51 protein-coding genes (2 of these 51 cut by a window edge) are annotated in these 57671 nt (G+C 70.8%); 20 read left to right on the top strand and 31 right to left on the bottom strand.

The window, feature by feature from the left end; genetic code table 11:
• A protein-coding gene (locus ACFYWS_RS05045) for an ABC1 kinase family protein (protein WP_389269672.1) crosses the window boundary here: on the top strand, positions 1-883 show its 3' portion. 482 nt of this gene lie to the left of the window's left edge; 883 of the gene's 1365 nt are visible here — the last part of the coding sequence; its start codon lies beyond the left edge, outside the window; its stop codon occupies positions 881-883.
• Here ACFYWS_RS05045 and ACFYWS_RS05050 read toward each other — a convergent pair whose 3' ends face one another.
• The 5 genes from ACFYWS_RS05050 to ACFYWS_RS05070 all read right to left on the bottom strand — a co-directional run bounded on the left by ACFYWS_RS05050 (position 884) and on the right by ACFYWS_RS05070 (position 4810).
• On the bottom strand, positions 884-1087 hold the full coding sequence (locus tag ACFYWS_RS05050) for a hypothetical protein (protein WP_389269674.1): 204 nt from the start codon (positions 1085-1087) through the stop codon (positions 884-886).
• A gap of 145 nt (positions 1088-1232) precedes the next feature.
• Positions 1233-1556: a hypothetical protein gene (locus ACFYWS_RS05055; protein ID WP_389269676.1), complete on the bottom strand. Its 324-nt coding sequence runs from the start codon at positions 1554-1556 to the stop codon at positions 1233-1235.
• Complete coding sequence (locus ACFYWS_RS05060; RefSeq protein ID WP_389269678.1) at positions 1553-1921, bottom strand: WhiB family transcriptional regulator; 369 nt, start codon at positions 1919-1921, stop codon at positions 1553-1555. Before ACFYWS_RS05060 ends, ACFYWS_RS05055 begins: the two co-directional genes overlap by 4 nt.
• 184 nt (positions 1922-2105) lie before the next feature.
• Positions 2106-2429 (bottom strand): hypothetical protein, encoded by a 324-nt coding sequence (locus ACFYWS_RS05065; RefSeq protein ID WP_389269680.1) that lies wholly within the window; start codon positions 2427-2429, stop codon positions 2106-2108.
• A gap of 164 nt (positions 2430-2593) precedes the next feature.
• Positions 2594-4810 carry an ATP-dependent DNA helicase UvrD2 gene (locus tag ACFYWS_RS05070; RefSeq protein WP_389269682.1) on the bottom strand — a complete coding sequence of 739 codons (2217 nt, stop codon included), beginning with the start codon at positions 4808-4810 and terminating at the stop codon, positions 2594-2596.
• A gap of 162 nt (positions 4811-4972) precedes the next feature.
• Here ACFYWS_RS05070 and ACFYWS_RS05075 point away from each other — a divergent pair, with 162 nt between their 5' ends.
• On the top strand, positions 4973-5227 hold the full coding sequence (locus ACFYWS_RS05075; protein WP_389269684.1) for a mycoredoxin: 255 nt from the start codon (positions 4973-4975) through the stop codon (positions 5225-5227).
• Positions 5228-5314: 87 nt separating this feature from the next.
• On the opposite strand, the gene nudC is transcribed toward ACFYWS_RS05075, so the two are convergent.
• The 5 genes from nudC to ACFYWS_RS05100 form a co-directional block, all read right to left on the bottom strand.
• The gene (gene nudC, locus ACFYWS_RS05080) at positions 5315-6274 is read right to left on the bottom strand and encodes an NAD(+) diphosphatase (protein ID WP_389269686.1); all 960 of its coding nucleotides are present in this window, start codon (positions 6272-6274) and stop codon (positions 5315-5317) included.
• Positions 6275-6347: 73 nt separating this feature from the next.
• Positions 6348-7760 carry a dipeptidase gene (locus ACFYWS_RS05085; protein WP_389269688.1) on the bottom strand — a complete coding sequence of 471 codons (1413 nt, stop codon included), beginning with the start codon at positions 7758-7760 and terminating at the stop codon, positions 6348-6350.
• A 10-nt stretch (positions 7761-7770) separates the two neighbouring features.
• Positions 7771-11283: an ATP-dependent DNA helicase gene (locus tag ACFYWS_RS05090; protein WP_389269690.1), complete on the bottom strand. Its 3513-nt coding sequence runs from the start codon at positions 11281-11283 to the stop codon at positions 7771-7773.
• Positions 11284-11346: 63 nt separating this feature from the next.
• The gene (locus ACFYWS_RS05095) at positions 11347-14697 is read right to left on the bottom strand and encodes an ATP-dependent helicase (RefSeq protein WP_389269692.1); all 3351 of its coding nucleotides are present in this window, start codon (positions 14695-14697) and stop codon (positions 11347-11349) included.
• Between the two features lie 278 nt (positions 14698-14975).
• A complete protein-coding gene (locus ACFYWS_RS05100) occupies positions 14976-15350 on the bottom strand; it encodes an MGMT family protein (RefSeq protein WP_389269694.1) in 375 nt (124 codons plus the stop codon).
• 155 nt (positions 15351-15505) lie between these two features.
• On the opposite strand from ACFYWS_RS05100, the gene ACFYWS_RS05105 reads away from it, so the two are divergent.
• From ACFYWS_RS05105 to ACFYWS_RS05115, 3 genes are all read left to right on the top strand, one after another.
• Positions 15506-18274: a lysylphosphatidylglycerol synthase domain-containing protein gene (locus tag ACFYWS_RS05105; protein ID WP_389269696.1), complete on the top strand. Its 2769-nt coding sequence runs from the start codon at positions 15506-15508 to the stop codon at positions 18272-18274.
• A 96-nt stretch (positions 18275-18370) separates the two neighbouring features.
• Positions 18371-19915 (top strand): alpha/beta hydrolase, encoded by a 1545-nt coding sequence (locus tag ACFYWS_RS05110; protein WP_389269698.1) that lies wholly within the window; start codon positions 18371-18373, stop codon positions 19913-19915.
• Between the two features lie 96 nt (positions 19916-20011).
• Complete coding sequence (locus ACFYWS_RS05115; RefSeq protein ID WP_389269700.1) at positions 20012-21634, top strand: alpha/beta hydrolase; 1623 nt, start codon at positions 20012-20014, stop codon at positions 21632-21634.
• Positions 21635-21722: 88 nt separating this feature from the next.
• Here ACFYWS_RS05115 and moeZ read toward each other — a convergent pair whose 3' ends face one another.
• The 7 genes from moeZ to ACFYWS_RS05150 form a co-directional block, all read right to left on the bottom strand.
• Positions 21723-22901 (bottom strand): adenylyltransferase/sulfurtransferase MoeZ, encoded by a 1179-nt coding sequence (gene moeZ / locus ACFYWS_RS05120; protein ID WP_389269702.1) that lies wholly within the window; start codon positions 22899-22901, stop codon positions 21723-21725.
• A gap of 63 nt (positions 22902-22964) precedes the next feature.
• Positions 22965-23714 (bottom strand): spherulation-specific family 4 protein, encoded by a 750-nt coding sequence (locus ACFYWS_RS05125; RefSeq protein WP_389269704.1) that lies wholly within the window; start codon positions 23712-23714, stop codon positions 22965-22967.
• Complete coding sequence (locus ACFYWS_RS05130) at positions 23702-24670, bottom strand: NAD-dependent epimerase/dehydratase family protein (protein WP_389269706.1); 969 nt, start codon at positions 24668-24670, stop codon at positions 23702-23704. The genes ACFYWS_RS05125 and ACFYWS_RS05130 overlap by 13 nt, the downstream gene beginning before the upstream one ends.
• A 310-nt stretch (positions 24671-24980) precedes the next feature.
• Positions 24981-26759 carry a hypothetical protein gene (locus tag ACFYWS_RS05135; RefSeq protein WP_389269708.1) on the bottom strand — a complete coding sequence of 593 codons (1779 nt, stop codon included), beginning with the start codon at positions 26757-26759 and terminating at the stop codon, positions 24981-24983.
• A complete protein-coding gene (locus tag ACFYWS_RS05140) occupies positions 26756-28852 on the bottom strand; it encodes a DUF3492 domain-containing protein (RefSeq protein WP_389269710.1) in 2097 nt (698 codons plus the stop codon). Before ACFYWS_RS05140 ends, ACFYWS_RS05135 begins: the two co-directional genes overlap by 4 nt.
• Positions 28853-29052: 200 nt before the next feature.
• Positions 29053-30303: a DUF3152 domain-containing protein gene (locus ACFYWS_RS05145; protein ID WP_389269712.1), complete on the bottom strand. Its 1251-nt coding sequence runs from the start codon at positions 30301-30303 to the stop codon at positions 29053-29055.
• 224 nt (positions 30304-30527) lie between these two features.
• Positions 30528-31577: an alpha/beta fold hydrolase gene (locus ACFYWS_RS05150; RefSeq protein ID WP_389269714.1), complete on the bottom strand. Its 1050-nt coding sequence runs from the start codon at positions 31575-31577 to the stop codon at positions 30528-30530.
• 208 nt (positions 31578-31785) lie between these two features.
• Here ACFYWS_RS05150 and ACFYWS_RS05155 point away from each other — a divergent pair, with 208 nt between their 5' ends.
• The 4 genes from ACFYWS_RS05155 (at position 31786) to ACFYWS_RS05170 (ending at position 33703) form a co-directional block, all read left to right on the top strand.
• Positions 31786-32004, top strand: coding sequence for a hypothetical protein (locus ACFYWS_RS05155; protein WP_389269717.1), 219 nt, complete (start codon positions 31786-31788; stop codon positions 32002-32004).
• Positions 32005-32202: 198 nt separating this feature from the next.
• Positions 32203-32844: a TetR/AcrR family transcriptional regulator gene (locus tag ACFYWS_RS05160; RefSeq protein ID WP_267069320.1), complete on the top strand. Its 642-nt coding sequence runs from the start codon at positions 32203-32205 to the stop codon at positions 32842-32844.
• 170 nt (positions 32845-33014) lie between these two features.
• Positions 33015-33242, top strand: coding sequence for a DUF3107 domain-containing protein (locus ACFYWS_RS05165; protein ID WP_389269719.1), 228 nt, complete (start codon positions 33015-33017; stop codon positions 33240-33242).
• Positions 33243-33427: 185 nt separating this feature from the next.
• Positions 33428-33703, top strand: a complete 276-nt coding sequence (locus ACFYWS_RS05170; protein WP_389269721.1) for a hypothetical protein — start codon at positions 33428-33430, stop codon at positions 33701-33703.
• A gap of 60 nt (positions 33704-33763) precedes the next feature.
• Here ACFYWS_RS05170 and ACFYWS_RS05175 read toward each other — a convergent pair whose 3' ends face one another.
• Entirely contained in the window at positions 33764-34528 is a 765-nt protein-coding gene (locus tag ACFYWS_RS05175; protein WP_389269723.1) for a ferritin-like fold-containing protein, read from the bottom strand.
• A 515-nt stretch (positions 34529-35043) separates the two neighbouring features.
• On the opposite strand from ACFYWS_RS05175, the gene ACFYWS_RS05180 reads away from it, so the two are divergent.
• The 3 genes from ACFYWS_RS05180 to ACFYWS_RS05190 all read left to right on the top strand — a co-directional run bounded on the left by ACFYWS_RS05180 (position 35044) and on the right by ACFYWS_RS05190 (position 38813).
• The gene (locus ACFYWS_RS05180; protein WP_389269725.1) at positions 35044-37446 is read left to right on the top strand and encodes a DEAD/DEAH box helicase; all 2403 of its coding nucleotides are present in this window, start codon (positions 35044-35046) and stop codon (positions 37444-37446) included.
• Positions 37447-37527: 81 nt separating this feature from the next.
• Entirely contained in the window at positions 37528-38403 is an 876-nt protein-coding gene (locus ACFYWS_RS05185; RefSeq protein WP_389269727.1) for an alpha/beta fold hydrolase, read from the top strand.
• Positions 38404-38660: 257 nt separating this feature from the next.
• The gene (locus tag ACFYWS_RS05190) at positions 38661-38813 is read left to right on the top strand and encodes a hypothetical protein (protein WP_306317966.1); all 153 of its coding nucleotides are present in this window, start codon (positions 38661-38663) and stop codon (positions 38811-38813) included.
• Positions 38814-38928: 115 nt separating this feature from the next.
• Here the strand turns inward: ACFYWS_RS05190 and ACFYWS_RS05195 are convergent, their stop codons facing one another.
• The 3 genes from ACFYWS_RS05195 to ACFYWS_RS05205 form a co-directional block, all read right to left on the bottom strand.
• Entirely contained in the window at positions 38929-39534 is a 606-nt protein-coding gene (locus tag ACFYWS_RS05195) for a MarC family protein (protein WP_389269730.1), read from the bottom strand.
• 58 nt (positions 39535-39592) lie between these two features.
• Positions 39593-40456 (bottom strand): PHP domain-containing protein, encoded by an 864-nt coding sequence (locus tag ACFYWS_RS05200; RefSeq protein ID WP_389271705.1) that lies wholly within the window; start codon positions 40454-40456, stop codon positions 39593-39595.
• A gap of 162 nt (positions 40457-40618) precedes the next feature.
• A complete protein-coding gene (locus ACFYWS_RS05205) occupies positions 40619-41257 on the bottom strand; it encodes a DUF6758 family protein (RefSeq protein WP_389269732.1) in 639 nt (212 codons plus the stop codon).
• 192 nt (positions 41258-41449) lie between these two features.
• Between ACFYWS_RS05205 and ACFYWS_RS05210 the strand changes: the two genes are divergently transcribed.
• Entirely contained in the window at positions 41450-42745 is a 1296-nt protein-coding gene (locus ACFYWS_RS05210) for an MFS transporter (RefSeq protein WP_389269734.1), read from the top strand.
• A 7-nt stretch (positions 42746-42752) separates the two neighbouring features.
• Here ACFYWS_RS05210 and ACFYWS_RS05215 read toward each other — a convergent pair whose 3' ends face one another.
• Entirely contained in the window at positions 42753-43343 is a 591-nt protein-coding gene (locus tag ACFYWS_RS05215) for a suppressor of fused domain protein (RefSeq protein ID WP_389269736.1), read from the bottom strand.
• A 499-nt stretch (positions 43344-43842) separates the two neighbouring features.
• Between ACFYWS_RS05215 and ACFYWS_RS05220 the strand changes: the two genes are divergently transcribed.
• Both ACFYWS_RS05220 and ACFYWS_RS05225 read left to right on the top strand, forming a co-directional pair.
• Positions 43843-44973: a magnesium and cobalt transport protein CorA gene (locus ACFYWS_RS05220; protein WP_389269738.1), complete on the top strand. Its 1131-nt coding sequence runs from the start codon at positions 43843-43845 to the stop codon at positions 44971-44973.
• Positions 44974-44995: 22 nt separating this feature from the next.
• Positions 44996-45505: a hypothetical protein gene (locus ACFYWS_RS05225; RefSeq protein WP_389269740.1), complete on the top strand. Its 510-nt coding sequence runs from the start codon at positions 44996-44998 to the stop codon at positions 45503-45505.
• A 93-nt stretch (positions 45506-45598) separates the two neighbouring features.
• Here the strand turns inward: ACFYWS_RS05225 and ACFYWS_RS05230 are convergent, their stop codons facing one another.
• Positions 45599-46306, bottom strand: coding sequence for a hypothetical protein (locus ACFYWS_RS05230; protein WP_389271708.1), 708 nt, complete (start codon positions 46304-46306; stop codon positions 45599-45601).
• 293 nt (positions 46307-46599) lie between these two features.
• On the opposite strand from ACFYWS_RS05230, the gene ACFYWS_RS05235 reads away from it, so the two are divergent.
• From ACFYWS_RS05235 to ACFYWS_RS05245, 3 genes are read left to right on the top strand one after another with little or no spacing between them, the layout of a single operon-like run.
• The gene (locus ACFYWS_RS05235) at positions 46600-47883 is read left to right on the top strand and encodes a magnesium transporter MgtE N-terminal domain-containing protein (protein WP_389269742.1); all 1284 of its coding nucleotides are present in this window, start codon (positions 46600-46602) and stop codon (positions 47881-47883) included.
• Positions 47873-48442 (top strand): DUF1003 domain-containing protein, encoded by a 570-nt coding sequence (locus ACFYWS_RS05240; protein ID WP_389269744.1) that lies wholly within the window; start codon positions 47873-47875, stop codon positions 48440-48442. Before ACFYWS_RS05235 ends, ACFYWS_RS05240 begins: the two co-directional genes overlap by 11 nt.
• Positions 48443-48486: 44 nt before the next feature.
• Positions 48487-49620, top strand: a complete 1134-nt coding sequence (locus tag ACFYWS_RS05245; RefSeq protein ID WP_389269746.1) for an Mrp/NBP35 family ATP-binding protein — start codon at positions 48487-48489, stop codon at positions 49618-49620.
• Between the two features lie 50 nt (positions 49621-49670).
• Here ACFYWS_RS05245 and ACFYWS_RS05250 read toward each other — a convergent pair whose 3' ends face one another.
• From ACFYWS_RS05250 to sigE, 5 genes are all read right to left on the bottom strand, one after another.
• The gene (locus ACFYWS_RS05250) at positions 49671-50354 is read right to left on the bottom strand and encodes a hypothetical protein (RefSeq protein ID WP_389269748.1); all 684 of its coding nucleotides are present in this window, start codon (positions 50352-50354) and stop codon (positions 49671-49673) included.
• 201 nt (positions 50355-50555) lie between these two features.
• Entirely contained in the window at positions 50556-51035 is a 480-nt protein-coding gene (locus ACFYWS_RS05255; RefSeq protein ID WP_389269750.1) for a sec-independent translocase, read from the bottom strand.
• Between the two features lie 178 nt (positions 51036-51213).
• A complete protein-coding gene (locus tag ACFYWS_RS05260; protein ID WP_389269752.1) occupies positions 51214-52380 on the bottom strand; it encodes a S1C family serine protease in 1167 nt (388 codons plus the stop codon).
• Positions 52381-52655: 275 nt separating this feature from the next.
• Positions 52656-53648, bottom strand: a complete 993-nt coding sequence (locus tag ACFYWS_RS05265) for an anti-sigma factor family protein (RefSeq protein WP_389269754.1) — start codon at positions 53646-53648, stop codon at positions 52656-52658.
• On the bottom strand, positions 53645-54421 hold the full coding sequence (gene sigE, locus ACFYWS_RS05270) for an RNA polymerase sigma factor SigE (protein ID WP_389269756.1): 777 nt from the start codon (positions 54419-54421) through the stop codon (positions 53645-53647). Before sigE ends, ACFYWS_RS05265 begins: the two co-directional genes overlap by 4 nt.
• Positions 54422-54577: 156 nt before the next feature.
• Between sigE and ACFYWS_RS05275 the strand changes: the two genes are divergently transcribed.
• Positions 54578-55276, top strand: a complete 699-nt coding sequence (locus tag ACFYWS_RS05275; RefSeq protein ID WP_389271711.1) for an O-methyltransferase — start codon at positions 54578-54580, stop codon at positions 55274-55276.
• A 163-nt stretch (positions 55277-55439) separates the two neighbouring features.
• On the opposite strand, the gene ACFYWS_RS05280 is transcribed toward ACFYWS_RS05275, so the two are convergent.
• Complete coding sequence (locus tag ACFYWS_RS05280; protein WP_266713770.1) at positions 55440-55607, bottom strand: DUF3117 domain-containing protein; 168 nt, start codon at positions 55605-55607, stop codon at positions 55440-55442.
• Positions 55608-55927: 320 nt separating this feature from the next.
• Here ACFYWS_RS05280 and ACFYWS_RS05285 point away from each other — a divergent pair, with 320 nt between their 5' ends.
• Complete coding sequence (locus tag ACFYWS_RS05285) at positions 55928-56731, top strand: enoyl-CoA hydratase/isomerase family protein (RefSeq protein WP_389269758.1); 804 nt, start codon at positions 55928-55930, stop codon at positions 56729-56731.
• On the opposite strand, the gene ACFYWS_RS05290 is transcribed toward ACFYWS_RS05285, so the two are convergent.
• Positions 56728-57324: a DNA-3-methyladenine glycosylase I gene (locus tag ACFYWS_RS05290; RefSeq protein ID WP_389269760.1), complete on the bottom strand. Its 597-nt coding sequence runs from the start codon at positions 57322-57324 to the stop codon at positions 56728-56730. The two genes, ACFYWS_RS05285 and ACFYWS_RS05290, sit on opposite strands and share 4 nt — an antisense overlap.
• Positions 57321-57671, bottom strand: partial view of a DivIVA domain-containing protein gene (locus tag ACFYWS_RS05295; RefSeq protein WP_389269762.1) — the 3' portion only. 51 nt of this gene lie beyond the right edge of the window; the window shows 351 of its 402 coding nt (coding positions 52-402); its start codon lies beyond the right edge, outside the window; its stop codon occupies positions 57321-57323. The genes ACFYWS_RS05290 and ACFYWS_RS05295 overlap by 4 nt, the downstream gene beginning before the upstream one ends.

Consider the following 57671-nt stretch of genomic DNA (forward strand, 5'->3'; position numbering starts at 1 on the left):
CCTGCTGTCGGACCTCGGTCAACTGAGCCGCTTCGCACGCCTGTTGGGCCCGCTCGTCCCGGGAATGGACATCAAGCCGCTCATCGCCGAATTGCGCGACCGGGTTTCCGAGGAGCTGGACTACGCGCTGGAGGCGCAGGCCCAACAGGCACACGCGGACGAGTTCGACGACGACGCCGATGTCGTGGTGCCGCACGTGGTGCACCAGAGCGAGCAGGTGCTGGTGACGGAGTGGATCGACGGAACACCGCTCGCCGAGATCATCGACAACGGCAGCGAGGACGAGCGCGATCGCGCGGGTCAGCTACTGGCCCGCTTCCTGTTCTCGGGGCCCGCGCGCACGGGCCTGCTGCACGCGGATCCCCATCCGGGCAATTTTCGACTGCTGCCGGACGAGAAGGGCGGCTGGCGCCTCGGCGTCCTCGACTTCGGCACGGTCGACCGGTTGCCCGGCGGCCTGCCCGAGCCGATCGGTGTCTCCCTGCGCAGAACGCTCGACGGCGAGGCGGAGGCGATCTACGAGCTGCTCTGCGAAGAGGGCTTCGTCAAGGAGTCGATCGACCTCGAACCGGGCGCGGTGCTCGACTACTTGCTGCCGATCATCGAGCCGGCCCGCGTCGACGCCTTCACGTTCACCCGCTCCTGGATGCGCAATCAGGCGGCCCGGATCGCCGACCCCCGCTCCCCCGCCCATCAACTGGGCAAGCAGCTCAACCTGCCGCCTTCGTACCTGCTGATACATCGGGTGACGCTCAGCACGATCGGGGTGCTGTGCCAGCTCGGGGCCACCGTGCGACTGCGGGACGAACTGGAGGCCTGGGTGCCGGGCTTTGCCGCCGAAGACGCGGCGCGGGACGAGGAGTGGCCGGCGGCGGAGGCCTGATCACCACCAGTCGGAGTCGAGCCGCCCCTCGATGGCCCTGATGTTCTCTCGGGCGCAGGCGTCGCAGAAGTACCGCCGGGTGCCGCCCTCGACGGAACACGTCCAGGTCAGCGGCAGTTCCCGGACTGTCGTGCCACATCGCGCGCACGCGAGGGCCTGGTGGTCGGGCTGCTGTGCGGAGTCCCCGCCAGGAAGAGACGTCACTCGGCGACGATAACTCGATGAGCCGATGAACACCGGGCGCCACACGCCTCAGGGGCCGGTCCGGCTCGGACCGGCCCCCGAGGGAGCAGCCGCACTGTCGCGGCGCAGATCGACGAACCGCGGACGAACCGCGTCGACGGATCGGTTACTGCATGACGGCCATGGCGAGCGCACGCCGGGCGCGCAGCGAAGCACGCTCGGCACGGCGCTGCATCCGGCGAGCGGTGGCGAGGCGCACGGCCCTGCGTTCGCTCTCCGCCGCCCGCAGCTGTTCGTGCATATGCGCACGAGCCAGGGCTTCTGGGATGAGTTGCATCTGACGGGTCCTGTTCTGGCGCGACTCGTTCGCGCCGGCGGTGGTGAAGTCTGGGATCGCAGAGCCCACGGGCTCGCTCGTGGACGGCTTCATCGGGGCCTGCTTCTTGGGGTCGTGCGTCACGGGGCGGTCGATCGTTCCGGGGGTGTTCATGCCACGACCGGGTTCTTGCGCGGACGGCCACGCGGCCGCTTCCGGGCGACGACAACGCCCTGGACGAACAGCTCGCCACCCCAGACGCCCCAGGGCTCACGCCGCTCCTTGGCGCCGGCGAGGCAGGCCTCCATCAGCGGGCAGGTACGGCAGAGGGACTTGGCGTACTCGACATCCGCCGGCGACTCCGCGAAGAAGACCTCGGGGTCATAGGCACGGCAGGGGACGGGCACGTCGAGGTTCTCGATGGCGTCGTCGAGCGCGGTGAGCGCGGTCAGCGGGTTCAAGGTGGAGTCCTCCGTGGACAGGGGCGGGGAAAGAGGGTCTGAAGGCGGTACTGACGGGGCGTGCGCTTCGAGTTGCACGGTGTCTTCTTCCTCGTCTGGTCGTCCGGCCGGTGGGCCGGGTGGCGGTGGTACCGGGTTCTTTTCTTGTCCCGAGGCCCCTTCGCTCTGGTTCCTCGGAAGATCGCTGGATCTTCCGGGCAAACAGAAGGGCCGCGGATCCCGGGTGGGGTTCCGCGGCCCTGAAGGCGCCTGCCTGATCTCGTCAGGCTGGATCACTCCAGGGTTTGAGCCCACGGAAGGCCCACATCGTGTGGTGCTGCGTCGTCTGCTTCCGGAATCCGGCACCGGCCGCCGCAAGGGCATAGGCGTGAGCCTGCGCCGTCGCTACTGCTTCCGGTGCCTTCGTCGGTCGCTCATTGCGCTCGCGGATGGGAAGACCCGCGAGGGACGTGCCGAACTCCGGACGCATGGCGGAGATGCCAGACAGACCGGTGCCCAGGTTCGAGGAGCCGAGCAGGCAGGAAGCGACGACCGAGCGATCGGTCATTTTGGCGGTGCTGATGGAGCTGGCGTTGATGCTGATCACTGGAATCGCCTCCTCTCGGCGTCTCGGGGGATCGGTGCGAACCGATCCGACGGCATTCAAGTACAACACGGAACCAGGGCCTCCGAGAAGGCCTCTGCTTTCGTGCTTAAGAACCTATGGGGATTGTTGGGGCATGCGCAAACTATTTTTTCGACGAGTTTGCATCAGCCGTCCCCCGCCTCGTCGTCGAACTGATCACCAATCGTCTGACCTGCACAAATAGCCAGAACATCGGATCCGTACGTCCGAAACTTCCGGCGCCCGACGCCCGGGATGCGGGACAGTTCCGCCGCGTCCTCGGGGGCGGACTCGGCGATGGCGATCAAGGTCTTGTCCGTGAAGACGCAGAACGCGGGCTGGCCGAGGCCCGCCGCCGTGCGACCGCGCCACTCGATCAGTCGCTCGTACAGCCCCTCGTCCATGTCCGACGGGCAGTCCTCACAGCGCATCAGCTTCATCTCGGCGGCCTCGAGGGTTCGCCCGCACACGCGGCAGCGGGCCACCTTCCGGTCGCCCCTGGGGCGTGTGGTGCCGGGCGACTCGCGGGTGCCCGCAGGGGTTCCGAACTCGATGCCGCCACGCCCGACACTCGCCCCGCGCCCCGCCGAACCCGTCGACCCCGGCCGCAGCCCGTCGAGGAACCGGCTCGGCCTGCGGTTGGGACGGCCGCCCGGCGAGCGGGACAGCGCCCAGGAGAGGCCGAGATGGCGCCGCGCGCGGGTCACCCCGACGTACAGGAGTCGCCGCTCCTCCTCGATCTGCTCGTCGGTCTTGGCGTAGGTGATCGGCATCATGCCCTCGGCGAGGCCGACCAGGAACACCGCGTCCCACTCGAGGCCCTTCGCCGCGTGCAGGGAGGCGAGCGTGACGCCCTCCACGGTGGGGGCGTGCTGCGCGCTCGCCCGCGCGTCGAGTTCCGCCACGAACGCGCTCAGTGTCGCGGTGGGCTCGGCTCTCGCGAGGTCTCCCGCGAGCCGGGCGATGGCAGCGAGCGACTCCCATCGGTCGCGCGTGGCACCGGATCCCGCGGGCGGCTCGGTGGTCCAGCCCGCGCCGGACAGGACGGCCCTGACCTGGGAGGGCAGATCAACGGCCTCGTCGAGTCCCGCGTCGTTGTCGCCGAAACGGGCCGCCGCGCGCAGTTCGTGGTGTGCCTTGCGCACCTCGGCCCGCTCGAAGAAGCGCTCGGCGCCGCGCAGCTGATAGGGCACACCCGCGTCGGCGAGGGCCTGTTCGTAGATCTCCGAGTGTCCGTTCGTCCGGAACAGGATCGCGATCTCGCCGGCCGACACTCCGGAGTCGATCAGCTGCCGGATACGGCCGGCGGCGCCTTCGGCCTCGGCGGGCTCGTCGGCGTACTCGACGTAGACCGGCTCGGGGCCCGCCTCGCGCTGCGAGATCAGTTCCAGTCGGTGCTCGGCGGCGCGACCGCTCGCTCGGGTCAGGACCCCGTTGGCAAGGTGCACGACCTGGGGCGAGGAGCGGTAGTCGCGGACCAGCTTGACGACGGTGGCACCGGGATGGCGCGTGCGGAAGTTGAGCAGGTGGTCGGGGGTGGCCCCGGTGAAGGAGTAGATCGTCTGGCTGGCGTCACCGACGACGCAGAGGCTGTCGCGCTCGCCGAGCCACAGGTCGAGCAGGCGCTGCTGGAGCGGGCTGACGTCCTGGTACTCGTCGACGACGAAGTGCTGGTACTGGGCGCGGACCTGCTCGGCGATGTCCTGCCGGTCCTGGAGGATGCCCACGGTGAGCAGCAGGACGTCCTCGAAGTCGATGACGGTGCGGTCCCGCTTGAGGGTTTCGTACGCGGAGTAGATCTGGGCGATCTCCGCGGGAAGTCGGGGCGCTTCACGGCCTGCCTTGTGCACCGCCGCGGCGTAGTCACCGGGGACGGTCTGTGTGACCTTGGACCACTCGATCTCCGCGGTCACGTCGCGCAGCTCGCCTCGGTCCAGGCGCAGGCGCGAGGCAGCCGCGGCGTCGGCGACGAGCTGGATCTTGCGGTCGACGAGCCGGGGCAGCTCCCCGCCGACCGCCTTGGGCCAGAAGAACTGGAGCTGGCGCAGGGCGGCGGAGTGGAAGGTGCGGGCCTGCACGCCCACGGCGCCGAGCTGCCTGAGCCGGCCGCGCATCTCACCGGCGGCACGGTTGGTGAAGGTGACGGCGAGGACGGAATTGGGCTGGAGGATCCCCGCGCGGACGCCGTACGCGATGCGATGGGTGATCGCCCGCGTCTTGCCCGTGCCCGCGCCCGCGAGCACACACACCGGACCGTGCAGGGCCGTCGCCACGGCGCGCTGCTCGGGGTCGAGCCCCTCGAGCACCGCGTCGGCAGATTCCGGGACCTGCGGGAACAGGGTGGAGTGCGTTGCTGCTGTCACCCCGCCATGCTGCCAGGTCCGCGGGGGCAGATGCGTCGCGTTGTCCACAGGTGCCGACCGTTAGTCGTATCAATGCGTTCGACGTGCGGGAATGGGCGCCGGGTCACGTACGTTCGACTCATTGCGAACACGCACCCCCAGCCACCGAAGGAGCGCGAGGAAATGCCGGGCACTGTGACGATGTACAGCACCACTTGGTGCGGCTACTGCCAGCGGCTGAAGAAGCAGATGGACCGTGAGGGCATCGGGTACACCGAGGTCAACATCGAGCACGACCCGGAGTCCGCGGCCTTCGTCGAGACGGCGAACGGCGGGAACCAGACGGTCCCCACGCTCCTCGTGGTGTCCGACAGCGGCGCCGAGTCGGTCATGACCAATCCGTCGCTGGCCCAGGTCAAGCAGGCCATGGCTGCCTGAGCCGCCCTGCCCTGAGCGAATGGCCCCCGCCCGCCGACGGGTACGGGGGCTTTCCGCTGTCCGAAGGTCGGCAGGACCGCAGAGGGATCACAGTGCGTCGCTGGGCTTCGGCAGGGGCTTGCCGTACCACAGCTCGATCAGCCGGGCCGCGATCGAGATCCCGTAGGGAGGCATGACCTCACCGGAGTCGAAGGCGGACCGCAGGTCCTCGCGGGAGAACCAGCGCGCCTCGTGGATCTCGTCACCGTCCACGTTGATCTCGAAGGACGTGGCGTGCGCCATGAAGCCCAGCATCAGGCTGGACGGGAACGGCCAGGGCTGGCTGGCGACGTACTCGACGTCACCGACGACGACACCCGCCTCCTCGAAGACCTCGCGCCGCACCGACTGCTCGATGGACTCGCCGGGCTCGACGAAGCCGGCGAGCGTCGAGAAGCGTCCTTCGGGCCAGTGCACCTGTCGGCCGAGCAGGATGCGGTCCTGCTCGTCCGTGACGGCCATGATCACGGCCGGGTCGGTGCGCGGGTAGTGCTCGGCTCCACAGGCCTGGCAGCGGCGGATGTGGCCCGCGGCGGCGATGACGGTGCGTTCGCCGCAGCGGGAGCAGAAACGGTGCAGGCGCTGCCAGTTCTCCAGGGCGACGGCGTGCACCATGAGGCCCGCGTCCCGCTGGGAGAGGAGCATCCCCGCCTCGCGCAGGCCGGCCGGGCGCGCGGACTGGTCCATGCGCCCGGGAAGCGTGTCCTTCTGGAGCGCGAAGTAGCTCACGCCGTCCTCGTCGGTGCCCAGGAAGTACCGATGCGCCTCGGTGAGGGGCGCTTCGAAGGCCGGGGTCATGACCAGTTCCGTCGTGCCGTCCGGTGTCTCGTCGACGAGCGCCTGACCACCCGAGACCACGAAGACGCGGGTCGTGGGGTGGCTCCACGCGGCGGCGAGCCAGGCCTCGTCGAGGCGGTGGTGCGCCGCGCGGTCGACTCCGCTCGGCGCGGAGAGCGAGAGGGGTCGCGTGGCGGCGAGGTCGGCGGTTCGGTCGGTCCAGGTGGTCACGAGTGCTTCCAACTCCCCCGGTGGAATGGGTGGTTCGGCGGGCGGTTCGGCGAGGTGGGTGCGGGCGCGTCAATCAGTGTGCATCTGCCCAGCTCTCCGCGAGGTCGCCCCATAGATAGGCGGTTGTTTCGACACCCTTCATAAGGAGGTCGAGTTCGACCTTCTCGTTGGGGGCGTGCCAGCCGTCGGAGGGCACGGAGATGCCCAGGAAGAGCACCGGGGCGTCGAGGACGTCCTGGAGGTCGGCAGCGGGCCCCGAGCCGCCCTCGCGCGTGAAGCGGATCTTCTGCTCGAAGGCCTTCCCCATGGCGCGTACGACGGACTTCAACGCCGGGTGGTCGAGCGGTGTGAGGCAGGGGCGGGTGGCTGCCCCGAAGGTGACCGTGTGACGGATCCCCGCGGGCAGTTGCTCGGCGACCCAGGCGGTGACGGCCTTCTCGATGTGGTCCGGATCCTGCCCGGCGACCAGTCGGAAGGAGAGCTTGAGCATCGCGGAGGACGGCACGATCGTCTTGCCGCCGGGGCCCTGATAGCCACCGCCGATCCCGTTGACCTCGGCGGTGGGGCGGGCCCAGATGCGCTCCAGGGTGCTGTGACCGGCCTCTCCGTAAGTGGCGCGGGACTTCGCCGTGCGCAGCCACTGCTCCTCGTCGAACGGAAGCTCCGCGAAGAGCTCGCGCTCCCGGTCGGTGAGCTCCACGATCCCGTCGTAGAAGCCGGGGACGGCCACGCGCGCATGCTCGTCGTGCAGCGCGGCCACGAGGCGGGCGGCCGCGGTCGCCGGGTTCGGGACGGCGCCGCCGAACGAGCCGGAGTGGATGTCCTGGTCGGGTCCGTACAGCTCGATCTCGCAGTCGGCGAGGCCACGCATGCCGGTGCACACCGTGGGGGTGTCCTCGGACCACATGCCGGTGTCGGAGACGATCACGGCGTCCGCGGCCAGGCGCTCCTTGCGCTCTTCCACGAGGGCACGGAAGTGCGGGGAACCCGATTCCTCCTCGCCTTCGATGAGGAACTTGAGGTTGACCGCCGGTGCAGTGCGGCCGGTCGCAGCCAGGTGGGCGCGTACGCCAAGGGTGTGGAAGAACACCTGTCCCTTGTCGTCGGCCGCTCCGCGCGCGTGGAGGCGGTTCCCGACGACGACCGGTTCGAAGGGGTCGGTGTCCCAGCCGTCCTCGCGGGCGGCGGGCTGCACGTCGTGATGCCCGTAGACGAGGACCGTGGGGGCCTCGGGGTCGCCCGAGGGCCACTCGGCGAACACGGCGGGGGCGCCGGGCGTCTCCCACACCTCCGTGGTCGGGAAGCCGGTCCCGGAGAGTTTCGCGGCGAGCCAGTCGGCGCTGCGCCGCACGTCCGGTGCGTGGTCGGGCTGGGCGGACACGGACGGGATCCGCAGCCACGCGGCGAGGTCGTCGAGGAACGCCTCACGGTGGTTCTCGACGTACGCACGGACTGTGCTGACGGCAGTGTCAACGGGCTTGCTCATGGTCACGAGCCTATCCGCCCGCCCGAACGTGTTCGTCCGGCGGTTCCTCCACGGGCTCCGCCGACTGCTGCGGGTCCTCCAGCAGTAGCCGCTCCAGCTCCTCCCGGCCGGGCAGCCGACGCGGCCGGACCGTCTCCCCGGTGCGTACGTACAGGAAGGCGGCACTCACCGCCTCCAGGGGCACGCCCTGCTGCTCGGCCCAGGCGAGCCGGTAGACAGCCAGCTGGAGAGGGTCGGCGGACTTCCGGTGGGCCGTCTTCCAGTCCACGATCTCGTACGTCGCCTCGTCGCCGTCGCCCTCCTTGTAGACGGCGTCGATCCGCCCGCGGACGACGCGGCCCGCGATGGCCAGCTGGAAGGACGTCTCGACCCGGTAGGGAGAGCGATCGGCGTACGGGGTGCGCTCGAAGGCTTCCTTGAGTGCCTCCAAGTCGCGCTCGTCCTCGATCTCGGCATCGCTGCCCGGCAGCTCCTCCGGGTCGAGCATGGGCAGCCGCAGCTCTTCGAAGCGCGCCTCGATCCAGGCGTGGAACCGGGTGCCCCTGCGGGCCGCCGGCTGCGGCGGCTGGGGCATGGGGCGGGCGAGTTCCTGGGCGAAGGCGTCCGGGTCGGCGGCCATCCGCAGCAGCTGGGACGCGGTGAGCGTGTGCGGGACGGGAACGTCGCGCACGGCGGCGCGGGCGCGCAACAGCTCGCCGGTCAGCGCGTCGAGGTCGCGGTCCCAGGAGGCGATGGTGCGCGCCTCCTCCGGGGTGAGCTCCGATTCCGGGGCGGGGGCGGGATGCGGCACGACCGGGGCCGCTCGCTCGGGCTCGGTCACGCGCGCGTGGGCATCGGGCGGGGGCGCGTCGTCCTGGTAGGGATCGTGGTCGCCCTCGTCCGGGACGTAGCCGTCCTCGTAGGGGTCGTAGGGCGGTTCGTCGTCCTCGGGCGGCGGGGGCCAGTCGGGGTCCTCGAAGGGCGGCTCGTCGAGGGCGGCGGGGTGGGTCTCCGTGTGGGCGTGCGCGGCCTCGGGGCCCGCGGCGCGCTCCAAGTGGGCAAGGACCGTGTGTGCGGCGGCCCGGCGCCGCGCCCGAGCCTCCTCGTCCAGCGGCAACGGCCAGGCTTGCTCGACCGAATTCTCTTGGAGGGCAGGGTTCTCCTCGTCCTCCGCCGGTTCGTCCGCCCAGGCCTCGATCTCGCCGTGGCCTGCTGCGCAGTGCTCGTACAGCGCCTGAAGGAAGTCCGACGGGCCGCGCCTGCGCTTCTGGGACGGTCCCCACCAGTGCCCGGAGCCGAGCAGCAGGGAGCGCGGGCGCGTGAACGTGACGTACCCCAACCGCAGTTCCTCGGTGTGCTGGTGGTCCTTCATATCGGCCTGGAAGGCCTTCATGCCCTTGGAGTCCCACGTCTCGATGTCGGGCAACGTAGCTCCGTCACCGCGCAGTTCGTGGGGCAGGACCTTGCCCTGCGCCGTCCACTTCTCACGGCCTTGCGTGCTCGGGAACGTGCCGTTGACGAGGCCGGGAACGGCGACGACATCCCATTCGAGGCCCTTGGACTTGTGAGCGGTGAGCACCTTCACGGTGTCCTCGCCACCAGGCAGCGCGTTGTCGAGGCCCTTCTCGTACTGCGCCGCGGTGCGCAGGAATCCGAGGAAGGCGAGCAGCGTCGCGGAGCCGTCGTTGGCCGCGAAGGACGCGGCGATGTCGAGGAAGTTGGACAGCGTCTCGCGTCGCCGGGCCGCCAACGCGTGCGGGGACGCGGAGAGTTCGACCTCAAGGCCGGTGACTGCCAGGACACGGTGCAGCACGTCCATGAGGGGGTCGGACAACGAGCGGCGCAGTTCGCGCAGTTCGGTGGCGAGCCGGGCGAAGCGCACGCGCGCGTCCGGTGAGAACGGCAGCCCGTCGTCGTCCTCTCCGGTGTCGGTCGAGGTCTCCAGGAACGTGTCGAGCGCGTCCGCCAGCGATATCACCTCGGAGGGGTCGACCCCCTCGACGGCCGCGGCCAGGCGCCGGTCCGGGTCGTCGTCCGCTCCCCCGCGCGCGTGGGAGACCAAAAAGCGTGCCCTGCGCCCGAGGAGGGCGAGGTCGCGCGGGCCGATGCGCCAGCGCGGGCCGGTCAGCAGCCGCACGAGGGAGGCGTTGGCCCCGGGGTCCTGGAGGACCTCGCACATGGCGACCAGGTCGGCGATCTCCGGGAGGTGCAACAGGCCGGAGAGGCCGACCACTTCGACCGGGATGTCGCGGGCCACCAGAGCGCCCTGGATCTCGGCGAAGTCGGTCGCGGTGCGGCACAGCACGGCGATCTCGCCCGGCGCTGTTCCGGTGGCGACGAGGTGGCCGATGGAGTCGGCGAGCCAGTCGATCTCCTCGCTGTGCGTGCTCAGGAGAGCGCAGCGCACGACGCCGTCCTCCTCGGCTCCGGGGGCGGGGCGCAGGGCCTCCACACCCGCGTGCATCGCCCGGAGCGGCTCGGCGAGCCCGTTGGCGAGGTCGAGCAGGCGGCCACCGCTGCGCCGGTTCTCACTGAGCGCGAAGCGGGTGGCCGGGCTTCCGTCCGGGTACGCGAAGTGGCTCGGGAAGTCGTCGAGGTTGGCGACGGACGCGCCGCGCCACCCGTAGATCGCCTGGCAGGGGTCGCCGACCGCGGTCACCGCGTGGCCCGTCCCCCCGCCGAAGAGACCCGCGAGCAGGATCCGCTGGGCCACCGAGGTGTCCTGGTACTCGTCGAGCAGGACCACGCGGAACTCGTCGCGCAGGATCTCGCCGACCTCGGGCCGCGTGTCGGCCAGCGTCGCCGACAGGGCGATCTGGTCACCGAAGTCGAGGAGGTCCCGCGTTCGCTTGGCCTCCCTGTAGTGCCCCACGAGCTCGGCCAGCTCCAAGCGCGCGGCGGCCGCCTCGGGCACCTTCCGCAGGTCTGCGTTGCTGAGCTTGACGCCTTCGAGGGCATGCAGCAGCTCATGGTCGTACGCGCGCAGCTTGCCGGGCTGTACGAGGTGTTCAGCCAGCTCGCCGTCCAGCGTGAGCAGGTCGCTGACCAGGTCGGCGAAGGAGCGCGTGAGGGCGGGATAGGGGCCGGGCGCTTCGCGCAGCACGCGCGCGGCGAGCTGGAAGCGGGTGGCGTCGGCGAGCAGCCGCGTCGTGGGTTCGAGCCCGATGCGCAGGCCGTGGTCGGTCAGCAGACGGCCAGCGAAGGCGTGGTACGTGGAGATCACGGGTTCGCCCGGAGGGTTGTCCGGATCGATGGCGTCGGGGTCGGTGACGCCCGCCTTGATCAGGGCCTTGCGGACGCGCTCGGCCAGTTCCCCTGCCGCTTTGTTGGTGAAGGTGAGGCCCAGGACCTGCTCGGGGGCGACCTGGCCGGTGCCGACCAGCCAGACGACGCGCGCGGCCATCACCGTCGTCTTCCCGGAGCCGGCTCCGGCCACGATCACCTGCGGGGCGGGCGGTGCGGTGATGCAGGCCGTCTGCTCCGGGGTGAACGGGATGCCCAGCAGCTCTTTGAGCTGCTCGGGGTCGGTGAGGCGTGTGGTCACCTCATCGAGGCTAACCGGCCCCACTGACAGCGCCGTCCTGTTCCGGCCCAGTGGAGGCGCACGTCACTCGACGACGTGTTTGCCCTCCGGGCGCGCGCTGCACGAGGCGCGGAAGGCGCAGTGCGTGCAGTGCTGCCCGGTGGTCGGTACGAAGCGCTCGTCGAGGACCTTGCCGGCCGCGGTGGCGAGGAGGTCGCCGACCCACTCCCCTTCGAGGGGCTCTTGTGCCTGCACCTTCGGCAGGGCCTCGCCGCCGTCCTTCTTGGCGGCGCCCTGCCGAAGCTGCACCAGTTCCGCTCCTGCGGAGTGCGGACGGACTCCGTCGAAGATCTCGTCGACCACGCCTTCGTTCACGGCGAGCTGATACACGGCGAGCTGGGGGTGGTGGGCGACGTCCGCGGCGCTCGGTGTCTGCTTGCCGGTTTTGAAGTCGACTACGTAGGCGCGGCCTTCGGCGTCTCGCTCCACGCGGTCCATGGAGCCGCGAATGCGCACTTCGTAGGAGCCTGCTTCGAGTGTCACGTCGAAGTCGTGCTCGCTGGCGACGGGTGTGCGGCCCGTGCGGTCCATGACGTGCCACTGAAGGAATCGTTCGAGCGCGGCGCGGGCGTTCTCCTTCTCCTGGGCCGACTTCCAGGGCGCGTCGAAGGCGAGGGAGTCCCACACGGAATCCAGGCGCTCCATGAGGACGGCGAGGTCGGCGGGTGTGCGCCCGGAGGCGACCTCGTCGGCCAGGACGTGCACGACGTTGCCGAAACCCTGAGCCGCTGTGGCGGGGGCGTCGGCCTTCACCTCGCGGCCGAGGAACCACTGCAGGGCACAGGTGTTGGCCAGCTGGTCGAGGGCGCTTCCGGAGAGGACGACGGGCTTGTCCCGATCGCGCAGCGGGACCTTGCTCTCGGTCGGCTCGTACATGCCCCACCAGCGGTACGGATGGGCGGACGGCACGAGCGGCCTTCCGTCGTCGCTGAGCGCCGCGAGCTGGGCGAGGCGGCGCGCGGCGGCCTCGCGCAGCCCTTCGGAGACGCGTGGGTCGACCGTCGTGGCGCGCAGTTCCGCGACGAGCGCGGCCACCGCCAGGGGGCGGCGCGGGCGCCCGCTGACGTCCTTGGGTTCCACGCCCAGCTCGGTCAGGAACCGGGACGGCTGGTCACCGTCGTCCGCGGGCGCCTTCACCGCGGTGACGACGAGCCGCTCCCGCGCGCGCGTGGCGGCGACGTAGAACAGGCGTCGTTCCTCCGCGAGCAGCGCTCCGGGGGTGAGGGGTTCGGCGAGGCCGTCGCGTCCGATGCGGTCGGCCTCCAGGAGTGAGCCGCGGCGCCGCAGGTCCGGCCACAGTCCCTCCTGGACGCCCGCGACGACGACGAGCCGCCACTCCAGGCCCTTGGAGCGGTGCGCGGTCATCAGGCGCACGGCGTCGGGGCGCACGGCCCGTCCGGCGAGGGTGTCGGCCGCGATGTCCTGCGCCTCCAGTTCCTCCAGGAAGTTGCGGGCGCCACGGCCACCGGTGCGCTCCTCCGCGCGCGAGGCGACGGCGAACAGGGCGCAGACGGCGTCCAGATCACGGTCCGCGTTGCGCCCGGCCGCGCCGCCCCGGCGGGCGGCGCGCTCGAGCCGGCTCGGCCAGGGTGTGCCGTTCCACAGCTCCCAGAGGGTTTCCTCGGCGGTGCCGCCGTCGGCGAGCTTCTGGCGGGCGGTGGCGAGGAGCGCGCCGAGACGCTGCGCGCCGCGGGCATACGCCGGGTCGTGCAGGGCGAGCCGTTCGGGCTCGACGAGAGCACGCGCGAGCAGCTCGTCCGAGGGCGGCGGCAGCGCGTTCCCGGACGCGCGCTCCTCCTCGCGCAGCGCGCGCCCCAGGCGGCGCAGATCGGCCGCGTCCATCCCCGCGAGCGGCGAGGCCAGGAGTTCGAGAGCCGTCTCGGTGTCGAGCCGGTACTCGTCTTCCGAGGTCTCCGGGGTCTCCGGGGTCTCCGAAGTTTCCGAGGAGCCCGAGATGTCCGGGGAGCCCGAGGCTTCCGAGGTGTCTGCCCGGGCCACCACCTTGAGTGCCGTCAGCAGCGGCGTGACCGCCGGTTCGTGGCGCAGCGGCAGGTCGTCGCCGTCGATGTCGAGGGGGACGCCTGCCGCAGTGAGCGCGCGCCGCACCGCCGGAATGCTGCGCGAGCCGGCACGCACCAGGACGGCCATGTCGCTCCACGGGACGCCGTCCTCCAAGTGGGCACGCCGCAGGATGTCCGCGATGTTGTCGAGCTCCGTACCGGACGTCGGATACGTGTAGACCTCGGCCCTGCCTCCGTCGCGCACGGGCGACAGCTCACGGTGGGCACGCACCTTGTGCGCGGGCAGCCGGGTCAGCGGCATCCGCTGGGTGATGCGGCGCGTCGCCTCCAGGAGACGAGCGCCGGAACGCCGGGATGTGGTGAGCACTTCGACCGGGGCGGGGGCGCCGTCCGCCTGCGGGAAGTCCCCGCGGAATTCCAGAATGCCGTTCACGTCCGCGCCCCGGAACGCGTAGATCGACTGGTCCGGGTCGCCGAAGGCGACGAGCGTGCGCCCCCCGCCCGCGAGCGCATGCAGCAGCCGCACCTGGGCGGGATCGGTGTCCTGGTACTCGTCGACGAACACGGCGTCGTACTGCGTGGCGAGCCGGTCCGCGACCTCCGTGCGGTGCGCGAGGAGCACGGCGCGGTGCACCAGTTCCGCGTAGTCGAGCACGCCCTGTGCGTCGAGGACATCCAGGTACTCGGCAAGGAACGTGGCCGCCGCCCGCCAGTCCGGGCGGCCGATGCGGCGCGCGAAGGCGTCCAGGGCGGCAGGGCCCAGGCCCAGCTCCCGGCTCCGGGCGAGAACCGCGCGCACCTCGTCGGCGAAGCCCCGCGTGGTGAGGCACGCGCGCAGCTCGTCGGGCCAGCGCACATGCGCGAGCCCCGCCTGCTCCAGGTCGATCTGCCCCGCGAGCAGTTCCCGTACGGCGACGTCCTGCTCGGGACCCGACAGCAACCGCAAAGGCTCCACGAAGAGGTCCGCGTCCTGGTGGGCGCGGACCAGGGCATAACAGAACGAGTGGAACGTCGTCGCCTGCGGGGCGTGCGCGGCGCCGATGCGCTGCGCCATGCGGTCACGCAGTTCGACCGCGGCCTTCCGGCTGAACGTGAGCACCAGGATGCGTTCGGGGTCGGTGCCCTTGGCGACGCGCGCCGAGACGGCCTCCACGAGAGTCGTGGACTTGCCCGTTCCGGGACCGGCCAGGACGAGAAGCGGCCCGTGGGCATGGTCAACCACCGCACGCTGGTGTGCGTCCAGACGAGGGGGGTCCACCTGAGCCGGCGGAGTACGCACCAGTCGGTACGCGCCGGGGAGCCCCTGTCGAACCTGGTGCTGCGACAGGTGCCGGGTGGACGAAGAGGAGCTCACGTGGATCGCTGGTCCTGGTGGGTGTGCTGGTGGTCGAAGAGCCGTCCGCGCGAAGCGGTGGCCGTGGGGTGAAGGAGGTGTCTGCCATCGACGGTGCCGTCGACGCTACGCCGTCGAGTGTGGCGGAAGCCGGGCTTCCGGCGCCTCTCCCGCACTCCTCCGGGCGCAGATGTGCCCGGTCTCACCAACGGACGCGAGGGCGCCGAAGTGCCCCGCATGCCCCGTTTCCCCCATACGGGCCACCGGCACCCCACCCGCGCGCGGGATGGCCGAAGCTGTCAATTGTGAGCTTCCGTACCCGCCCGGCCGTCCCACCGCGCGCGTCTCATGTCGAGGCGTGGCAGGTGCCCTTCGGCGGCCCGGGAGGCCTCGCGCAAGGGCGTGCTCTCCTCCCTGTAGTGGTCGAGCGCGCGCAACTCGTGCCCCGGCAGGAGATGCCCGTCCGCACGCACCACACGCCACCACGGAACCGCGCCTCCGTAGAGCGCCATCACCCGCCCCACCTGGCGGGGCCCGCCCTCCTCGAGCCATTCGGCCACGTCCCCGTACGTCATGACCCGCCCGCGCGGGATCAGCTCCGCGACGTCCAGGACCCGCTCCGCGTACGCGGGAAGCTCTCCCGCCGGTTCGCTCTCCTTGCTCATCCGACCCATCCTGCCGCACGGCACCGACAGCGGGGAGGAACGTACGGGAGGCGGCCCGGACGGCCGCGGACGGCGACGGCTGTCGAGGACTCCCGCCTCCGCGAATACACCCTGATGCCCCCCTATGGCGGTGCGGCATGCCACCATCGTGCGGACGGTGACTGGTGATACGAGATCAAGAAGAGACCACGGAGCAGCAGAGCGTGCACCCCGACAAGGCGGAGGGCACCTCTGTGGCACCGGCGCGCCCTGACGAAGCGGCCGATCAGGCCGCAGAAGCGAAGCACGAGCAACCGTTGCACGACCCCGACTGTGCCGAGGGGGACGCGCACGCCGAGCAGGTCGACGGCGACGAACCGCTGCTCCCCGCGCGCGTGCACCGCCCCTCCGACCTCATGCGGCTCCTCGTCGGCCTGCTCGCCGTCGTCGTCATCCTGGCGATCGCGGCGTTCGCGCACGGCACGACCTCGGGCTTCGCCCAGGACATCGACAAGGGCACGGGCCAGGCACCCGACCTGCTGACCAAGTTCGCGGGTCTCGCGTCGAGCATCGCCATCCTGTTGGTGCCGGTCGCGTTCGCCATCGAGCGGCTCATCAAGCGCGACGGCCTACGGATCGCCGACGGAGTGCTCGCCGCGGTCCTCGCGCACGGGGTGACCCTCGCGACGGACCTCTGGGTCGCCAAGGCCGCCCCGCAGTCCATCCAGGAAGCGCTCACCACGGTGTCGCCCAGCGACATCCACGCACTGACCGACCCGGTGCACGGCTACTTGGCGCCCGTCATCGCCTATATGACGGCCGTCGGCATGTCCCGGCGGCCACGATGGCGCGTCGTGCTGTGGGTGGTGCTGCTGCTCGACGCCTTCGCGATGCTCGTCACCGGATACACGACACCGTTCTCGATCATCCTGACGGTCCTCATCGGCTGGACCGTCGCCTACGGAACGCTGTACGCCGTCGGCTCCCCGAACGTGCGCCCCACAGGGCAGACGCTCCTCGCCGGCCTGCGCCACGTCGGCTTCCGCCCCGTCAACGCATCCCGTGAGGAAGCCCATGAGGGCACTACGGAGAACGGCGACCGGGGGCGGCGCTATTTCGTCACCCTGGAGGACGGCCCACCGCTCGACGTCACCGTGGTGGACCGGGAGCAGCAGGCGCAGGGCTTCTTCTACCGCGTGTGGAGACGCCTGACGCTGCGCGGCATCACGCAGCGCCGCAGTCTCCAGTCGCTGCGCCAGGCCCTGGAGCAGGAGGCGCTGCTCGCCTATGCGGCGATCGCCGCCGGGGCGAACGCGCCGAAGCTGATCGCGACGTCCGAGCTCGGCCCCGATGCCGTCATGCTCGTCTACGAGCACGTCGGCGGCCGGTCCCTGGACTCGCTGCCCGACGAAGAGATCACCGACGAGCTGATGCGCGACACCTGGCACCAGGTCCAGGCGCTCCAGTCACGGCGGATCGCGCATCGCAGGCTGGCCGGTGACGCGATTTTGGTGGATCGTTCCGGCACCGTGGTCCTCACGGATCTGCGGGGCGGCGAGATCGCCGCGGGCGACCTCGTGCTCCGCATGGACATCGCCCAGCTGCTCACGACGCTCGGCCTTCGGGCGGGCGCCGAGCGCACCGTCGCGTCCGCCGTGGGAGTCCTCGGCCCGGACACCATCGCCGACTGTCTGCCGCTGCTGCAGCCGATCGCGCTCACCCGCTCCACCAGAGCGACGCTGCGCAAGCTCGGACGTGAGCGTGCTCACCGCGAGCGCGAGGCCGTCCTGGAGGCGTCCAGCAAGGCCAAGCAGACGCGCATCGAGGAGACCACCCCCAGCGACACCGGCAAGGCGTCCGTACGTGCCGAGAAGAAGTCCGAGAAGGCGGAGCGACAGGCCGAGAAGCGGGCCCTCGACGAGGCTCTGGAAGAGGCCCGCGAGGAGGATCTGCTGACCCAGATCCGCCACCAGGTGCTGCGTATCCGGCCGCAGGCGCCCGTGGAACCGGCTCGCCTGGAGCGCATCAGGCCGCGCACGCTGATCAGTTTCATCGCCGGTGCGATCGGCGCGTACTTCCTGCTGTCGCAGCTCACCCACATCGACTTCGGGGCGATCGTGGGCGAGGCCGAGTGGGGCTGGGTCGGCCTCGCCGTACTGTTCTCCGCGCTCAGCTACGTAGCCGCCGCGATGAGCCTGCTCGGCTTCGTGCCGGAACGCGTCCCCTTCATGCGGGCCGTCGCGGCCCAGGTCGCCGGGTCCTTCGTGAAGATCGTGGCTCCGGCGGCGGTCGGTGGAGTGGCGCTCAACACGCGTTTTCTGCAGCGTGCGGGGGTACGCCCGGGGCTCGCGGTGGCGAGTGTGGGCGCCTCCCAGCTGTTCGGCATGGGCAGCCACATCCTGCTGCTGCTGACCTTCGGTTACCTGACAGGGACGGAGAAGACGCCCTCCTTGTCGCCGTCCCGCACGGTCATCGCGGGCCTGTTGACCGTCGCAGTACTCGTCCTCGTCATGACGTCGATTCCGTTCCTGCGGAAATTCGTCGTCACGCGCGTGCGCTCACTTTTCGCCGGTGTCGTGCCGCGCATGCTCGACGTGCTGCAGCGGCCGCGGAAGCTGCTCACCGGAATCGGCGGCATGCTGCTGCTGACCGCGTGCTTCGTGATGTGCCTCGACGCCTCGATCCGCGCCTTCGGGGACGAGACCCAGACCACGATCAGTCTGGCCAGCGTCGCGGTGGTCTTCCTCGCCGGTAACGCGCTCGGCTCCGCCGCCCCGACACCGGGTGGTGTGGGTGCCGTCGAGGCGACCCTGACGGTGGGTCTGATCGCGGTCGGCCTGCCCAAGGAGGTGGCGGCACCCGCGGTGCTGCTGTACCGGCTGCTCACTCTGTGGCTCCCCGTCCTCCCCGGGTGGCTGTTCTTCAACCACCTGACAAGGAAGGGCGCCCTCTAGGGACCAGGGGACTTGGACATCTCCCGGTCGGCGAGGACCTCACTCGCACAGCCCGTAGCCCGAGCGCCGCGCACCACGCCGCCGCAGGATGGACGCATGCCCAATCCGTCCTGGTCCCGTACCGCTGCCCTGACCGTCGCCACTCTGCTGTCCGTATCGCTCGCGGCGTGCAGCAGCGACACGGAGGACGCCGTGGATCTTCCGTCCCAGGAGCTGAGCTGGAAGGACTGCCCCGCACCGGCGGAGTCCCAGGGCGGCGGTGACACGCCTTCCCCGCTCCCCGGCGGCGCCGAGTGGCAGTGCGCCACCATGAAGGCGCCACTCGACTGGGACGAGCCCAAGGGCGACACGATCGACCTTGCGTTGATCCGCGCCAAGGCGAGCGGGGACAAGGACAAGCGGATCGGCTCGCTGATCTTCAACTTCGGCGGTCCCGGCGGCTCCGGGGTCACCACCCTCCCGGCCTTCGGCTCCGATTACGCGAAGCTGCGCACCCGCTACGACCTCGTCAGCTTCGACCCGCGTGGGGTGGGCGGCAGCGCGGGCGTCAAGTGCGAGGACGACAAACAGCTCGACGAGTACTTCCAAGGGGACTCGACGCCGGACGACACCGCGGAGCAGAAGAGGTTCGTCGACAGCATCAAGACGTTCAACGACACGTGCGAGAAGAACTCCGACAACGTCCTCCCCCACGTACGCACCACGGACGCGGCCCGCGACATGGATCTCATGCGCCAGGTCCTCGGCGACAAAAAGCTGCACTACTTCGGCATCTCCTACGGCACCGAACTGGGCGGCGTCTATGCCCACTTGTTCCCCAAGAAGTTGGGCCGCGCCGTGTTCGACGGCGTCGTCGACCCGACACAGGGACCGGAGGAAGGGGCGCTCGGCCAGGCGAAGGGGTTCCAGCTCGCCCTCGACAACTACGCGAAGCACTGCACGTCCCAGGCCGAGGGCTGCCCTGTCGGGGACACTCCGCAGGACGTCAAGAGCACGATCGCCAAACTGTTCGACGAGCTCGAGGAGAAGCCGATCCCGGGCATCTTCCCCCGCGACCTCACGCAGACAGCGGCGACCAACGGAGTCGCGCAGGCCCTGTACTCGCAGGACTTCTGGGAGTACCTGACCGAGGGCCTCCAGCAGGCGCACAACGGCGACGGCAAGATCCTCATGGCGTTGTCCGACTCGATGAACGGGCGCAACGAGGACGGCAAGTACAGCAATATGCAGGCCGCCAACGTCGCCATCAACTGCGCCGACGACAAGCCCCGCTACACGGCGAAGGACGTCGAGGCGAAGCTGCCGGAGTTCCGCAAGGCGTCCCCGATGTTCGGCGACTACCTGGCCTGGGGCATGCTCAACTGCTCCGGCTGGGCCGTCGGCGGGGACGCCGAACACCCGGACGTCAGCGCGCCCGGCTCAGCCCCGATCCTCGTCGTCGGCAACACCGGCGACCCGGCCACCCCGTACGAGGGGGCGAAGAAGATGGTCGACGCGCTCGGAGAGGACGTGGGCGTCGAGTTGACGTACGACGGCCAGGGGCACGGGGCCTACGACAGCGGAAGCAAGTGCGTGCACGGCGCCGTGAACACCTATCTTCTCAGCGGGAAGCCCCCGAACGAGGGAACGGTCTGTCAGTGATCTAGGAGTTGTCCACAGGCCGAGTCGGATGTCCGTGGGCGCTTCTACGATGGCTTGACTGTCTTTCGAACGGGGGCAGTTGAGGGGGGAGGTGCCATGGCGGCACGGGATTCGCGTGCGCCCGCGGGCGTACGCACACGCTGGGGAAAAGGCGTCCGAGCACTCGCTCTGGCCACGGCCGTCGTGCTGACGGCCGGGCCGGTCATGGGCTGCAGCGGCTCGGGCGAGCGCGCCGACGGAGGTGATCCGAAGCCACCGCCGGCATCCGCCTCACGCCCCGCCGACGCGGCGCCTGGCGACGGCGGATTCCCCGCCTTGCCCTCGTCACTCACCGACCAGCGCCTCGACTGGGGCCGTTGCCGTGCGCACGCGGGGTCGCCCGCGCCCGGCTCCGACTGGCAGTGCGCGACGCTCAAGGCGCCACTCGACCATGCCGAGCCGACCGGGCCCACCATCGACCTCGCCCTCATCCGTACCAAGGCCAGGGGCGAGCGGGGCGAGCGGATCGGGTCCCTGCTGTTCAACTTCGGCGGCCCCGGCGGCTCCGGAGTGGATCTGCTGCCGGCCCTCGCCCCGCAGTACGCGAAGCTGCGTGAGCGCTACGACCTGGTGAGTTTCGATCCACGCGGTGTCTCGGCGAGCCGCGGACTGCGCTGTCGCAGCGACAAGGAGACGCAGGCGGCGGAGTCCATCGACCTCACCCCGGACACCGCAGCGGAGGAGAGGGCGTATCTCCAGGATGCCGTCGCGTTCGGCAAGGGCTGCAGCAAGCAGGCCGGGGCACTGCTCGCCCATGTGTCGACCACCGAGGCCGCGCGCGACATGGATCTGATGCGTCAGGTCCTCGGCGACAAAAAACTGCACTACATGGGCGTCTCCTACGGCACCGAACTGGGCGGAATCTACGCCCACTTGTTCCCCGGCAAGGTCGGTCGGCTCACCCTTGACGCCGTGATCGATCCGACCGTAGGACGCATCGGGCAGGCCGAGAACCAGGCCCGCGGATTCCAGCGGGCCCTCGACAACTACTTCGAGTCACGCGGCAAGGACCCCCAGGAAGGTACGCGTGAGATCGCCGCGCTTCTTAAGAAGCTCGACGCGAAACCCCTGCCCGCCCCGGGCGGACGCGAGTTGAACGAGTCGCTGGCGACGACCGGCATCGCCGTCACCCTGTACAGCAAGAACAGCTGGCCCGCTCTGACCCGAGGCCTGCGGGACGCGGAGCGGGGCGACGGCACCACCCTGCTCGCGCTCGCCGACTCGTACAACAACCGGGACGCGAGCGGGCGTTACGGCACGGCGAGTCACTCTCAGCGGGCGATCTCCTGCCTCGACGACAAGGTGCGCCCCACGGCGCGGGAGACGAAGGAACGGCTCGCGAAGTTCCGGGAGATCTCGCCCGTGTTCGGGTCGTACATGGGCTGGGACACGGCGGGTTGGTGCCATGACTGGCCGGTCCCGGGCCAGTGGGACGACCCGGATGTGAGCGCGCGGGGCGCTGCGCCGGTTCTCGTCGTGGGCAACACCGGCGATCCGGCGACCCCCTACGAAGGGGCGCGCCGCATGGCCGACGAGTTGGGCGCGGGTGTCGGCGTCGAGCTGACGTGGAAGGGCGAGGGGCACGGGGCGTACGGCTCCGGCAGCGCCTGCGTGGACTCGACGGTCGACGCGTATCTCCTGGAGGGGCGAATACCGCGCGACGGCAAAGTGTGCTCCTGACGGCGAAGGCCCGCCCCGAAACGGCGGACGGGCCTCGCGCACAGTGCGCGAGGCCCGTCCGGTCAGCTCACAGTGGCCGAGCCGAGGCTCAGTAGATCGGCTTGTCCGGCTCGATCTGGTTGACCCAGCCGATGACGCCGCCGCCTACGTGCACGGCGTCCGAGAAGCCCGCGGACTTCAGCACAGCGAGAACTTCCGCACTGCGGACACCCGTCTTGCAATGCAAGACGATCTTCTTGTCCTGCGGCATGCCCGCCAGGGCCGTGCCCATGAGGAACTCGTTCTTCGGGATCAGCTTGGCGCCCGGGATGGAGACGATCTCGTACTCGTTCGGCTCGCGGACGTCGATGATCTCGATGCTCTCGCCGTCGTCGATCCACTCCTTGAGCTGCTTCGGAGTGATCGTGGAACCGGCGGCAGCCTCCTGCGCCTCGTCGGACACGACACCACAGAAGGCCTCGTAGTCGATGAGCTCGGTGACGGTCGCGTTCGGTCCGCAGACCGCGCAGTCGGGGTCCTTGCGGACCTTGACCTGGCGGTACTGCATCTCGAGGGCGTCGTAGATCATCAGGCGGCCGACCAGCGGGTCACCCACGCCGGCCAGGACCTTGATCGCCTCGGTGACCTGGATGGAGCCGATGGACGCGCACAGCACACCCAGGACACCGCCCTCGGCGCAGGAGGGGACCATGCCGGGGGGCGGGGGCTCCGGGTACAGGCAGCGGTAGCACGGCCCGTGCTCGGACCAGAAGACCGAGGCCTGGCCGTCGAAGCGGTAGATGGAACCCCACACGTAGGGCTTGTTGAGCAGCACGCACGCGTCGTTGACGAGGTAGCGCGTAGCGAAGTTGTCCGTGCCGTCGACGATCAGGTCGTACTGGCTGAACATGTCCATCACGTTGTCGGCCTCGAGCCGCTCCTCGTGAAGGATCACGTTCACGTACGGGTTGATGCCGAGGACCGAGTCCTTCGCGGACTGCGCCTTGGAACGGCCGATGTCGGCCTGGCTGTGGATGATCTGGCGCTGCAGGTTCGACTCGTCGACCTCGTCGAACTCCACGATGCCGAGCGTGCCCACGCCCGCAGCGGCCAGGTACATGAGGGCCGGCGAGCCAAGGCCACCGGCGCCCACACAAAGCACCTTGGCGTTCTTCAGCCGCTTCTGCCCGTCCATCCCGACATCCGGGATGATCAGGTGGCGGGAGTACCTGCGGACCTCGTCTACGGTGAGCTCAGCAGCTGGCTCGACCAGGGGTGGCAGCGACACGGGGACTCCGTTGGTCGGTATCTACGTACGGTTGTTCCGTCTGTAACACTGCCACGCCCCCCTTCATTCCGAGACACCGCGTCCGATGCGCGAGACGATTTCGTCCCAGTAGCCGGGCATCGTCTCCCAGGGGTCGGTCGAGCCGCCCCGGTCCGTGTGGTCGGTGAAGTAGATCGTGCCCGCACCCTGCCAGCGCGCGATGCGCAGCGCCTCCTCGAGGTGGCCGAGCGGCATTCCGTGGACGAAGTGGCAGAACCGCTCGTGCGGATAGTCGGCGGTCCACTCGGCGACCTGGGACCAGCGATAGTCGCTCCAGGGGCCGGAGAAGGTCACCAACTGGTCGGCGTTCTCGGCGTATCCGGGGTACGGGTGGGCGCCGTGGTTGAACACGATGTGCGCGTCGTCGACGAGGGCGCGCAGGGTCGTGGTGGCGCGCCGGACCTCCGGGAGCGCGGCCCGTTCGGTGGGGCAGCGGTCGAGATAGAAGCCGTCCACCTGGTACCAGTCGAGGAAGCGGTGCGCGTCGGAGACGAGTTCACCGAAAGCGCGGGCGCCATAGGTCAGGTCCAAGTGACCAAGGACACGCACCCCAGCTCGCCGAAGCCGTCCCGCCACTTCCAGGCAGTGCTGGTCGGGGCGGGACCCCGGACCATTGGCGACATTCAGAACAACCCAGTGCAAAGGCGTTGCGGGGCGGGTGAGTTCGGCCCACTCCGCAGGTGCGACGAGGGGGTGCGCGAAACCGGGGATGCCGAAGCCGAGTCGTACGTCGGTGCTCGACAGGCCGGTCGCGGCCGGGATCAGATACGGCATGCCGCCTCCATCCAGATGTCGGCGAGGGACTCTTCGAGGTTGATGCGGGGACGCCAGCCGAGCCGGTCGCGGGCCGTACGCACATCGGCCTGCTGCCAGCCGCCGCAGCCGTCGGGGTACGGATTCGCGCCCATTCCGGGGGGCATCCCGTGGTCTGATTCGGTTCGGGGGTGGCCGACGGATGTCCGCATCCCGACGGTGGGGCCGTCGAGTTCGTGGAGGGATCCGCCGAAACCGGCGACGCGGGCGAGTACGGCAGCGGCGTCACGCAGTCGCACGGCGCGGCCCGAGCCGATGTTGATGACGCCCTGCGCGGCGGAGAGCGATGCGGCGTGCACGGCACGCGCCACGTCCCGGACGTCGATGAAGTCGCGCTGTGCGCCGAGACCGCCCAGCTTCAGTTCGCCGTCGCCGGCCTGCATCGCGCGGCGCATCGCTTCGGCGAGCCGGCCGAGCGGGGATCCGGCCGGGGTGCCGGGCCCCGCGGGCGAGAAGACGCGCAGGACGACGGCGTCGAGGCCGGATCCGAGGACGAGTTCGGTGGCGGCGAGCTTGCTGACGCCGTACGGGCCGCCGGGCCGGGGCACCGCGTCCTCCGCGGTGGACGAGCCGGGCTGCGAGGGCCCGTACTCGGCGCCGCAGCCGATCTGCACGAGGCGGGCGCCGCAGCCGCTGCGCCTAAGAGCCTCGCAGACGGTGGCGACGGCGACGGTGTTGTGCCGGGTGAGTTCGCGGGCACCGCCGCGGGTGGCGCCCGCGCAGTTGATGACCACTCCGGGGTGGACGGCGTCCAGGAAGCGGGTGAGCGCGCCCGGGCTGCCGGTGGCGAGGTCGAAGCGGACGTCGGCGTCGTCGCCGCGGCCGAGCGTGGTCAGCTGCACGGCGGGGTCGGCCAGCAGGCGGTCGGTGACGAAGCGGCCCAGATACCCGTTGGCTCCGATCAGCAGAACCCTCATCGGGTGCCTCCCAGGGGGCGCGCTCCGGCCCCTCGGAGCGCTCCGAGGGCGCCGCGCACACCGCGCGCTGCGCGCGGGGCGCACCGGTCGTGGATTCCGCGCTGCCCGTGAGGTCCGGAGTATCCGGCGTATCCGGCGCCTCCGGGAGGAGGGGTGGTCATCTGGCGTTCTCCTTATGAGGGTTGCCCTGGGTCTTCGGATGGGCCCGCGGTGTCGGCCCCGCGGGAAGGGGATGGTTCTGGTCATCTGGCGCGTGCTGGACGCGGTGGCACGGCGCGCTCGACGAAGGCAGCGATGCCGGGGGCGGCCGTCATGGCGCCCAGCCGATCGGGGCGTCCGCGTTCGCGTGGGCGGAGGCCCGGGTCAGGGTGCGGGTGGCGTGCACGAGGAGGACAAGGGCGGCGACGGCGCAGGCGACCGTCGGCACGACGCCCGTACCGACCGCGGCGACGGCGGTCTCGACGGGCAAGCCCAGGACGTCGCAGCCGGGCAGTCGTGCGGCGAAGACCGTGGCGGCAGCCAGGACTTCGACGGCGACGGCGGCGCCCAGCGCGACAGCGGGGGCGTGCGTACGGCGGTGCGCGGCGAGGAGGCGGGCGAGCAGCAGCAGAACGCCCAGGGCGCCCGCTCCGACGTACTCCACCTTCTCGTCGAGTACGGCCCCGGCCAGCACGAGGAGCGCGACGAGGGCGAGCGCGAACAGGGCCACGGTCCCGAGGAGCAAGGGGCGTACGGAGGCGGCGAATTCGGCGAGCCCGCGGCTCGCGGCGAGGCGCCGCCGTGCTCCGCGCGAGAAGAGCTGGGCACACCAGGTGGCCGGCGCCACGGCGACAGCGAGCGCGACCAGCGGCGCGGTCGCGGGGGCCCAGGGCTCGTCGGGCCCGCCCGCGAGCGCGGCGTCGAGGAGGCCGTCTCCGAGGAGGGCGTACGCGAGCAGCCAGCAGGACCAGAGCTGGGCCGAGAGGGCGGACGGCCCTTGGGCCGCGCGCAGCGGCCCGTGGCGCAGCGTCGCGCGCAGGGCGACGAGGGTGGCGAGCACACCGACGGGGCCGACGGCCAGGCGTGCGGTGCCCGCCGTGGCGTGCAGACCGAACAGCGTGAGCGCGCAGACGGCGCCCGGCAGCAGCGCGAGCCCGGCCCACAGGCCGCGCACGCCGGTGGCGGGCACGGTGGCCTCGACGACCGTCTCGTACGGGTCGCCGTCCCTCGAAGCGCGGGCGTACATCTCCTCGGCGAGCGAGAACACGTCCTTGTGGCGGAAGCGGGCGGCGGTCCTGTCGGTGACGCCGTGGGCCTCAAGACCCGCGGCGATCTCCAGCGGGTCGACGGCCCGCTCGCACAGTTCGCGGTGCCGGTGCATCAGCCCCTTGACCGGGTCGGCGCTGGAACGGCGGTGGGCGGGACGGGTGTTGGCGTCGCGGGGATCGGCGTCGCGCGGACCGACGATCCGCGCGACATCGGCCCGGTGGTCGGCCTCCGTACGGGAATCGGCGTCACGGGAATCGGCGTCACGGGAATCGGCGTCACGAGAGTCGGCATCACGGGAGTCGGCATCACAGGACTCCACCTCACGGAACCCCGCATCCCGGGACTTCACCTCACGGAACCCCGCCGCACGGAACTCCGCCTCACGGAACCCCACCTCACGGGACCCCACCTCACGGAACTCCGCCTCACGGAACCCCACCTCACGAGACCCCGCCTCACGGAACCCCACCTCACGAGACCCCACCTCACGAGACCCCGCCTCACGGGCTCCGGCCTCACGGAACCCCACCTCACGGAACCCCACCTCACGAGACCCCACCTCACGGAACCCCACTCCGGACGATCGCCACGCGGCGGGGTCATTCAGCAACTCCGCATCCAGGTCCTCAAGGCCGGCCTGTTCCGTGGAAGCCGGGTCGCCGTCCACCTCCTCGCCACCGCCGCCGCCACCGCCACCGCCACGCACGCCCAGCGCCTCCGCCGACCCGGCGCCCCACGCCCCGGCGCTCACCGGTACTCGGGGCGCATCGGCGTCGCCCCCGGTATCGGTGTCGCCGAACGCGGCAGGCTCACTCGTGCGTTCGCTGATCCGCCCGGTCATCGGTCCGCCTCCCCGCAGCCCTGCGTCATCCCTGCCAACTGCTCCCGCGCACCGCCACCGGCTCCCCAACTGGTCCCGGCAGCCCCGCCCGAGCGTCCGGCCAGCCACGCGCCGCCCCGGTCGCCCGTGCTCTGCGTGGTCCAGCGGCCCGGTACATGGGCCTCCGGCGGGTAGGCGAACGGCAAGGGATCGCCCGCGTCGTCGACGACCTCCCGGCGCACCGGGCAGCGCGAGACGATCTCCAGGTAAATGCTGTGAAATGCCGTGATGTTCTGTTCGGCGGTGAACAGCTCCAGGGCGCGCGCCCGTGCCGCCGCACCGAGCCGTTCGCGCCGCGCGGGGTCGCGCAGCAGAGCCACACACGACTCGGCGAGCGCGCGCGGGTTACGCGGCGGCACCACGAGCCCCGTGCCACCGATCACCTCGACGACGGCGCCCGCGTCCGTGGACACCGTCGCGCGCCCGCAGAACATGGCCTCGACCAGGCTGATCGGGAAGCCTTCGACGACGCTGGACAGGACGACGACACCGCAGGAACCGTAGACATCGGCGAGGTCGGGGGCCTCGGGGGCGCCCAGCTCCTCGAAGGAGACGGGGTTCTCGCCCACGGCGTGGATCCCCGCCGCCTCGTCCGGGAAGAGCTGCGCGGCGAGAGCCTTGCAGTGCCCGAGATACAGCGCGGCCTCGCGGTCCGCCGCGGGATCCGGGGCGTCCGCCCCGCTGCCGCTGTGTCCACCGCCGCCATGCCCACCGGGCGTCCTTCCGGACACGAACCCGTCGACCGGCCATCCACCGCCGTCCACAGGGCCCGCGCCCGCGGCAGCGCCCGCCTCCGGCACACCCACGATGCGCAGCCGGGCCTTCGGCTCTTCCTTGCGGATCTCGGAGAACGCGTGCAGCAGGGAGATCAGGTCCTTGGAGGGGTCGATGCGCCCGACCCAGACGAGGGTGTCCGGATCGCCCGGCCCTTCCCGCTCGCCCACCTCGGCGAAGTGGCCGGCCTCCATGCCGGGGTGAATGGTGCGCAGCTTGGCGCGGTCGGCACCGCACCGCTCCTGCCAGCGCCTCGCGTGCGCGTTCCCAGGGGTGATCACGGCGGCCTGCCGGTAGACCTCGGCGGCGAGCCGGCCGTGGAAGGCGGCGAGGAGCGCACGCACCGGCGCGCTCAACTCGGCGTCGCCCGCGGCGATGTACCGGGCCCTGAGCTGCACCCCGTACTCCGTGACGAGCAGCGGCACCCCGTAGAAGCGCTTGGCGATCAGGCCGGGCAGGGCGGCCGCGCCGCCGGAGGCCGCGTGACAGAGATCGACGGACGCGAGCCCGCCCCCTCCGTACAGCCCCGCGGAGAAGTCCGAAGATGCATCGGAAGAAGAAGAACCTGACGGCGTGCCCGAAGCCGAAGCCCCCGACGCCGAACCCGCCACCCCTGACGTCCCGTCCGCCACCGAACCACCGGACACCGCCACCGACGCCGGACCCGCCCGACCCGCCGAGTGGCCCGAGGCATCGAACCCGGACCCGTCCTCGTACCAGTCCAGCGACAGCGGCCGCAGTTCACGCTCCACATGCGCGGCGAAGGAGAGCAGATCGGGCACGCGGGCCGCGCGCACCGCACGGAGCGCGCCCGGCGCACGGCAGGCGCGCTCCAGGATGCGTACGGCAGCCTCGGAACGCAGGGAGACGCCGAGACCGCCTTCGTCGCGGGCGAGTTCGGCAAGCCCGTACAACGCGTTGGCGAAACGGTCCGCCTCGCTCAATCCCATGTCATCCGACATCGCGTCGGCCGACACCACGGTCTCGACCAGCTCCCGGTACAACGCGGCGAACCGGCGCCGGGCCCGCCGCCCGAATACGCCGTCGCGCGCGCCGCTCTCGCTTCCGGCTCCCGCCGCCGCCCACATCGCCGCGGTCCGCACGCGCATGACCTGAGGCGGCAGTTCGAGCCACCCCGCGTCCTCCTGCTCCTGGCTGGTGGCGAGCGCGTAGATGTCGAACTCGTGCTGCTCGAGCCCGCGCACAAGCCGGTCGCACCAGAGTCTGGCCTCACCGTTCACATACGGATAACCACCCTCGGTAAGCAGTCCGATGCGCACGCGCACACCCCCGATCTCCCGTACAGGGAGCCACCGTTGGATTGGCGGCTCGCAGCGGGACGAACGTATGCGGACATGCCGGTGGCGTGACGGACGGTTGTCCATCACGCCACCAAAAGGGGTGAACGGGCGTAACTTTCCCGCACGCGCGGCGTTCGGTCGCGCTAAGAGATCGAACGGCTACAGATAGCTACGTAGTGTCAACCCTTGGGAAAGGCCCAGGGGTTGGGCTTGCACGTGATCCCGTCGGACGTCAGGAACTTGGTCTGCTGCTGCATGACCGGCGCGAGCGAGCCGTCCCGCGAGCAGCTCACGTGGTTGAAGCCGAGCCGGTGCCCGACCTCGTGATTGATGAGCATCTGCCGGTACGGGTGGATGGCGGTGTCGCCGAGCACATGGTCGTACGTCTTCGAGCCCTGGGCCCACCGATACGCGTTGATCATCACGCGCTCGGTGGCGGCCGAGTCGCACGACACGTTGTCCTCCGTCGTGTCCAGGCCCGACTTCGCGCACCAGTCGGCCGTCGTCCCCGGGCTCGCGAGTGTGATCACGAAGTCCGGCTTCCCGGAGGAGACCCGCTCGAAGGTACGGGCACTGTCGTGGGCCCAACTCCGCTTGTCGTTCAGGGTCTTCTGCACCGCCTGCGCGAACAGCGACCCGTCGAGCCCGAGCCCCTTCTCCACGTCGACGCGGTAGCGGAACTCCTGCCCGCCACCCGGCGCCTTGTCGGTCCCGGGGATCGTCGCGAACGAACCGGAGGCCTTCAGGTCCGTCGCGAGCGGGTACTTCTTGGCCATCTTCTGCCCGTACGTCGCCGGGGCGGCGTGCGCCGGCTTCTTCGGCGCGGCCCGTTCGTCCGTGCGCGAGGCGGAGCCATCGGCCGCGCGACCGCCCTCGGCGGCCTGCGCCCGCGTGTCACCCGCGGAGCCGCCGTCCCTGTCGGCCACCTGCCCCGCGACGACCACGGCGAGCACGGTGGTGACGGCCGCGGCGGCGATGCCCGTGAAGGTCATGCCCCGCCCGCGCTTCTCGCGCCCGCCGTCGGACTCGGCCGGTGTCCGGTCCTCCGGCGGCGCGGGCGGCTCGGCGTCCCACTCGGCCACGCGCGCGTACGGGTCCGTACCAGCGGGGGCGTCGAAACCTGTAGCGGCGCTGGGCTCCACGGGCGCGCTGAAACCAGCAGGGGCACTGAAGCCCGCAGGGACGTCGAACGCGTCGATGTAGTCCTGACGCGGGCGCCCTTGAACCGGCGCGCCCTGCTCCGGTGCGCCCTGCTCTGCGCCCTGGCCCGGTCGCTCCCGCCGCGGCCGCGGACCCGGCGACGCCGGATCGGCGGGACCCGGCACACCGTGCTCGGGCCCGCGCGCCGACGCGACGGGGCCCGCGACCCGCGGCGCGGACGCGCCCCAGCCGCCACCCGGCTCACGAGACTCGGGGTGGCCGCCACGCACCGGCCCGGCCCCCGCACGCGCGGACGTGTGCCCCGAGAGAGGGGGCCGCCCGGTCGCCGACGGTGGCACCGGTACGGGCGGCACCTCGGCGGGTCCCCGTCGTCTGCGCCCGGAACCCACGCCCCGCCGCGACGGGGCAGGCGCCTCGGCCTCCACCTGCACGTCGGCGGTGTCCTCCGCGCCGTCTGCCGATCCTCGGCGGCTATGCCGTCCCACAGGCCGCCTCAGCTCCCCAATGTCGTGTGGTCGTCGGTGCCGGACGCGTCACTCACTGCGTCACCGGCACTACTGGCGCTCCCGCGCCTCTTGTTCAACGCTTCGGTGTCGGCGAGGAGTTCCCTGAACGCCGTCGCAACCGTCCGCGGATACTCCATCATCGCGACATGCCCCGCGTCCGGGAGCGTGAGCAGCCTGGAGTCCCGGAAGGCACGCGCCGCGCGGGCCGCCATCCGGTACGAGACCAGCAGGTCACGCCCTCCGTATATGAGCTGCGTCGGCGCGAGCACGCGCTCGGCCTGCCGCCAGAGGCCGTGCTGCCCACCGAGCGTGTACGCGTTCACGACACCGCGCGCGGAGCGGGCCATCGCGTCCCAGAAGTACGGCAGTTGGAGCCGCCGCTCCATTTCCTCGACGGCCACTCTGAGGCCCTCGGGCGTGACCCGGTTCGGGTCTCCGTAACAAAGGGCCATGACGCCGCGCACCCGCTGCTCCGGCGTCCACTCCTTCGTCAGGCGCGTGAAGAGCGGGGCGACGCCGGGCACCGCCAGCAGGCCGGTCGGCAGGGCGGTGCGCTGCACCCGGATCTCCGGCAGCGCGGGCGACACCAGGGTCAGCGTGCTGACGAGATCGGGACGCGCGGCGGCCACGCGCGTGGCGATGGCTCCGCCCAGCGAGTTCCCGAAAAGATGCACAGGGCCGCGGCCCTGTGCATCGAGATAACGGACGACTGCGCGCGCGTGCCCGGTCACCGAGTAGTCGCCGTCGTCCGGTGGGGGCGAGTCGCCGAACCCCGGCAGGTCGATCGCCTCCCCGTCGACGACGTCCTCGAGCAGCGGCATCAGCGCCGACCAGTTCTGCGACGAGCCGCCGAGCCCGTGCACGTACAGCGCGGACGGCAGCCCCTCACGCGCTCCGGGACGGGCCCGGACCGACAGCGTCAGTCCGGGAAGCCCGACCGATCGCACGCGCTCCCCCTCCGCGACTTCGACGGCGCCCGGCGTGGGCGTCGCGGCAGCGATGACGGCAGGCACGCGCGGCGACTCGGTCGAAGACATGCGACATATGTTACGAGACGATCACGCAGTGGATCGCGTGTTCGCCATCACAGATCCACAACGCGGCGCGGCCGGTCGGGTGCACCGAGAAGACCCCCGCGTAGCTCAGGAGATCCCCAAAGGTCGCATCGCGCCCCGATCGGGTGTCTCATACGCTCGATATCAGGGCACCCGTCCACGCACGGACAGGTGAGGAAGGGAGCCACCGATGACGGTCGACCCGAGCGACCCCGAGACCTTCACGGAACGCCGCCCCGACGAGGCGGGCGTGGAGACCCCCGAGGCCGACGCCGCGGAACAGCACACGGATCTCGCGCCCGAGCAGGACGACGAGCCCGACACGGAGGCCGACCCCGACACCGCGAACGAGGCGGACCGGGCGGAGCAGGCCCGCGTCGTCGCGATCGACGAGGACGACTATCGGTGAGCGGCACGCCGCTGCCGGTGACCCGTGCGTCACGATCCACCCATTTGTGACCACAGATGTGACATCAGGCTCACTACATGCGGTTTTCACAGCAGTCCGGTCCGTGAAATTCTGCGCTCGCACCGCGCACATCAGGGTTACCCAAAAGTACGATGGCGTCGTGGCGCACACCGCGCACGGACAATCTTGGGAGGCGGCGTGACAGCCATCGAGCAGACGGAGGCAGCGCGCCCCAAGGGCACACGCCTGCCGCGCCGTGCCCGACGCAATCAACTTCTGGGCGCGGCCCAGGAGGTTTTTGTCGCGCAGGGGTACCACGCGGCCGCGATGGACGACATCGCCGAACGGGCCGGCGTCAGCAAGCCGGTGCTCTACCAGCACTTTCCCGGCAAGCTCGAGCTCTACTTGGCGCTGCTCGACCAGCACTGCGAGTCCCTGCTGCAGTCGGTCCGCACGGCGCTCGCCTCCACGACGGACAACAAGCAGCGCGTCGCGGCGACCATGGACGCCTACTTCGCGTACGTGGAGGACGAGGGCGGCGCGTTCCGGCTCGTCTTCGAGTCCGATCTGACGAACGAGCCGGCGGTGCGTGAGCGCGTCGACCGGGTCAGCCTGCAGTGCGCCGAGGCGATCTCGGACGTGATCGCGGAGGACACGGGCCTGTCCAAGGACGAATCGATGCTTCTCGCGACGGGTCTCGGCGGTGTCTCGCAGGTCGTCGCGCGCTACTGGCTTTCCAGTTCGAGCCCGGTCGAGCGCGACACGGCGGTGCAACTGCTGACGTCGCTCGCCTGGCGCGGCATCGCCGGCTTCCCGCTGCACGGGGCGGAGCAGCACTGAGCACGCGCCCGCGCGCACACGGCTCGGCCACACGGTTCACTTTGTTCCCGTCCGGCTGTTCGCTCTTGGCGTGCAGCCGTAGCGCCGGGAGTCTCGGCCGGCCGGGCTAATCTTTGCTGGGTACGGCGCGGTTTTCCGCGCACATCACGGATCGTCGGAGGGACAAGGCCGTGGAGGTCAAGATCGGCGTGCTGCACACGCCTCGCGAGATCGTTCTGGAGTGCGACCAGTCCGCCGAGGAGGTCGAGAGCGCGGTGTCCGCGGCGCTGTCCGGCAAGTCCCAGCTCCTCTCCCTGAAGGACGAGAAGGGCCGTAAGGTCCTCGTCCCCGCCGAGCGCCTCGCCTATGTCGAGCTCGGCGAACCGTCGGCGCGAAAGGTGGGCTTCGGCCCGCTGTAGAGCCTCCCGGAAGGGGCGCGCGGACAGAACGTGAAAGGCCTGATGGCACAGCTGCCATCAGGCCTTTTGCATGTTCACAGCGAGCGCACAGCCGATCCCCGCGCGGAGGGTTGCGCCCGGGAGGCCAGGGGTAGACCGGCTACGTCCGATGAGAACCCACAGGCCGCGCGGGAGGTATCCGCACCATGCTTCTCGAAGCTCTCGGCTCCGTACTGCTCGGCATGGCACTCGCCCTCGGGGCGGGCCATCGACTGCCGCACCGGCTGCCGTCACGCACGCTCGTGCTGCCGACGGGCGTCGCGGGCGCCCTGTTCGGGGCGTTCGTCACCCACAGCGCCCTGGGCCCCGGCCATGCGATCGCCACGCTCGTGGGCGCGGTCGCGATGTCCGTGGCCCTGCTCTCACTGCTGCTGCGCCCCACCCGGGGCAGAGCGCGGCAGCAGCTGAATCCGTCTGCGTAGACGCAGCAGAGACACAAGAACCAGAAGAGCCAGAAGAGCCAGAAGAATCCGAAGGCGACGCTAGGCGGCGAGCCCGAGCGCGGCCATCCGCTTGGTGTGCGCCTCGGTGATCCGCGAGAACATCTTGCCGACCTCCGCCAGGTCGAAGCCGTCGGCCACGCCTCCGACCAGCATCGTCGACAGCGCGTCACGGTCCGCGACCACCCGCTGCGACTGCGAGAGCGCCTCCCCCATGAGCCGCCGCGCCCACAGGGCGAGCCGGCCGCCCACGCGCGGGTCGGCCTCGATCGCGGCGCGCACCTTCTCCACGGCGAACGACGCGTGCCCGGTGTCGTCGAGCACGGCGAGGACGAGCGAGCGGGTGTCCGAGTCGAGGCGGGCCGCGACCTCCCGGTAGAAGTCGGACGCGATGGAGTCGCCGACGTACGCCTTGACCAGGCCCTCGAGCCAGTCCGACGGGGCGGTCTGGCGGTGGAAGCCGTCCAGGGCGCCGACGAACGGGTCCATCGCGTCGGTCGGCTCCACGCCGATCTCCGACAGCCGGTCGCGCAGCTGCTCGAAGTGGTGGAACTCGGCGGACGCCATCTTGGCCAGCTCCGCCTTGTCGCCCAGGGTGGGCGCCAGCTTCGCGTCCTCGGCGAGCCGCTCGAACGCCGCCAGCTCTCCGTACGCGAGCGCGCCCAGCAGGTCGACGACGGCGGCGCGATAGTTCTCGTCCGTGGACGAGGTGGCCCAGTCCTGGGCGGCGATACCGGTGAGGCCCTGGTTTGCTTCGGTTGCTTCGGCGGTCGGCGTGGCGTTGTCAGGCGTCTCCATGAAGCGCACAATAGCCCGCTCTCCACGTCGCGTAAGTCCCTGGTCAAGGAGTGTGACGACGGCTACGTACGCCATTCGGCCATCGCACATGCGCGATTCCGGGGTATGGTGGTAAAGAGCCCGCCGAGTGCAAGGCGCCTCCAAGGTGCCTGTGCGCACTCCGGACGGGCCTCATGAATGAGGATGCCCGGTCGGAGGCCCGATCGGCTCCGACCCGACAGCCCTCCGGGTCGTACGTCACAAGGCGTACGGATCTGAGGAGGGGCCCTCAGCGGCACGAGCGCTCGAGCGTCGGCAGTGGTCCCGCGCCATCCGGTCCACCCGATCCCCGCAGAAACCGCGGCTCGAGTCCGGTGTACCGACCGGCACGGTCACGACCCCCGCGTTCGCCTCGCGCCGCACCTCACAGAAGAGGCAACACCCTGACTACGCAGACTTCGACTTTCCGTCAGCTCGGCATTCTTCCCGAGACGGCGGAGGCCCTTGAGGCCGTCGGCATCATCAATGCCTTTCCCATCCAGGAGATGACCCTCCCCGTTGCCCTCTCGGGCTCGGACGTCATCGGCCAGGCCAAGACCGGTACGGGCAAGACCCTCGGTTTCGGTCTTCCGCTCCTTGAGCGCGTCACCGTACCCGCGGACGTCGAGGCGGGCCGGGCCACGCCCGAGCAGCTGACGGACGCCCCGCAGGCCCTCGTCGTCGTTCCGACGCGCGAGCTGTGCCAGCAGGTGACCAATGACCTGCTCACCGCCGGCAAGGTGCGCAATGTGCGCGTCCTCGCCATATATGGCGGTCGTGCGTACGAGCCCCAGGTCGAGGCCCTGAAGAAGGGCGTCGACGTGATCGTCGGCACCCCGGGCCGTCTCCTCGACCTCGCCGGGCAGAAGAAGCTCGACCTCTCGCACGTGAAGGCGCTCGTCCTCGACGAGGCCGACGAGATGCTCGACCTGGGCTTCCTGCCCGACGTCGAGAAGATCATCAACTACCTTCCGGCGAAGCGTCAGACGATGCTGTTCTCGGCGACCATGCCGGGCGCCGTCATCGGCCTCGCCCGCCGCTACATGTCGCAGCCCACGCACATCAACGCCACCTCGCCGGACGACGAGGGCGCGACCGTGCGCAACACCGCGCAGCACGTGTACCGCGCGCACAACATGGACAAGCCCGAGATGGTCGCGCGCATCCTGCAGTCCGAGGGCCGCGGACTCTCGATGATCTTCTGCCGTACGAAGCGCACGGCTGCCGACATCGCGGACCAGCTCAAGCGTCGTGGCTTCGCCTCCGGCGCGGTCCACGGTGATCTGGGCCAGGGCGCCCGCGAGCAGGCGCTCCGCGCCTTCCGCAACGGCAAGGTGGACGTCCTCGTCTGCACCGATGTCGCCGCGCGCGGTATCGACGTCGAAGACGTGACGCACGTCATCAACTACCAGACGCCCGAGGACGAGAAGACCTACCTGCACCGCATCGGCCGCACCGGCCGCGCGGGCAAGAAGGGCATCGCGATCACGCTGGTCGACTGGGACGACATCCCGCGCTGGCAGCTGATCAACAAGGCCCTCGAGCTGAACTTCAACGACCCGGTCGAGACCTACTCCTCGTCACCTCACCTCTACGAGGAGATGAACATCCCGGCGGGCACCAAGGGTGTGCTGCCGCGCTCGGAGCGCACGCGCGCCGGGCTCGAGGCCGAGGAGGTCGAGGACCTGGGCGAGACCGGTGGCCGCGGGGCGTCGTCCTCGCGCGGCGGCCGTGGTGGTCGTGGCGACCGCGACCGTGACCGCGGCCGTGACCGCGATCGGGACCGGGAGCAGCGCGAACAGCGTGAACAGCGCGAGCGCCCGGCGCGCACGCCGCGCCGCCGTCGCCGTATGCGCGGTGGCGAGCCGGTCGGCGCCGGCGAGGCCACGGCCGCGCCCGCCTCCGCCCCCGCGTCCGCGTCTGTTCCCGCTCCGGCGGAGGAGTCCGCGGAGTCGCGGACGCCGCGTCGTCGCCGCCGTACGCGCGGTGGTTCGGGCGCCCCGTCGGTCGCGCCGGTGGTGGCCCCCGCCGCCGAGGCGGTCGTGGAGACGGTCGAGGCGGAGATTCCCGCCCAGCCGCGCCGTCGTACGCGCAAGAAGGCCGAGCCCGTCGTCGAGACGGTGGAAGCCGTGCCGGCGGCCGCGGAGCCGGAGCAGTCCGAGCCGAAGGCGAAGCCCGCGCGCACCCGCAAGAAGGCGGAAGCCGCGGTCGACACGGCCGAGGCCGTTGAGGTCGCCGAGGCCAAGCCCGCCACGCGGACCCGCACCCGTAAGAAGGCCGAGCCCGCCGCCGAGACCGTCGACGCCGTTGAGGTCGCCGAGGCCAAGCCCGCCACGCGGACCCGTACGCGGAAGAAGGCGGAAGCCGTCGTCGACACCGCGGAGGCCACCGAGGCCAAGCCCGCCACCCGGACCCGCACCCGTAAGAAGGCGGAGGCCGCGGTCGACACCGTCGAGGCCACTGAGGCGAAGCCGGCGCGTACGCGCAAGAAGGCCGAGCCCGTCGCGGAGGCGGCGGACGCGAACGAGCCGAAGCCGGCCCGCACGCGTACGCGGAAGAAGGCGGAGGCCGTCGTCGACACCGCGGAGGCCACCGAGGCCAAGCCCGCCACGCGGACCCGCACCCGTAAGAAGGCCGAGCCCGCCGTCGAGGTCGCCGAGGTGGCCGAGGTGACCGAGGCGAAGCCGCGTCGTACGCGGAAGAAGGCGGAGGCCGTCGTCGACACCGCGGAGGCCACCGAGGCCAAGCCCGCCACGCGGACCCGCACCCGCAAGAAGGCCGAACCCGCCGCCGAGGTCGCCGAGGCGAAGCCCGCCGCGCGGACCCGGAAGAAGGCGGAGCCCGCCGCCGAGACGGTCGAGGCGAAGCCGCGTCGTACGCGCAAGAAGGTCGAGGCCCCCGAGGCCTGATCGGTCCACGGCGAAAGGCCCGGATCCCGCTGCTGCGGGGTCCGGGCCTTCGTTGTCGGTGGCGGCGCGTAATCTCGGCACATGAGCAGGCCCGCGACCTTCACCCCGCCGCCCGGCACCCGTGCGCACCGACTCCGCACCGCCCGTGGCGACTTCGCCGCGCTCTCCGGCGAGCCGGCCGAGGGCCCGGTCCGGGGCACCGCCCTGCTGCTGCCCGGGTTCACGGGGAGCAAGGAGGACTTCATCGAGCTGCACGCTCCGTTGAGCGCGGCCGGTTACCGGAGCATCGCCGTGGACGGCCGCGGGCAGTACGAGTCGGAAGGCCCGAGGGACGACGAACGGCCTTACGGGCAGCGCGAGTTGGCGCGTGACGTGCTCGCGCAGGCGGCGGCGCTCCAGGCCGACGAGGGAACCGGCAGGGTGCATCTGCTGGGGCACTCGCTCGGCGGGCTCGTCGCTCGTGCGGCGGTCATCGAGGACCCCGCCCCGTTCGCGTCGCTCACACTGATGTCCTCGGGCCCCGCCGCCGTCGCGCAGCCCCAGCAGGAGCGCGCCAAGCTGCTCCAGGACGCCCTCACCGCGCTCGACATGGCGCAGGTGTGGGAGGCGATCCAGGGCCTGGACGCCCCCGAGGACGCCGCCGACCTCCGTGGCGACGGCGAGGATCTGCACCGCCGCTGGATGCGGAACAGCCCGGCCCAGCTCATCGCCACGGCGGGCCAGCTGCGCACGGAGCCGGACCGGGTCGACGAGCTCGCCGCGCTCGGCCTCGCGATACATGTGCTGTCGGGCGAGCGGGACGACACCTGGCCCGTGCCGCTCCTCGACGACATGGCGGCACGCCTCGACGCGGAGCGCACCATCGTGGCCGGGGCCGAGCACTCCCCCAATACCGACCAGCCGCGGGCCACGGCCGCCGCCCTCGCCGCCTTCTGGGACCGCCACCCGGCGACGTAGAACAGCACTTCACAGCACCTCACGAGCCTCTCGCGGCTCTGCTGACGCACGAGTAATTAGCCGATCGAAAAATTTCCTTAGCGTAGGGAATGTTTGCAGCGGGCAACTCGTTGTACCCGTAGGAACGTGCGGCACCACTGCCGCGCAATTCACTCTTAACGGCCGGGCAACCGCCCGGCCGTACGGCGGGATCAAGCTGAGAAGCCCCGCACCAGTAGTTCTCCTTCAGGAGGATCACCAGACGAAGGGAGAAGCCCATGCGCTTCGAAATCATGCGACTCGACGATGTCGACGGCACTGCCGTGGACAGCACCGTCGTGGACGCCGCCTCCGTCAACCGGATCGTTCAGCAGGCCGCCGCCATCGGGCAGCGCCTCTACATCCGCCCGGCAGAGTCGTCCGCCTCGTAACGGCGTGAGCGACTCCCACACTTCGAAGCCCCCGTACGCACGATGCGTACGGGGGCTTCGCTGTGGTCCCGGGCCGCCAGGGGGCCAGGGCCATCACGATCTCAGGGCGGTCAGGTCAGGAGCCCTGGATCACCTGCGTCACGCCGTTGATGATCTGCTGCACCGCGATCGCGGAGAGCATCATGCCCGCGAGCCGGGTCACCAGGACCACGCCGCCGTCCTTGATGACGCGGATGATCACCAGCGAGTAGCGCATCACCAGCCACAGCACCACATGGATCGCGATGATCGCGGTCCAGACGGAGAGCTGGTCGCCCATCGAGTCCGCGTCCTGCACGGCGAGGATCACGGAGACGATCGCGCCGGGCCCGGCGAGCAGCGGCATGCCGAGCGGCACGAGGGCGACGTTCACGTCCTTGGTCTGCTTGGGCTCGTCCGTCTTGCCGGTCAGCAGGTCGAGCGCGATCAGGAGCAGCAGCAGACCGCCCGCGATCATCAGGGCGGGGACGGAGACGTGCAGATAGGCCAGGATCTGGTTGCCCAGGACGCCGAACACGGCGATGACGCCGAAGGCGACGCAGACCGCCTGGAAGGCCATGCGCTTCTGGACCTTGGCGGGGCGGCCCGCGGTGAGGGCGAGGAAGATCGGGGTGATTCCGGGGGGATCCATAATCACAAAAAGCGTGAGAAAAAGGGATCCGAAGACGGCAGCGTCGAACACGGTGGGGTGCCTTGCGAGAGTGGTGCGGAAGGGTGGGTCGAGGTGCGTACGGGGCGCGTCAGGCGCAGTGTCCGCCGGCGCCCGGCACCGGGAAGGCGCCCGTGGCGCGCCGCGTGATCTCCCCGTAGACCTCGGGGTCGGTGGTGTACTCGCCGAGCACGCACGTCTTGCGGCTGCCGTGGTAGTCCGAGGACCCGGTGACCAGCAGGCCGACGTCGGCGGCGAGAGAGCGCAGGCGGTCGCGGGTCGCGGCGTCGTGATCCATGTGGTCGACCTCGATGCCGTCGAGCCCGGCCTCCGCCAGCTTCGCGATCGTCGGCTCGGGCACGGTGCGGCCGCGCTTGGCGGCGCCGGGGTGCGCGAAGACGGTGACGCCGCCGGCCGCCTTGACGAGCCGGATCGCCTCGAAGGGGTCGGTCTCGTGCTTCGGGACGTACGCGCGCCCGCCGTCGGCGAGCCAGTCGTCCGTGAAGGCGTCCGAGACCGTCGGTACGACGCCGAGCTCGACCAGCGCCGAGGCGACGTGCGGGCGGCCGACCGAACCGTCCCCCGCGATCCGGGCGACGTGCTCCCAGGTGACGGGGACGCCGAGCTCGTTCAGCTTGGCGATCATGCCCTTGGCGCGCGGCACCCGGTCGTCGCGGACCAGCTCGCGCTCGGCGAGCAGCGCCGGCTCCTCGGGGTCGAAGAGGTACGCCAGCATGTGCATGCCCACGCCGTCGAGACGGCAGGAGAGCTCGGCGCCGGTGACGAGGGTCAGCCCCTCGGGCAGGGCCGCACCGGCCGCGGCGTGCCCGCGCGTGGTGTCGTGATCGGTGAGCGCGACGACGTCCAGGCCGGACGCGGCGGCGTTCCGTACGAGTTCGGCCGGGCTGTCCGTGCCGTCGGAAGCGGTGGAGTGGGTGTGCAGATCGATGCGCACGGCTGCGTACTCCAGGCTCGACGGGCTGACGGGACGGATGCCACGAATGGCGCGGATGAGGCTGACGGACTGACGGGGACCGCTCAAGGATAACGGGGATTCCAGCACCCCCGTCACCACCGAACCAGGCGCGGACCCCTTACCCCACCCGCCCCCTGGGGCTCACTGCACGATGCGCGGCGACAGCGCCCCGCACGGCAGCAGATCCACCTCGGCCCCCGCGTCCCGCAGGTCCGTGAGCACCAGCTCGTCGTACATCAGCACCCCCGTCTGCTCCGGCCAGACGACCGCCCACAGCCACAGGCCACGCGCCTCGCCGGCGAAGACCGCCCGGTCGTCCGGGGTGCCGGAGACGTGCCACATCGGGGTGGGCCGGCCCGCGGCGAGCACCTTGGCCTGCGGGGGACCCGAGACCTCCATGTACGGGCCGGGGTCAGGGCCGTCAATCCCCGCGTAGCGCGCGCCGAGTCCGACGCCCAGCTCCTCGGCGACGAGCACCAGTTCACCGGCACCGCCCAGCGGTCCGGGGCCCGAGCAGGCGACGGCGGTGGCGCGGCCTCCGTGACGCTCGTCCCCCGCGTTGGCCACGCCGGTGAACAGCCAGCCGACGGGCAGTGGCCACGGCATCCAGACCGGCACCCGCGCGCGCCGCACCACGACGCTGAGCGCCTCGACACTGGGCGGGATCACGGGCTGCATCGGGTGCACGGTCCCGTGCACATCGCACTGCCAGGAGTCGGCAAAGAGTCCGGGAGCCCTGACCCGGCCACCACACTTCGGGCAACTGGGTTCGCCCCTCATAGAGCCCCACGGTCCTCCCCGTCCCGCGCCGCGTCAAGGACGATCACCCGTCCGGAGGGCACCGCCGTGGCGTCCCGACCAGGGCCAATACGTGTAGCTTGCATTAATTAGCGGCTCTAAATTATTATGTGTATACGCCAACGATCCGGTCGAAGAACCGGAGGGCTCGAAGGACTCGAAGGAGCAGTGGGCATGAGCCAGACCAGTACAGGGGGTCCCGCCGAAGGGGACACGTTCGACGCAGGTGCGGGCAGCATCCTGCGTCAACCGAAGGCGGTCTGGGCGACCGCCGGGGCATCCGTCGTCGCCTTCATGGGCATCGGCCTCGTCGACCCGATCCTGCCGTCGATCGCCAAGGGCCTCGAAGCGACACCGAGCCAGGTCTCCCTGCTCTTCACCTCGTACTTCCTGATCACCGCCATCGCCATGCTGGTGACCGGGTTCGTCTCCAGCCGCATCGGCGGCAAGAAGACCCTCCTCGTCGGCCTCGCCCTCGTGGTGATCTTCGCGGCGCTCGCGGGCACGTCCGGTTCCGTCGGGGAACTGGTCGGCTTCCGCGCGGGCTGGGGCCTCGGCAACGCGCTCTTCGTGTCGACCGCGCTGGCGGTCATCGTCGGCGCCGCCGCCGGTGGCAGCGCTGCCGCGATCCTCCTCTACGAGTCCGCGCTCGGGCTCGGCATGGCCTGCGGGCCGCTCGTCGGCGCACTGCTCGGCAATGCCAGCTGGCGCTACCCGTTCTTCGGCACCGCCGCCCTGATGGCCATCGGCTTCCTGTGCATCACCGTGTTCCTGAAGGAACAGCCGAAGCCCGCGCAGAAGACGTCGATCCTCGACCCCCTCAAGGCGCTGGGCCACGGCGGCCTCGCGTCCGCCGCGATCTCGGCCTTCTTCTACAACTACACGTTCTTCACGGTGCTGGCCTTCACGCCGTTCGTGCTGAACATGACCCCGTACAAGTCGGGCGCGGTGTTCTTCGCCTGGGGTCTGCTGCTCGCGCTGTTCTCGGTGATCGTCGCACCGCGTCTGCAAGCCAGGTTCGGCTCGCTCAAGGTGCTCGGCGGTTCGCTCGTGCTGCTCGCCCTGGACGTGCTCGTCCTCGGGTACGGCAACCACACCGCGGCCATCGTCTGCACGATCCTGTCCGGCGCCTTCATCGGCGTGAACAACACCGTCTACACCGAGCTCGCGCTCGGCGTCTCCGACGCGCCGCGGCCGGTGGCGAGCGCCGGCTACAACTTCGTCCGGTGGTTCGCCGCCGCGGCCGCACCGTTCTTCGCGCCGAAGATCGAGGTGTGGACCAACATCCACATCCCGTTCGTGGTCGCCGCGGTCACCGCGGTGCTCGGTGCGGTCGTGGTCTGGGTGCGCAGGAGCTCGCTCACCCTTCCCCAAGCTCTCGAATCCGCTCGAGCAGGGGAGACCCCATTGCCCGAGGAGTTGGAGCCGAAGCACGCCACCGAGGACAGCGTCTCGGTGTACGCGAACTGACCGGTTCTCAGTCCAGTGTCACGGACTTGCGCAGTGGGTCGCGCAGGTCCGTTCCGCTGTCCAGCCACTTCTCCTGGAGCGCGGCGGCGCCGTGCACCCGCTTCCACGCCGCCTCGTTCGGCGTCATGGGAAGGAGCGGCAGGAACCGTACGGGCTCCAGGGGCTCGTCCAGGTCCAGGTCCTCCACCAGACCGCCCGGCTCCGCGACGAGGGCCGAGGTGAACGGAGCGCCGGGCCACAGCGGTTCGCCCACGTCGAGCGAGGCGCCCGGTGCCACGACGAGGCCCTCGACCTGCGGGGAGGCGGCGAGGACCGCGAGCGGGCGGAGCACCTTGTCGGTGTCGGCGAGGCCGGCGCGGACGGTCAGGACCAGCTCGGCGCGGGGGCCCGCGACCGGGTCGGCGAGGGCCGCCGTGGGGTCGGTCATCGGGGACGCGGACATGCCGAGGGTGGCGTAGCGCACCACGTTCTGGGAGGCGTCTGTGAAGCGCAACACCTCGATCCGGTCGGTGCCGAGGAAGGTGACCGCCGCGCGTGCGTCCGGTTCACCCAGGGTTGTCCGGAGTCGCGCCTCCACCAGCGCAAGAACTTCTGCCATCCCGCGAGCATAGATCTCTCGCTCAACGGGTATGGACGGGGCCCGCTTTCGCCGGTCGGCTGATAGTCTTGGCCGCTGGTCGGGACAACACGCAGTGCGTGTCCGCCGAGGGCCTTACGCGGGCCCGTCGGGAAACCGACCCGTTTCACGTCCCCCACGGGGGACCGGCCGGAGGAGGTGGGGCTGTCATGGATCGAAGTCGACCGTGCAGTACTACCCGTTCTTCCGGCCTGTAGGGCCCAGGGCCTCATCTCACTCGCAGTCAGCCGCACACCGTGCTGGCCGCGCCTGCCGGAAGAGCACTTCGTTCCCCTGATCTCATCGACGCCCGCCTCGGATGTCGTGATCTGAATCAGTCAGCGAAGCCGCCCAGTGTCGGTGCGGTGCTTCCCGCTTTGTGGACGTGCAGCATGTCCCGGTTCCCGGTTGACCAGGACGTCCTCATTCCGGGTGGTTCCACCCGACGCGCGGCGACTCCCGCCCGCGAAGGAGCCTGCCCATGTCGATGATGCGCGACCTGCGAGCCGCCGTCCGTCCCTCGCTGCGCAAGAGCGTCGCCCCGTACGCCAACGAGGCCCGCAACTCGTACGACTTCACGCGTGACGCGGCGGCCTGCTCGGCCGTCGTGGACTGTGCCGTGTACCGCGACGGGGTCCGCGTCCCGTCCTCCGAGTACCTCACCCCCGGCGGTGCCAAGCACCAGGTGCGGCGCGACGGCGGCTTCGCCTGGATCGGCCTGCACGAGCCGACCGAGGAGGAATTCGCCGGTATCGCCGCGGAGTTCGGGCTGCACCCGCTCGCCGTCGAGGACGCCGTCCACGCCCACCAGCGGCCCAAGCTGGAGCGTTACGACGACACGCTGTTCACCGTCTTCAAGACCATCCACTACATCGAGCACGCCGAACTCACCGCCACCAGCGAGATCGTGGAGACCGGCGAGGTCATGTGCTTCACCGGGCGGGACTTCTTCATCACCGTCCGGCACGGCGGCCAGGGCTCCCTGCGCGCGCTGCGGCACCGGCTCCAGGACGACCCCGAGCTGCTGGCCAAGGGCCCGAGCGCCGTGCTGCACACGATCGCCGACCACGTGGTCGACGGGTATCTGGCCGTGGCCGACGCGATGCAGGACGACATCGACGAGGTCGAGACCGAGGTCTTCTCGCAGCCCGGCAAGGGCTCCCCGCGCGGCTCGGACGCGGGCCGGATCTACCAACTCAAGCGCGAGGTACTGGAGTTCAAGCGGGCCGTCGCCCCGCTGCGGCGCCCGCTGCAGCTGCTCAGCGAGCGGCCGATGCGGCTGATCGACCCGGACATCCAGAAGTACTTCCGGGACGTCGCCGACCACTTGGAGCGGGTGCAGGAGCAGGTCATCGGCTTCGACGAGCTGCTGAACTCGATCCTCCAGGCCAATCTGGCGCAGGCCTCCGTCGCCCAGAACGAGGACATGCGCAAGATCACCTCGTGGGCCGCGATCATCGCCGTACCGACCATGGTCTGTGGTGTGTACGGCATGAACTTCAAGTACATGCCGGAGCTGCACTGGCGGTTCGGCTATCCGCTGGTGCTCGGCGTCACCGTCGCCGCCTGTTTCTCGATCCACCGGATGCTGAAGCGCAACGGGTGGCTGTGAACGCCGCGGCTACGCTTTCCGTATGACGACTGCTGAACTGCTCGACGCCGCCCTCGTCGAGGAGGCCACGAAGAAGTCCGGGCTGATCTGGGTGCGCGGGGACCGGGGCGTCGAGCGGGCCCTGTGGCACGTGTGGCACGAAGGCGCGGCGTGCCTCGTCGGCGACGGGCCCGGCGAGCAGCCGCTGCCCGACCTCGTCGACGGCGGCGCGGCGCTCGTCACCGTGCGCAGCAAGGACAAGGGCGGGCGGCTCGTCGGCTGGCGGGCGACGGTGGTCGAGCTGGCGCCGGGTACGGAGGCGTATGACTCCGTCGTGGGTGAGCTGAAGGGCAAGCGGCTGAACGCGCCGGACTCCGAGACCATGCTGGAGCGGTGGGTTCGGGAGTGCCGGGTGGTGCGGCTTGAGCCTGTGGGCGGGGAGACGGTGCCGGTGGCCGACGGGTCGCTGGCCGCGGTCCCGGTGGGGTCGCCGGCCACGACGCGGAACCCTGTGCCGGCTGGTCTGCCGAAGCTTCTGCGGCGCCGGCGTTGACGCCTCGGGGCTCCGCCCCGGAAGTGTCCTCAATCGCCGGACGGGCTTGATTTATCAAGCCCGTCCGGCGATTGAGGACAAGCCAGGGACGGGTCAGCCCGGCAGGGCCTGGCCGTAGTCGACCGTTTCTGTGGACTTGGGTTCGCGGAGGGTGAAGTTCTTGCCCCAGTCGCTGAGTTGGATCGTGCCGGCGCCCCCGGCCCGCTCCAGGCGCATCGGGTACGCGCTGCCCTCCAGGGACACGTCGAGGGTGCCGCCCGCGCCCTTGTCGCCGGTCAGTTCGACCGTGCGCATACCGCCCACCGACCCGCGCTCGCCCTTCGCCAGCGCTCCGTGCAGCGCCAGCAGGCCGTCGAGCAGCACGCTCTTGTCGGTGAAGGTGCTCAGCCGCTGGTAGGCCGGGTCGCCCTTCGGCACCTTCACGTACTTGCCGTCGAGCTTCTGCGCGGCGTCGCCCGCCCCGTGGCCGTCCTGGCCGTCCTCGGAGTGCGTCCAGAAACCGGCGCCCGCCTTGAGGTACAGGTGGTCGCCGACCCGCAGCAGCTGGAACGTGCCGCCGCCGGTGCTCACCGACCCCGTGCCGCCATCGGCCTTCAGCCGCATGTCCAGCTTGTACGTCTTCTTGTTGACGACCACCGTGCCGGCGACGTGCACCGCGTCCGCGCCGCGGGCCGCCCGGACCGTACGGGACTGGATCTTGGCCGGGGTCAGCTTGCCGACGCCGTTCGTCCCCGCGTCCGGGTCCTCCTCGCCGCACGCCGCGAGGCCCACCGCGAGCCCCGTGCACATCACGCCCACCATGAGTGTCCTGCGGGTACGGCGGGTGAGGGGGCGCGGGGTCACGGGCGGACTACCTCTCGTACGGCAGCTTGGGTGGGAATGGAGGGGGGCGGCGCGTAGCGCCTCGGTTGAGGGCGGTGGTGGGAGACGGGTGGGCAGGTACGGCAGCGTACCCCCGCGATCTGCGGTTACCCGTCCGGGTCGGGTGGCCGACGTACAAAGGCGCGGGGGGCGGGGAGCGGCTAGCCTGGGCGGGAAATTGGCCGCATATCCGGACGAAAGCGAATGAAACACGGAAGGAGGCGCGCGACGGTATGGCTGGAGGCGCTCCCCGGATCTTCGTTTCGCACCTCTCCGGCATCGCCGTCTTCGATCCGAACGGTGATCAGGTGGGCCGCGTGCGCGACCTGGTGGCGATGTTGCGCGTGAGCCGCAGACCGCCGCGGCTGCTCGGGCTCGTCGTCGAACTGTCGACCCGGCGGCGCATCTTCCTGCCGATGACCCGTGTCACCGGGATCGAGTCGGGCCAGGTCATCACCACGGGCGTGCTCAACGTCCGGCGCTTCGAGCAGCGGCCCACCGAGCGCCTGGTCCTCGGCGAGATCCTCGACCGGCGCGTACGGCTCGTGGAGACCGGCGAGGAGGTCACCGTCCTCGACGTCTCCATCCAGCAACTGCCCGCGCGCCGAGACTGGGAGATCGACCGCGTCTTCGTACGGAAGAGCCCTCCGAAGCGCGGCGCGTTCCGGCGCGCCAAGGGAGAGGCGATCACCGTCGACTGGTCGGGCGTCGACGGCTTCAACCTGGAGGAGCACGGGCAGGGCGCGGAGAGCCTGCTCGCCACGTTCGAGCAGCTGCGCCCCGCCGACCTCGCCAACGTGCTGCACCACCTCTCCCCCAAGCGCCGCGCGGAGGTCGCCGCCGCGCTCAGCAACGAGCGTCTCGCCGACGTCCTGGAGGAGCTCCCGGAGGACGACCAGATCGAGGTGCTCGGCAAGCTGAAGGAGGAGCGCGCCGCCGACGTCCTGGAGGAGATGGACCCGGACGACGCCGCCGACCTCCTCGGCGAACTCCCCGAGGACGACAAGGAACGCCTCCTCGACCTGATGAAGCCCAGCGAGGCGGCGGACGTGCGGCGCCTGATGGCGTACGAGGACCGGACCGCGGGCGGCCTGATGACGACCGAGCCGATCGTGCTGCGCCCCGATTCGACGGTCGCGGACGCCCTCGCCCGCATCCGCAATCCCGACCTGTCCCCCGCGCTCGCCGCGCAGGTGTACGTGTGCCGGCCGCCGGACGAGACGCCGACCGGCAAGTACCTGGGCACGATCCACTTCCAGCGGCTGCTCCGCGACCCGCCGTACACGATGGTCAGCTCGATCCTCGACGACGATCTCCAGGCCCTGACCCCGGCGGCCGCGCTGCCCGAGATCGCCGGGTTCTTCGCGACGTACGACATGGTGGCCGCGCCCGTCGTCGACGACGGCGGCTCGCTGCTCGGCGCCGTGACCGTGGACGACGTACTGGACCACATGCTGCCCGAGGACTGGCGCGAGCAGGAATTCCACCTGGCCGGGGAGGTGAACCATGCCGACTGAGGAACGCGAGCGCGACGCCCCGCGCAGGCCGCGCATCCGGCTCGACCAGCCGCGCGCGCCGAAGCGGAAGCTGATCCCCGATTACGACCCCGAGGCCTTCGGCAGGCTCTCGGAGCGGATCGCACGCTTCCTGGGGACGGGCCGGTTCATCGTCTGGATGACGGTGCTCATCATCGTGTGGGTGCTGTGGAACATCGTCGCGCCCGCCGATCTGCGCTTCGACGAGTACCCGTTCATCTTCCTGACACTGATGCTGTCGCTGCAGGCCTCGTACGCCGCCCCGCTGATCCTGCTCGCGCAGAACCGGCAGGACGACCGCGACCGGGTCAATCTCGAACAGGACCGCAAGCAGAACGAGCGTTCCATCGCCGACACCGAGTATCTGAGCCGCGAGATGGCGGCCCTGCGGATCGGGCTCGGCGAGGTCGCGACGCGCGACTGGATCCGCTCCGAGCTGCAGGATCTCATCAGGGAGCTGGAGGAGCAGCGGCAGTCAGCTCCGGGGCCGGGGGTATTCCCCGCGGAGCGGACGCGGGGACGTGACGTAGACGACCGCTGACAGGGCTTTCCGGGTGCGGGTTACCCCGCCGTAGACTCGGGTGCATGGCTACGGAAGACGCGGTGCGCGAGGCACTCGCGACAGTGAACGACCCCGAGATCCACCGCCCCATCACCGAGTTGGGGATGGTCAAATCGGTGGGCATCGGTGCGGACGGAGTCGTCGCGGTCACCGTGTATCTGACGGTCTCGGGCTGCCCGATGCGCTCCACGATCGAGAACAACGTGCGGGACGCCGTCGCCGCCGTCGAGGGCGTGACCGAAGTGCAGGTCACCCTCGATGTGATGAGCGACGAGCAGCGCAAGGAGCTGGCGACCGCGCTGCGCGGCGGCACCGCCGAGCGCGAGGTCCCCTTCGCCAAGCCGGGCTCGCTGACCCGCGTGTACGCGGTGGCCTCCGGCAAGGGCGGCGTCGGCAAGTCCTCGGTGACGGTGAACCTGGCGGCCGCGATGGCGGCCGACGGCCTGAAGGTCGGTGTCGTCGACGCGGACATCTACGGGCACAGCGTCCCGCGCATGCTGGGCGCCGAAGGCAAGCCCACCCAGGTCGAGGACATGATCATGCCGCCGTCGGCGAACGGCGTGAAGGTCATCTCGATCGGCATGTTCACGCCGGGCAACGCGCCGGTGGTGTGGCGCGGACCGATGCTGCACCGCGCGCTCCAGCAGTTCCTCGCCGACGTGTTCTGGGGCGACCTGGACGTGCTCCTGCTCGACCTGCCGCCCGGCACCGGCGACATCGCCATCTCGATCGCCCAGCTGGTCCCGAACGCCGAGATCCTGGTCGTCACCACGCCGCAGCAGGCCGCCGCCGAGGTCGCCGAGCGGGCCGGATCGATCGCCGTGCAGACGCACCAGAAGATCGTCGGCGTCGTCGAGAACATGTCGGGGCTGCCCTGCCCGCACTGCGGCGAGATGGTCGACGTGTTCGGCACGGGCGGCGGAAAGCTGGTCGCCGAGGGCCTGACCAGGACCACGGGCGCGGAGGTGCCGGTGCTCGGCTCCATCCCCATCGACGTACGCCTGCGCGAGGGCGGCGACGAGGGCAAGCCGATCGTGCTCACCGACCCGGACTCCCCCGCGGGCTCGGCGCTGCGCGACATCGCGGACAAGATCAGCGGGCGTCAGCGCGGTCTGTCGGGGATGTCCCTGGGGATCACGCCGCGCAACAAGTTCTGACGGTTCGACAGAACGGCGGGCCGCCCTCCTGGGCGGCCCGCCGTTCTTCGTCACGCGTCCGGTTGCGGTTCCGGATCCGGTTCCAGCGCCGCGATGTCCTTCACGGCGGAGAACCCGAGCCCGTACGCGCTCATGCCGCGCCCGTACGCACCCAGGTGCACCCCGGCCTGCGTGGAGCCGGCGAGCACCCAGCCGTACTCGGACTCCCGGTAGTGGAACGGGGTCGGCACCCCGTCCACCGGCAGCGTCAGCGTCGCCCAGTCGTCGGACGCGAGGTCGTCGGCGAGCACCCACGCCGTCTCGGTCTGCTGCTCCAGCCAGTCGTCGCGCAGCGTGTGGTCCATCTGCACCGGCCAGGTGTACGAGAGCAGTCCGACGCCGGCGAGCCAGGCCGACGAGGCGACGGACGTGGCCTCCAGGACGCCGGTGCCGTCGGCGGTGCGCCGTACCGGATTGGCGGCGATCGTCACGACGACCGCGAAGCGCTCGGTGTCCTCCGTGAGCTCGCTGCGTACGGAGGGCTCGTCACCGTGCCCGATCGAACCGTGCTCGACGGAGCCTTCCGCCGTGGTGCCGACCTGCATCAGCCAGCGCGGTCCCGTGAAGGCCTCGTCGAGGCCGTACCACGGGAAGGGCGCCAGCAGGTAGCCGTCGACCGTGCGCCGGGCCGTGAGAGCCTCGCCGGCCCCCTCGGTGACCGGCGCCTGCGCGCCTACCCGACTCGTCGTCTCCATGTACCCGGCCGCCTCCTCGCTCAGTTACGGACCGGCGCGGCCCGCCCCCCTCGGGCGTTCACTCACGTCCGGTCCGCGCAACAACAAGGCAGGATGCCACACCGGGTCCGCGGGGCCCGGTTTCGTCAGGCGTGGTTGAGCCGCTTTAGGGGTGGTTCGAGGTGGTTCGGGCCGCGCCCGGGTTCAGGTCGCGTCCGCGGTTCAGGTCGCGTCCGCGTCGAAGGGCGGCGGCTCGATGGCGGCCGGCTTCTCGGACTTCTCGGGTCGCTTCTGCATGTCGACCGCTTCGGGCCGCTTCTGCATGTCCACGCGGCCAGCGCTGCCGGACTGGCTCGACGACCCGGAGTCCTCCAGCTCACCGACGGTGTGCGCCGCCTCGGAGACTTCGGCCATCTCCTTCTTCAGGTCGAAGCCGTTGCGAATCTCCTTGAGCCCCAGCTCGTCACTGTCCAACTGCTTGCGGATGAACGTCTTGGGGTTCAGGTCCTCGAACTCGAAGTCCTTGAACTCCGGGCCGAGTTCGTCGCGAATATCCTGCTTCGCACTGTCCGAGAACTCCCGGATCTTACGAATGGTGCGTGAAACGTCCTGAATGACCTTCGGGAGCTTGTCGGGGCCGAAAACGAGAACGGCCAGCACGACGATCGTCACGACCTCCAGCGGGCCAATGTCGTTGAACACCTTGCTCTCCTAGCGTGTCCTCGGCCCGCGGTCGAACATCAGCAGCAGGTCTTTGGCAGGGTCCGGCAGCGGACCCGGTCCACGGTACCCGGCCGACCTGTCCATTCGGTAGCCACCGGGGTACCTCCAGGATCGCGCATCCCGCGCCACGGGCGGTCGGGAGTCGGTCAAGAGCCGGTCAGCCGCCGCCGGCGGAACCGAGAACGAGCGACATCTCCCGTTCCTTTCCGCCCCGTTCGACCGTGAGGACCAGTTTGTCCTTGGGGCGGTGGGTGCGGATCTTGACGATCAGCTCCTCACCGGAGTGCACGCGGACGCCGTCGACCTCAGTGATCACATCGCCCGGCTCGATCCCCGCCCTGGCGCCCGGACCGCCCGGACTGACGGCCGAGCCGCCGCTGTTGCCCTGCGTGCCGACGCGGGCACCGTCGCCCGAGTAGTCCATGTCGAGGGTGACCCCGATCACCGGATGCGTCGCACTCCCGGCGTTGATCAGCTCCTCCGCCACGCGTTTCGCCTGGTTGACCGGGATCGCGAAGCCGAGCCCGATGGAGCCCGACTGCCCCTCGGGCAGCTCCGAACCGCCGGCGTCGGCCGACCGGATCGCGCTGTTGATGCCGATGACGCGGGCCTTCGCGTCGACCAGCGGGCCGCCCGAGTTGCCCGGGTTGATGGGTGCGTCGGTCTGCAGCGCGTCCACATAGCTGACGTCGCTCCCGTCGCCCTTCTCGCCGCCCGCCGTGATGGGCCGGCCCTTGGCGCTGATGATGCCGGACGTGACCGTGTTCGCCAGGTCGAAGGGGGCGCCGACGGCCACGACCGGGTCACCCACCTGCACGTTCTCGGAGTTTCCGAGGGCCAGCGGCTTCAGCCCGCGCACCCCCGACACCTTGATCACGGCGAGGTCGTAGCCGCTGTCCTGCCCGACCAGCTCGGCCCGGGCGCTCTCACCACTGGAGAATGTGACCGATATCTCACCGCCGGAGTCGGCCGACGACACGACGTGATTGTTCGTGAGGATGTGCCCCTGGCCGTCGAGCACGAAGCCGGTGCCGGTGCCCTCCTCCGACGAACCCTCGGTGTGGATGGTGACGACGCCGGGCAGGGTGCGCGCCGCGATACCGGCCACGCTGTCTGGGTCACGGTTCTTTGACTCGGCGTCGGCCTGCGGCAGTCGGATGTCCGCCCCGACGCCGGTCCGCTCCAGGTACGACCCGATCGCCCCACCGATGCCTCCGGCGACCAGGGCGATCACCACCGCCCCGAGCACGAGCCTGCGCCTGCGCCTGCGCGGCGCGGGCGGCCCGAAGTCCGGCTGGTGCCAGGGCTGGTGGACAAATTCCACCCCCTGCGGCGATTGAGCAGATTCAAGCCCCGCTCCGGGACGAGAGCCGGCGGGGTCCGGGGCGGAGCCCCGTGACGGGGGAACGGTCGACCGCTCCGACACCTCACCCCTGGCGGAGCCCTCCGTGGGATTCCCCTCGTCCATGTCCCGCCGCTCTCCCCAAGCCTGGCCCACGGCACCGCACCGCCGACTCCCACGGTCGCGACCCGGATCCGCACCCGACGCACCGCCTCACCTGGATTCAACCAGGTTCGACGGCGCGGGCGCAGGGGGCGTCAGCGCAGCGACGAAGGACGGGACGACGCGGTCGGCGACGACGCCGAGGCGGCGGTGAGGCCGGGCCCTGTCGCCCCGAAGGTGGTGCCGTCGGACGAGGCCGAGGCGGTGGGCCGCGGCGCGAACGAGACCGCGACAGCGGGGGCGGCGGGACGTATGAGAGGCGACATGCGGGCCGCACCGGCCAGCAATGGCGTCGAGAACGGATAGCCCGCGCTCTCCGCGTGGCCCCCGCCGGGCAGCAGCGGCGCGCTTGCCTCGGTCGGCGAGACGGGCGCCGCGAGGGCGCCCCCGCGCTGACCGAGCGGCGACGCGTTCGACCTGCGGCGCTGTGTGTCCGAAGCCGCGGCGGCACCGGCCGGCTGACTGCGCAGCGGCGTGACATTGCTGCCGGAACCGCCACCGCGCGTGTCGCTGCTGTCGATCGGGGCAGCGGTCGTGACCCCGCCGAGCGCGATCGCGGCGAGCGACACCGCTCCGGCCGCGGCGAACGCGAAGCGGCGGGAGCGTGAGCCCCGGTCGCTCTCGTGCCGGTCGGCACGGGTCACTTCGTGGATGCGGAAGCCGCGCTGGCCGCTGGGGAAGACGGCGGCGTGCGCGCCGGAGGGCGCGTAGCCGAAGGGCTCCGGGTCTACGTCGAAGACTCCCTGTCCGAAGCCCCGGATTCCGCCGAGGGGTCGGCCACTGCCGAATCCGCCTCCCCCGAACGGTGGTGTGCCACCGTCGGTGTCACCTCCCGCGGGCAGCCCCTGGAGGCGGGCGAGAAAGCTGTCGGAGGGCGGCGGCGGGGCCGCCTGCGCGAAGACGCTCTTGAGACGGCGCTGGGCGTCGGCCTCGGCCTTGCATTTGGCGCAGGTCGCCAGGTGCGCGAGGACGCGCTCCCGGGCGTCGTGGTCCAACTCGCCGTCGACCAGGGCGGCCAGCCTGTCCCCCAGGTGTTCGTCGGCCGCGGTCTGTTGGCGTTCGGCAGGATTGAGACGTGATCCACTCACGCGGGCGCGCCCCCTCCTCCGAGGACGGGGAAGGCCCCCGTGGACGCGAGCGTGCGGCGCTCCTTGCGGGCCTCGGGCGAGCGGTGCTGCAGCGCCTTGCGCAGCTGCGAGCGGCCGCGGTGGATACGGCTGCGGACCGTGCCCAGCTTCACGCCGAGGGTCGCGGCGATCTCCTCGTAGGAGAGGCCCTCGATGTCGCACAGGACGACGGCGGCACGGAACTCGGGCGCGAGGGTGTCCAGCGCCTGCTGGACGTCGGCGTCGAAGTGCGCGTCGTTGAACACCTGCTGCGGCGACGGCTCTCTGCTGGGCAGCCGCTCGGCGGCGTCGTCACCCAGTGCGTCGAAGCGGATGCGCTGCTTGCGACGGACCATGTCGAGGAACAGGTTCGTGGTGATGCGGTGCAGCCAGCCCTCGAAGGTGCCGGGCGTGTACGTCGAGAGCGAACGGAAGACGCGGACGAAGACCTCCTGTGTGAGGTCCTCCGCGTCGTGCTGGTTCCCCGTCAGGCGGTACGCGAGACGGTAGACGCGGCCACTGTGCGTGCTGACGATCTCCTCCCACGAGGGGGGAGTCCACGCCTGCGATTCCGCATCGGCGGCAAAGGTCGCGGTCTGCGCGGAGTCAACGGTGCGGATTCGGTCAGCGGTGTTGGTCACGGATTTCGGCTCACCCGCCGACCTGAGAAGACGCCGGAGCCGTCCTCCCCGATCCACAGGCGCAGCCGCACCTCCCCTATCGGCTCTGGTGGTGTCCAGTGGAGCACCTACCATAACCACTCCGTCCGTTAGCTCCGGATAAGCGTTTTTACTCAGATTTGCCGGTCGACTCTCGACCTCCGCCCGCACGGCTGTCGCCATCGCGCTCTCCCCCGTCGTTCCCCGTGTCCAGCCTGCTCTTTTGCCCTGCCTCTTCAAACGTGCGGTCCCATCTGCGAGTTCCCGCCACCAACGGATAAAGTCACGCGCAGGCATCCACGGGGACGGGAGAGGGCCATTACCGGCAACCGGCAGACAAGTTGGGCGTTCGCCGACGCCTTTGTCGCCGAGGACGACGCGACTCGCTGGGCTCGGGACCGGGCCCGCGAGGCAGGGCTGAGCCCGGTGTCCCCCGGCGCGGGCGCGACGTTGGGGATGCTCGCTGCCACGGTAGGGGCGAAGGCCGTCGCCGAGATCGGTACGGGCACGGGCGTGTCCGGGGTCCATTTGCTGCACGGGATGCGGTCCGACGGGGTCCTCACCACGGTCGACCCCGAGCCGGAGCGGCAGCAGTTCGCGCGCCAGGCGTTCCGCGCGGCCGGCTTCGCCAGCAACCGGGCCCGGTTCATCCCCGGCCGCGCCCTCGAGGTGCTGCCGCGGCTCGCCGACAGCGGGTACGACCTGGTCTTCTGCGACGGTGACCGGCTGGAGTGCCTCGACTACTTCGCTGAATCGTTGCGCCTGCTCCGGCCCGGTGGCCTGGTGGTCTTCCAGGGGGTCCTCGCCGAGGGGCGGACCGTCGACGCGGGGCCGCAGCCGGTGGAAGTGCTGCGCCAGCGCGAGTTGCTGCGGGCCGTGCGGGAGAGCCCCGAGCTGGTGGCGTCGGTGCTGCCGGTCGGCGACGGGCTGCTCTGCGCCGTCAAGCGCTGAGGCCGGCGCGCAGGCGGGTCCCGGGCCCGCCTGCCTCCACACACACGACTGCCCCGGCACCAGATGTGTGCCGGGGCAGTCGTAAAGGTATGGTCGCTCGCGCGTCAGCCGACGACCGGCCCAACCCCACATCGATGGGGAATGGACGCGGGTGCAGAAGGTGTCAGCCCACTACCTTCTTCAGTTCGTCACCGAGGGCGCTCGCCTCGTCCGGCGTCAGCTCAACCACGAGCCGACCGCCGCCTTCGAGCGGAACGCGCATGACGATGCCCCGCCCCTCCTTTGTCACCTCGAGCGGGCCGTCACCCGTTCGCGGCTTCATGGCCGCCATGCTCGTTCCCCTTCCTGAAACCAGCTCATCGTCAGCCGACGGCCCTCTGGGTGGGCACACGTCACCGGCATCGAACACATTGCTTCCAGGCCATTATCCCGCATCGCGGGACCCGATGACCAACATCGGTCGGCATCGCTTGCGCAACGCACTTGTCCAAAACCACTCAATTCGGGGATCCGACTGCGATACTGCGCCATCTTCGGACCCTTACCGACGCGAATTCGTTAGACGCAGGTCACATGCCGAGACCGTTCCATGGGCCGTGATCTACGTCATGCTGAGCACGGACGACTGAGCGACCGCATAGGAGGAGTCCCATGGCCGACACCGTGCTCTACGAGGTGAGCGACGGGCTCGCGACGATCACGCTGAACCGCCCCGAGGCGATGAACGCGATGAACACCGAGGCCAAGGTCGCCCTCCGCGACGCGGTGCAGTCGGCCGCAGGCGACGACACGGTCCGGGCGGTGCTGCTGACTGCGTCCGGCGACCGGGCGTTTTGCGTGGGTCAGGACCTCAAGGAGCATGTCGGCTCGCTGCTGGCGGACCGGGAGTCCGGCGAGGGCCGCACCATGAACACGGTGCGCGAGCACTACAACCCGATCGTGCGGGCCCTGACCCAGATGCCGAAGCCCGTGGTGGCCGCGGTGAACGGCGTGGCGGCCGGCGCCGGGTTCGGGTTCGCGCTCTGCGCCGACTACCGGATCGTGGCGGACAGCGCGTCGTTCAACACCTCGTTCGCGGGCGTGGCACTCACCGCCGACTCCGGGGTCTCCTGGACGCTGCCGCGCCTGATCGGCCCCGGCCGCGCGGCCGACCTGCTGCTCTTCCCGCGCTCCCTGAAGGCGCAGGAGGCGTACGAGCTGGGGATCGCGAACCGGCTCGTGCCCGCCGCCGAACTCGCCGAAGAGGCCCGCAAGGCGGCGCGCACGCTCGCCGAGGGTCCGACCGTCGCCTACGCCGCGCTGAAGGAGTCGCTCGCCTTCGCCGGGGACCACTCCCTCGACGAGGCGCTCGACAAGGAGGACGAGCTGCAGGCGCGGGCCGGCGCCTCCGAGGACCACACCATCGCGGTGCAGGCCTTCATCGCCAAGGAGCGGCCGAAGTACCTGGGCCGTTAGACCATCTCGGCGCGGGACACGCAGTCCGCCAAATGGTCGTTGACCAGCCCGCACGCCTGCATCAGCGCGTACGCCGTGGTCGGGCCGACAAAGCGCAGGCCGCGCTTCTTCAGCTCCTTGGAGAGGGCCGTCGACTCGTCGGTGATCGCCGCCACGTCGCCCAGCACCTTCGGGACCGGGCGGGTGGCGGCGTCCGGCGCGTACGACCAGATCAGCTTGTCCAGCTCGCCGGGCGACCAGTCCACGAGCACGCGCGCGTTGGCCAGCGTGGCGTCGATCTTGGCCCGGTTGCGGATGATCCCGGCGTCGGCGAGCAGCCGCTCCCGGTCGGTGTCCGTGAAGGCCGCCACGTCCGCGATCTTGAAGCCGGAGAACGCGGCGCGGAAGCCCTCGCGGCGTCTGAGGATCGTGATCCAGGACAGGCCCGACTGGAACGCCTCCAGACAGAGGCGCTCGAACAGCGCGTCGTCGCCGTGCACCGGGCGGCCCCACTCCGCGTCGTGGTACGCGACGTAGTCCTCGGTCGAAAGGCCCCAGGGGCAGCGCGGCCTTCCGTCGGGGCCCGGGACGGCGCCCTCTGTCGGCTCGCTCACCGGAACCCCTCCCCCGTCCCGGATCCGAACCCGTACTCACCAGGTGGCGCGTAGCCCGTGTCAGGGCCTCGCTCGGGCGGCCGCGGGCCGGTCCGGGTGTGGGCCGAGGTGAGGGCGGCCTCCAGTTCCGTGATGCGCGCGTCGCGCTCGGCCAGTTCGGCCCCGAGGCGGTTCAGCGCGTCGTCCACCTCCGCCATGCGGTAGCCGCGCACCGCCAGGGGCAGCCGCAGCTCCTCCACGTCGGCGGGGGCCAGCGGGCGGTCCGGCGGCAGTGGGTCCGCGTAGAACTGGGACGGCTCGTCGCGCAGCGTGCCGCTGTCGCCGCCGCCGATGACCGCGAACGTCAC

The sequence above is a fragment of the Streptomyces sp. NPDC002795 genome, assembly GCF_042888725.1.
Taxonomy (GTDB): Bacteria; Actinomycetota; Actinomycetes; order Streptomycetales; family Streptomycetaceae; genus Streptomyces.

Bases quoted from the DNA above. Each gene is read 5' to 3' on its own strand.
- ACFYWS_RS05225 (WP_389269740.1), top strand. From the start codon at position 44,996: ATGACGACTGCTGAACTGCTCGACGCCGCCCTCGTCGAGGAGGCCACG.
- ACFYWS_RS05215 (WP_389269736.1), bottom strand. From the start codon at position 43,343: ATGGCAGAAGTTCTTGCGCTGGTGGAGGCGCGACTCCGGACAACCCTG.
- ACFYWS_RS05150 (WP_389269714.1), bottom strand. From the start codon at position 31,577: ATGTCTTCGACCGAGTCGCCGCGCGTGCCTGCCGTCATCGCTGCCGCG.
- ACFYWS_RS05245 (WP_389269746.1), top strand. From the start codon at position 48,487: ATGGCTACGGAAGACGCGGTGCGCGAGGCACTCGCGACAGTGAACGAC.
- ACFYWS_RS05135 (WP_389269708.1), bottom strand. From the start codon at position 26,759: ATGACCGGGCGGATCAGCGAACGCACGAGTGAGCCTGCCGCGTTCGGC.
- ACFYWS_RS05055 (WP_389269676.1), bottom strand. From the start codon at position 1,556: ATGAACACCCCCGGAACGATCGACCGCCCCGTGACGCACGACCCCAAG.
- ACFYWS_RS05235 (WP_389269742.1), top strand. From the start codon at position 46,600: ATGGCTGGAGGCGCTCCCCGGATCTTCGTTTCGCACCTCTCCGGCATC.
- ACFYWS_RS05180 (WP_389269725.1), top strand. From the start codon at position 35,044: ATGACCCTCCCCGTTGCCCTCTCGGGCTCGGACGTCATCGGCCAGGCC.
- ACFYWS_RS05210 (WP_389269734.1), top strand. From the start codon at position 41,450: ATGAGCCAGACCAGTACAGGGGGTCCCGCCGAAGGGGACACGTTCGAC.
- ACFYWS_RS05100 (WP_389269694.1), bottom strand. From the start codon at position 15,350: ATGGGTCGGATGAGCAAGGAGAGCGAACCGGCGGGAGAGCTTCCCGCG.
- sigE (WP_389269756.1), bottom strand. From the start codon at position 54,421: ATGGTAGGTGCTCCACTGGACACCACCAGAGCCGATAGGGGAGGTGCG.
- ACFYWS_RS05190 (WP_306317966.1), top strand. From the start codon at position 38,661: ATGCGCTTCGAAATCATGCGACTCGACGATGTCGACGGCACTGCCGTG.
- ACFYWS_RS05110 (WP_389269698.1), top strand. From the start codon at position 18,371: ATGCCCAATCCGTCCTGGTCCCGTACCGCTGCCCTGACCGTCGCCACT.
- ACFYWS_RS05170 (WP_389269721.1), top strand. From the start codon at position 33,428: ATGCTTCTCGAAGCTCTCGGCTCCGTACTGCTCGGCATGGCACTCGCC.
- ACFYWS_RS05185 (WP_389269727.1), top strand. From the start codon at position 37,528: ATGAGCAGGCCCGCGACCTTCACCCCGCCGCCCGGCACCCGTGCGCAC.
- ACFYWS_RS05220 (WP_389269738.1), top strand. From the start codon at position 43,843: ATGTCGATGATGCGCGACCTGCGAGCCGCCGTCCGTCCCTCGCTGCGC.
- ACFYWS_RS05130 (WP_389269706.1), bottom strand. From the start codon at position 24,670: ATGAGGGTTCTGCTGATCGGAGCCAACGGGTATCTGGGCCGCTTCGTC.
- ACFYWS_RS05115 (WP_389269700.1), top strand. From the start codon at position 20,012: ATGGCGGCACGGGATTCGCGTGCGCCCGCGGGCGTACGCACACGCTGG.
- ACFYWS_RS05125 (WP_389269704.1), bottom strand. From the start codon at position 23,714: ATGCCGTATCTGATCCCGGCCGCGACCGGCCTGTCGAGCACCGACGTA.
- ACFYWS_RS05230 (WP_389271708.1), bottom strand. From the start codon at position 46,306: ATGGTGGGCGTGATGTGCACGGGGCTCGCGGTGGGCCTCGCGGCGTGC.
- ACFYWS_RS05155 (WP_389269717.1), top strand. From the start codon at position 31,786: ATGACGGTCGACCCGAGCGACCCCGAGACCTTCACGGAACGCCGCCCC.
- ACFYWS_RS05075 (WP_389269684.1), top strand. From the start codon at position 4,973: ATGCCGGGCACTGTGACGATGTACAGCACCACTTGGTGCGGCTACTGC.
- ACFYWS_RS05205 (WP_389269732.1), bottom strand. From the start codon at position 41,257: ATGAGGGGCGAACCCAGTTGCCCGAAGTGTGGTGGCCGGGTCAGGGCT.
- ACFYWS_RS05280 (WP_266713770.1), bottom strand. From the start codon at position 55,607: ATGGCGGCCATGAAGCCGCGAACGGGTGACGGCCCGCTCGAGGTGACA.
- ACFYWS_RS05240 (WP_389269744.1), top strand. From the start codon at position 47,873: ATGCCGACTGAGGAACGCGAGCGCGACGCCCCGCGCAGGCCGCGCATC.
- ACFYWS_RS05285 (WP_389269758.1), top strand. From the start codon at position 55,928: ATGGCCGACACCGTGCTCTACGAGGTGAGCGACGGGCTCGCGACGATC.
- ACFYWS_RS05085 (WP_389269688.1), bottom strand. From the start codon at position 7,760: ATGAGCAAGCCCGTTGACACTGCCGTCAGCACAGTCCGTGCGTACGTC.
- ACFYWS_RS05250 (WP_389269748.1), bottom strand. From the start codon at position 50,354: ATGGAGACGACGAGTCGGGTAGGCGCGCAGGCGCCGGTCACCGAGGGG.